The sequence below is a fragment of the [Clostridium] citroniae WAL-17108 genome, assembly GCF_000233455.1.
GTDB lineage: Bacteria > Bacillota > Clostridia > Lachnospirales > Lachnospiraceae > Enterocloster > Enterocloster citroniae.
On the sequence record NZ_JH376425.1, the window covers coordinates 277,323 to 334,993 of the forward strand.

Annotated in this window: 42 protein-coding genes and 1 pseudogene (1 of these 43 only partly in view); 34 read left to right on the forward strand and 9 right to left on the reverse strand. The window is 52.2% G+C overall.

The features are described from left to right. Nucleotides 1-311: pseudogene (locus tag HMPREF9469_RS33860) on the reverse strand (transposase); the annotation flags it as partial. Nucleotides 312-477: 166 nt separating this feature from the next. Between HMPREF9469_RS33860 and HMPREF9469_RS20130 the strand changes: the two are divergent. From HMPREF9469_RS20130 to HMPREF9469_RS20180, 10 genes are all read left to right on the forward strand, one after another. After that, nucleotides 478-1,659: a hypothetical protein gene (locus HMPREF9469_RS20130; protein ID WP_007865957.1), complete on the forward strand. Its 1,182-nt coding sequence runs from the start codon at nt 478-480 to the stop codon at nt 1,657-1,659. Between the two features lie 23 nt (nt 1,660-1,682). Continuing rightward, nucleotides 1,683-7,316, forward strand: coding sequence for an Ig-like domain-containing protein (locus HMPREF9469_RS30765; protein WP_007865960.1), 5,634 nt, complete (start codon nt 1,683-1,685; stop codon nt 7,314-7,316). 267 nt (nt 7,317-7,583) lie between these two features. Continuing rightward, entirely contained in the window at nt 7,584-7,784 is a 201-nt protein-coding gene (locus HMPREF9469_RS20145) for a hypothetical protein (protein WP_007865964.1), read from the forward strand. A gap of 405 nt (nt 7,785-8,189) precedes the next feature. Further along, nucleotides 8,190-9,131 (forward strand): leucine-rich repeat protein, encoded by a 942-nt coding sequence (locus tag HMPREF9469_RS20150; protein ID WP_007865967.1) that lies wholly within the window; start codon nt 8,190-8,192, stop codon nt 9,129-9,131. Between the two features lie 13 nt (nt 9,132-9,144). Continuing rightward, nucleotides 9,145-10,539, forward strand: a complete 1,395-nt coding sequence (locus HMPREF9469_RS20155) for an aminopeptidase (protein WP_007865969.1) — start codon at nt 9,145-9,147, stop codon at nt 10,537-10,539. Nucleotides 10,540-10,713: 174 nt separating this feature from the next. Then, nucleotides 10,714-11,814, forward strand: coding sequence for a trigger factor (gene tig / locus HMPREF9469_RS20160; RefSeq protein ID WP_007865970.1), 1,101 nt, complete (start codon nt 10,714-10,716; stop codon nt 11,812-11,814). Between the two features lie 30 nt (nt 11,815-11,844). Beyond that, nucleotides 11,845-12,429, forward strand: coding sequence for a xanthine phosphoribosyltransferase (locus HMPREF9469_RS20165; protein WP_007865972.1), 585 nt, complete (start codon nt 11,845-11,847; stop codon nt 12,427-12,429). Then, on the forward strand, nt 12,407-13,216 hold the full coding sequence (locus HMPREF9469_RS20170) for an HAD family hydrolase (RefSeq protein ID WP_007865975.1): 810 nt from the start codon (nt 12,407-12,409) through the stop codon (nt 13,214-13,216). Before HMPREF9469_RS20165 ends, HMPREF9469_RS20170 begins: the two co-directional genes overlap by 23 nt. A gap of 14 nt (nt 13,217-13,230) precedes the next feature. Continuing rightward, nucleotides 13,231-14,784 (forward strand): metallophosphoesterase, encoded by a 1,554-nt coding sequence (locus tag HMPREF9469_RS20175; RefSeq protein WP_007865978.1) that lies wholly within the window; start codon nt 13,231-13,233, stop codon nt 14,782-14,784. Between the two features lie 143 nt (nt 14,785-14,927). Continuing rightward, nucleotides 14,928-16,916: a gluzincin family metallopeptidase gene (locus HMPREF9469_RS20180; RefSeq protein WP_007865981.1), complete on the forward strand. Its 1,989-nt coding sequence runs from the start codon at nt 14,928-14,930 to the stop codon at nt 16,914-16,916. Between the two features lie 93 nt (nt 16,917-17,009). Here HMPREF9469_RS20180 and HMPREF9469_RS20185 read toward each other — a convergent pair whose 3' ends face one another. The 3 genes from HMPREF9469_RS20185 to HMPREF9469_RS20195 form a co-directional block, all read right to left on the reverse strand. Then, entirely contained in the window at nt 17,010-18,167 is a 1,158-nt protein-coding gene (locus HMPREF9469_RS20185) for a DUF3810 domain-containing protein (protein ID WP_007865984.1), read from the reverse strand. A gap of 49 nt (nt 18,168-18,216) precedes the next feature. After that, nucleotides 18,217-19,278, reverse strand: a complete 1,062-nt coding sequence (ytvI, locus tag HMPREF9469_RS20190; RefSeq protein ID WP_007865987.1) for a sporulation integral membrane protein YtvI — start codon at nt 19,276-19,278, stop codon at nt 18,217-18,219. A gap of 201 nt (nt 19,279-19,479) precedes the next feature. Further along, a complete protein-coding gene (locus tag HMPREF9469_RS20195) occupies nt 19,480-21,384 on the reverse strand; it encodes a FeoB small GTPase domain-containing protein (protein WP_007865989.1) in 1,905 nt (634 codons plus the stop codon). A gap of 267 nt (nt 21,385-21,651) precedes the next feature. On the opposite strand from HMPREF9469_RS20195, the gene HMPREF9469_RS20200 reads away from it, so the two are divergent. From HMPREF9469_RS20200 to HMPREF9469_RS20225, 6 genes are all read left to right on the forward strand, one after another. Next, nucleotides 21,652-22,047: a DUF6483 family protein gene (locus tag HMPREF9469_RS20200; protein ID WP_007865991.1), complete on the forward strand. Its 396-nt coding sequence runs from the start codon at nt 21,652-21,654 to the stop codon at nt 22,045-22,047. Between the two features lie 13 nt (nt 22,048-22,060). Next, entirely contained in the window at nt 22,061-24,067 is a 2,007-nt protein-coding gene (locus HMPREF9469_RS20205; RefSeq protein ID WP_007865993.1) for a helicase-related protein, read from the forward strand. A gap of 30 nt (nt 24,068-24,097) precedes the next feature. Further along, the gene (uraA, locus tag HMPREF9469_RS20210) at nt 24,098-25,363 is read left to right on the forward strand and encodes a uracil permease (protein ID WP_007865995.1); all 1,266 of its coding nucleotides are present in this window, start codon (nt 24,098-24,100) and stop codon (nt 25,361-25,363) included. A 389-nt stretch (nt 25,364-25,752) separates the two neighbouring features. Beyond that, nucleotides 25,753-27,621, forward strand: a complete 1,869-nt coding sequence (iorA, locus tag HMPREF9469_RS20215) for an indolepyruvate ferredoxin oxidoreductase subunit alpha (RefSeq protein ID WP_007865999.1) — start codon at nt 25,753-25,755, stop codon at nt 27,619-27,621. A 24-nt stretch (nt 27,622-27,645) separates the two neighbouring features. Then, nucleotides 27,646-28,233: an indolepyruvate oxidoreductase subunit beta gene (locus HMPREF9469_RS20220; protein ID WP_007866001.1), complete on the forward strand. Its 588-nt coding sequence runs from the start codon at nt 27,646-27,648 to the stop codon at nt 28,231-28,233. Between the two features lie 94 nt (nt 28,234-28,327). Continuing rightward, complete coding sequence (locus HMPREF9469_RS20225; protein WP_007866003.1) at nt 28,328-29,560, forward strand: phenylacetate--CoA ligase family protein; 1,233 nt, start codon at nt 28,328-28,330, stop codon at nt 29,558-29,560. A gap of 55 nt (nt 29,561-29,615) precedes the next feature. Here the strand turns inward: HMPREF9469_RS20225 and HMPREF9469_RS20230 are convergent, their stop codons facing one another. Beyond that, nucleotides 29,616-29,858, reverse strand: a complete 243-nt coding sequence (locus tag HMPREF9469_RS20230) for a FeoA family protein (protein ID WP_040416901.1) — start codon at nt 29,856-29,858, stop codon at nt 29,616-29,618. Between the two features lie 143 nt (nt 29,859-30,001). On the opposite strand from HMPREF9469_RS20230, the gene HMPREF9469_RS20235 reads away from it, so the two are divergent. Next, nucleotides 30,002-30,319, forward strand: a complete 318-nt coding sequence (locus HMPREF9469_RS20235; protein WP_007866008.1) for a hypothetical protein — start codon at nt 30,002-30,004, stop codon at nt 30,317-30,319. A 172-nt stretch (nt 30,320-30,491) separates the two neighbouring features. On the opposite strand, the gene sfsA is transcribed toward HMPREF9469_RS20235, so the two are convergent. Beyond that, nucleotides 30,492-31,241 (reverse strand): DNA/RNA nuclease SfsA, encoded by a 750-nt coding sequence (gene sfsA / locus HMPREF9469_RS20240; protein ID WP_007866010.1) that lies wholly within the window; start codon nt 31,239-31,241, stop codon nt 30,492-30,494. A gap of 203 nt (nt 31,242-31,444) precedes the next feature. Between sfsA and thrC the strand changes: the two genes are divergently transcribed. The 9 genes from thrC (at nt 31,445) to rho (ending at nt 45,920) form a co-directional block, all read left to right on the forward strand. Then, nucleotides 31,445-32,941 (forward strand): threonine synthase, encoded by a 1,497-nt coding sequence (gene thrC / locus HMPREF9469_RS20245; RefSeq protein WP_007866012.1) that lies wholly within the window; start codon nt 31,445-31,447, stop codon nt 32,939-32,941. Between the two features lie 119 nt (nt 32,942-33,060). After that, nucleotides 33,061-33,924: a class II fructose-1,6-bisphosphate aldolase gene (fba, locus tag HMPREF9469_RS20250; protein ID WP_007866016.1), complete on the forward strand. Its 864-nt coding sequence runs from the start codon at nt 33,061-33,063 to the stop codon at nt 33,922-33,924. Between the two features lie 259 nt (nt 33,925-34,183). Next, on the forward strand, nt 34,184-36,298 hold the full coding sequence (locus tag HMPREF9469_RS20255) for a glutamine synthetase III family protein (RefSeq protein WP_007866023.1): 2,115 nt from the start codon (nt 34,184-34,186) through the stop codon (nt 36,296-36,298). 217 nt (nt 36,299-36,515) lie between these two features. Next, entirely contained in the window at nt 36,516-38,399 is a 1,884-nt protein-coding gene (locus HMPREF9469_RS20260) for a sugar phosphate nucleotidyltransferase (RefSeq protein ID WP_007866025.1), read from the forward strand. Nucleotides 38,400-38,563: 164 nt separating this feature from the next. After that, on the forward strand, nt 38,564-39,637 hold the full coding sequence (locus tag HMPREF9469_RS20265; RefSeq protein WP_007866027.1) for a PspC-like choline-binding domain-containing protein: 1,074 nt from the start codon (nt 38,564-38,566) through the stop codon (nt 39,635-39,637). A gap of 93 nt (nt 39,638-39,730) precedes the next feature. Continuing rightward, entirely contained in the window at nt 39,731-41,569 is a 1,839-nt protein-coding gene (locus tag HMPREF9469_RS20270) for a GH25 family lysozyme (protein WP_007866028.1), read from the forward strand. A gap of 204 nt (nt 41,570-41,773) precedes the next feature. After that, nucleotides 41,774-42,502, forward strand: coding sequence for a polysaccharide deacetylase family protein (locus HMPREF9469_RS20275; RefSeq protein WP_007866029.1), 729 nt, complete (start codon nt 41,774-41,776; stop codon nt 42,500-42,502). 71 nt (nt 42,503-42,573) lie between these two features. Beyond that, nucleotides 42,574-43,890, forward strand: coding sequence for a replication-associated recombination protein A (locus tag HMPREF9469_RS20280; protein WP_040416978.1), 1,317 nt, complete (start codon nt 42,574-42,576; stop codon nt 43,888-43,890). A 257-nt stretch (nt 43,891-44,147) separates the two neighbouring features. Continuing rightward, nucleotides 44,148-45,920, forward strand: coding sequence for a transcription termination factor Rho (rho, locus tag HMPREF9469_RS20285; protein WP_007866034.1), 1,773 nt, complete (start codon nt 44,148-44,150; stop codon nt 45,918-45,920). A gap of 22 nt (nt 45,921-45,942) precedes the next feature. Here the strand turns inward: rho and mscL are convergent, their stop codons facing one another. Continuing rightward, the gene (gene mscL, locus HMPREF9469_RS20290) at nt 45,943-46,398 is read right to left on the reverse strand and encodes a large-conductance mechanosensitive channel protein MscL (protein WP_007866038.1); all 456 of its coding nucleotides are present in this window, start codon (nt 46,396-46,398) and stop codon (nt 45,943-45,945) included. 365 nt (nt 46,399-46,763) lie between these two features. Next, the gene (locus HMPREF9469_RS20295; RefSeq protein WP_007866040.1) at nt 46,764-47,246 is read right to left on the reverse strand and encodes a MarR family winged helix-turn-helix transcriptional regulator; all 483 of its coding nucleotides are present in this window, start codon (nt 47,244-47,246) and stop codon (nt 46,764-46,766) included. A 271-nt stretch (nt 47,247-47,517) separates the two neighbouring features. On the opposite strand from HMPREF9469_RS20295, the gene HMPREF9469_RS20300 reads away from it, so the two are divergent. From HMPREF9469_RS20300 to prfA, 7 genes are all read left to right on the forward strand, one after another. Beyond that, nucleotides 47,518-48,711, forward strand: a complete 1,194-nt coding sequence (locus tag HMPREF9469_RS20300; RefSeq protein WP_007866042.1) for a MalY/PatB family protein — start codon at nt 47,518-47,520, stop codon at nt 48,709-48,711. After that, the gene (locus HMPREF9469_RS20305; protein ID WP_007866044.1) at nt 48,712-50,094 is read left to right on the forward strand and encodes a cation:dicarboxylate symporter family transporter; all 1,383 of its coding nucleotides are present in this window, start codon (nt 48,712-48,714) and stop codon (nt 50,092-50,094) included. Nucleotides 50,095-50,192: 98 nt separating this feature from the next. Further along, nucleotides 50,193-51,890, forward strand: a complete 1,698-nt coding sequence (locus tag HMPREF9469_RS20310) for an FAD-dependent oxidoreductase (protein ID WP_007866046.1) — start codon at nt 50,193-50,195, stop codon at nt 51,888-51,890. Nucleotides 51,891-52,247: 357 nt separating this feature from the next. After that, a complete protein-coding gene (gene rpmE / locus HMPREF9469_RS20315; protein ID WP_007866051.1) occupies nt 52,248-52,454 on the forward strand; it encodes a 50S ribosomal protein L31 in 207 nt (68 codons plus the stop codon). 134 nt (nt 52,455-52,588) lie between these two features. After that, entirely contained in the window at nt 52,589-53,611 is a 1,023-nt protein-coding gene (locus HMPREF9469_RS20320) for a DUF1385 domain-containing protein (RefSeq protein ID WP_007866054.1), read from the forward strand. Beyond that, entirely contained in the window at nt 53,565-54,485 is a 921-nt protein-coding gene (prmC, locus tag HMPREF9469_RS20325) for a peptide chain release factor N(5)-glutamine methyltransferase (protein ID WP_007866056.1), read from the forward strand. The genes HMPREF9469_RS20320 and prmC overlap by 47 nt, the downstream gene beginning before the upstream one ends. Nucleotides 54,486-54,533: 48 nt before the next feature. After that, on the forward strand, nt 54,534-55,607 hold the full coding sequence (gene prfA, locus HMPREF9469_RS20330) for a peptide chain release factor 1 (protein WP_007866058.1): 1,074 nt from the start codon (nt 54,534-54,536) through the stop codon (nt 55,605-55,607). A 139-nt stretch (nt 55,608-55,746) separates the two neighbouring features. On the opposite strand, the gene HMPREF9469_RS20335 is transcribed toward prfA, so the two are convergent. Further along, nucleotides 55,747-56,622 carry a LysR family transcriptional regulator gene (locus HMPREF9469_RS20335; RefSeq protein WP_007866060.1) on the reverse strand — a complete coding sequence of 292 codons (876 nt, stop codon included), beginning with the start codon at nt 56,620-56,622 and terminating at the stop codon, nt 55,747-55,749. Between the two features lie 221 nt (nt 56,623-56,843). Between HMPREF9469_RS20335 and HMPREF9469_RS20340 the strand changes: the two genes are divergently transcribed. Next, nucleotides 56,844-57,671, forward strand: partial view of a cupin domain-containing protein gene (locus HMPREF9469_RS20340; protein ID WP_007866063.1) — the 5' portion only. The gene runs 138 nt beyond the window's last position; only the first 828 of its 966 coding nucleotides appear in the window; its start codon is at nt 56,844-56,846; its stop codon lies beyond the right edge, outside the window.

Here is a 57,671-nt window from a genome sequence, read left to right on the forward strand (position 1 = left end):
TTGGGGGCGATCACAGCGAGGACAGGAGCAGTCATCCGGGAGTGTGGCGAATCGGAGCGGCGGCGTTATGGGGCGGATCATCTTGCCGTAACGTTTTCGTAGTAAGGGATGAGATCCTTGTAAGTCCAGTCTTGCCGGAAGTCAGTGATCAGAGGAAGCTCATCAATTTTGAATTTTTGGTACTTGGGAGAATGAGAATCATCAAAAGCCCACTGTTTGAGAGGGATGTATCTGCAAATAAAGTTGATTAGCCAGCAGTTTTGGCGATAAAGGTATTGAATAATGTTAAGTAAATAAAGTATAATGTCCATGAGCAATGAAATCCTTTCTGGTATTTTGGAATTTTGGTCGAGGACATTATACCAAAAAAAGGGAGGTCATTGCTCTTTTTATTGCAAACTCCCATAAAATCAAGGTTTAAACAATAAAACAGGTAGTGAAACTTGACACTACCAAATTAAGAAAGGTGGAAAAAAGATGAGAAAAAACAAACTTTATCTGGTTCGTTTCCCCGCTATGGTCCGGCGGACGGGAATGAACGTGAGCAATTACAAAACAAATATTTTACTGCTGAACAGTTATTTGGTAGGCATTATGAAGACATCGTTCCCCGTGCTCAACATACTGCCGGAAAACTATGCTGAATATCTGAAGTTTTACGTGGACGCGCAGTTGGAGGCCAAGAAATGGGTCAAGAGCATTTATACCAACCTGATCCTGGTTCCGGGTGTTATCGCCGACCGCACCGGGATTACCCAGAAAACATTAAACGATGCACAGATCTATCTGGAGCGGATTATTTTAAATCCGGACGATGGGTTTGCAGTCATGATGTTCCAGCAGGATTTGAAAGACGCGCAGGCAGTGATTGATAATATGATCGACACGAGCCAATCGCTTTTGAAACAACTGAATGACTACCAGAGCACGAGCCTTGACATAATCCGGTATAACTTGAAGCAACTGACAGAAGCAATGCTGGCGGGGGCGGATGTGGATGAGGGAAAGATAGCGGAACTTATCAGCCGGATCAACGCGCTTGAGCGGGATATTAAATCGCAGACAGCAAGCGTTGTGGGCGGCAGCCTTCTTGTGGTCACGGGGATTGTAATGTGCAGTCTTGCTTTGTTTACCGGATGGGGGACGGTGGCGGGAATCGCGGGAGCCGTTGCCTGCGGAGGCATCGCCGTTGCGGGTGGTTCCATTGTCGGCACATCCTCCCGGAAGATTATAGATGACAAAGAGGAAATAAAAAATTCACAGGCAAAATGCAGCCTGTATGAGCAGGATATAGCCGCCCTCAAAGCAGCAGCCGACACATTTGATAAATTCTGCCTCCAGATGGATGAGATGAAGGGGTACCTTGCAGATATCATCGAAGTCTGGCAGACCGTCCACGATGAATTAGGCGAATTGCACAATGACGTGGAGGAGGCTTCGCAGGAATTCAGCCGGCAGGATTGGGAGCAGGTACGGTTGTCCCTCCAAAGCGCTGCCGAGGTCTGCGGTAGGATTACCGTGTGGATGGGCGATTTAGACATCAGCGATATTCAGGCCACGGATGCTGTCATAGCTCCGGGTATGACAGAGGAAGAAATAAGAACCGCGCTTAAAGCGGGAAAGACCATAAGCTTTGAAGAATATATCCTGGCGGTTTAAGAAGAAAAGAAGGAGGATGTAAGATGAAACGACATTGGAAACGGGCTCTATCCGTATTTCTATCTGTTGCCATGCTGTTCAGCATGACGGGGACGAATACGGCATTAGCGGTTGAGAGAGATACGCCGCCCGGTGCGAACGGGCTGTGCGAACACCATCCGGTGCACACCGATGCGTGCGGCTATGCCGGGGGAACACGGGGGACGCCCTGTGGACATGAGCACTCGGACGAGTGCTGGAAAGAAGTTACGAAATGTGTCCATAAGCATACGGACGACTGTTATGATGAGGAAACTGACCTTGCCAGCGGCAGCAACGCAAAAGAGCCGGTGAACTGCTCCCATATCTGCGATGAGGAAAGCGGCTGCATGACACAGGCGCTGGACTGTTCCCATGAGCACGATGAGGACTGCGGCTACATCGCTGGCAAACCCGGCACACCCTGCGCTTTTGTGTGTGAGGAATGTGACGAAGAGGACCAGGTGAATGGCGGCGGGAGCGGCGGTCTGTCCCGGGGCGACTCCGTTGGTCTGGCCATGCTCAGCGATGGGGGCGTGATTGCGGCGTTTGACGCATTATCGTACAATGTGCTCTATCAGAGCTACAAATCTGGGGATATCGAATCACAAGACGCTCTCACCCTGCCGGGCGTCCTGACCGGCACCGATGAAGACGAAGGCAAGATCACCATCGAGGACGTGACCTGGGAGAGCGACCCGGCCTTTGACCCGGAAGACCCGGGGGAATACACCTTCTCCCCCGTGCTGCCGAAGGGCTACACGGTGGCTGACGGCGTGGAGCTGCCGGAAATCCTGGTGACAATCGAATGGAATAGCGCCGGCAGTGATGCGGGTATCATAGCCGCAATCCAAGCCTACAATCAATCCCATGCAGCAAACGGAGGCACGGGCGAGTTCAGGGTATCCGGCGATATCACAGGCACTGTTACCGGCGCGACTGAAACCTTTGAACTGGAGATCCCCGCCGGCGTCAAGGTGGTATGGCAGGCGAACTTCTCCGGCAATCTCACCGAGGGTCCGATGGTGAGCCTCACCGGCGACGGCGCGTTTGAAGTGAACGACTACTGTATATTCGGCCGCGGCCGCGCGTTTGAAGATGTGATCGAGGTGGGCGGCAACGTCACGTTCATCGGAATAACAGGCGCCGGCGTGGTGGTCGCGTGGGATGCGTCCGCCTCCGGCCCTTATACGGAAGGCAGTACGACAAACCTGATGGCCTGGTCGAACAAAGACAATGCCGTCACCGTTCAGTGGGCCTTAAAGGACGGAGAAAGCGGCATCCGCTACACAAATGCAAATGGCTCCCTCATCGATTTTTTGGCGGTTGAAGGCGTGACGGTGACCGCCGATTCATCGGGCGGCTCCGCCCAGCTGGCGGACACCGGCCTGCTGACCCTCTCGGATACCAACGCGGTGGACGGCTACTACGACAGCGAGGGCTGGAAGTGGGACGGCTCCACCCTGACGCTGAAAAACCCCGGCATACAGGCAGTCAAGGCCGTCAACTTTGCCAATACCATCACCACCGGTGCGAAAGTTGTGCTGGACAGCAACGTGACTCTGGACTCCTCCGAATTCACCGAACAGCCGGCGATTTGGTATCGGGGCGGCAACGGCACGCTGACCATCGACGGGGGCGACTACACCCTGACCGCAAAGAACGGCAGCTCGGCCGCGCTCCGCAGTGATAAGGATCTGGCCATCACCGGCGGAACGGTAAATCAGGAGGGCCATATCCTTGCCAGCAGCGGCAGCCTCACCGTCTCCGGCGATGCCAATGTGACCGGCACTGGTAAGCTGGACGCGACCCGGGAGGTCACCATCAACACCAGCGGCGCGGTGTCGGCCACCGTAACCGCCAGTTCCGCCATCATCGGAAACAGCGTTACCATCAGCAATGGCACAGTGACGGCTACCAGCGGCGGCAGCGGCTCTCCAACCATCAAAGCAACTGGTGCTATTACCATCAGCGGCGGCGCCGTGACCGCCGTCAACACCAGCACCGAACCGGCCATGAACAAGGCCCCCACCCTGGAGGGCGGCATGGCCGTGCTCACCGCCAGCGAGAACAGCAACGGCAGTAACCCCCAGGCATACGACGCCAGCCAGATCAGTACCTACAAATACCTGAAGATCGGCCAAGCGCCGGGCGGCTCCACCCAGTTGGACGCGACCACTGGCCTGCTGATCATCTCGGACACCGATCCGATCAACAGCTACTACGATAGCGAGGGCTGGAAGTGGGACGGCTCCGCCCTGACGCTGAAAGAGCCGGGAAGCGGCCAGCAGGTCAAGGCCGTCAACTTTGCCGATACCATCACCACCGGCGCGAAAGTTGTGCTGGACAACAACGTGACGCTGGATGTCTCCTCTATCAAACGCCAGCCCGCGATTTATTACAAGGGCGAATCCGGCACGTTGGAAATTGACGCCACGGGCCATACGCTGACCGCCAAAGCCAGTGAGGATTACAACAATGGCGATTACGCGATTCAATCCGCGAGTGATCTGTCCGTCACCGGCGGCAAGGTCGATGCCACGGGAATGGGCGGAATCACAGCCGGTCTCTCTAAGGATCTGACCGTCACCGGCGGTAGCGTGACGGTCACCGCCAGCGGCGCCCCTGCCCTTAACAGCAACGCTAACTTGACCGTCTCCGGCGATGCGAGTGTGACCGCCGAATATACAGGCAACAATGCTCTGAGCACAATTTCAGCATTGAACACCATCGTCGATACCACCGGCACGGTGAACTCCACCGGTACGAAAAACGGCTTTGCGTTGGGGGCGAGCGGCAAGGTTTCCCTCCAAAGCGGCAAGGTGACTCTCGTCAATACCGGCACAGGTGACTATGTAACCAAGGGGATGATCACTGCCGCGAGCATGGAGAGCGCCGTCGCCATCGTCACCTTTAATGGCCAGCCCGCCTTCACCGTCAGCGGCGTTTCCCCCAAGAGCGGCCCCACGGCGGGCGGCACGGTGGTGACAGTCACCGGTGCGAACCTCGCCGACGTCACTGGCGTGAAGGTCTGGAACACGCCGGGTACCGATCTTGCGGATAAGACTGCAACCAGCTTCACGTTCAAAACCCCAGCGAACGAGGCCAGTACAAACGCACAATATATTATCGTCACCGATGCAAACGGCTCGGTGCAGCTGACGGGGGCTTTTACCTACTCCGACGCTCCCATCCCCAGCGAAACCATCACCTACCCCGGCGTGGAGCTGTGCAATGTACAAGTAGGCCAAGTAGGCTATTCCAGTTCTGTGGCCCCTACTGAAGGGGCAGACGGCAATACCGTGACGGTGAATAACACCTCCGGCAATACCAATCCCGGCTTCGTATTGGGGGGATATAACAATTCCGGTGCGTCTACCGGGAACACCGTCATGCTGAACAGCGATGCGATGGTGGAGTATGGTGTTTTCGGCGGCATCACAGCCGGTGGAGGCGATGCCACAGGCAATACCGTTATCCTCCATTCCGGCTCAGAAGCCGACAATCTTTACGGCGGCTGGGCAGAAGGCGCGGGCAGCGCCTCGGGCAACACCGTCATTGTACACACAGGCGCTGTGGTGAACAGTAATGTTGGCGGAGGTTTCCTCGGCAGCGGCGATGGCGTCACCGCGGACAACAACACAGTCACCCTCTATTCCGGCGTCGCGGTGGGTAGTGATGTTTATGGCGGCAGCCGGTTTGGGCAACTGGGGATCGGAACCGGCAACAAGCTGGAGCTGATCGGCACCGGGCAGAGTGTTGGCCAGAATCTGAAGGGCTTCCAGACCCTTGACTTTACGCTGCCCGCCGCCACAGCGGCCGGCTCCACCGTTCTCACCGTGGAAGGCACAGCGGACATTGACGGCGTTACCGTAACGCTGGGCTTTGACACTACTCCCTCCCTCAACGTGGGCGATACAATCACACTGATCGACGCCGCCAATGGGGTGATCAACGGAGCACCTGCGAACAGCACGGTCAGCGCATCGGGCTACAGCTTCCGCCTCGAAGTGCATGGCGAACATCTGGTCGCCACAGTGACGGACAACGTGGTCATCTACACCGCCACGCTGAACATCCATATGGACGGTTCTCCAGATGACGGTGACGCTACCCTCTATACGCTCAAGCTCGACGGTGACGAAGCGACAACATATACCATGACAGGGTCGGGCGCGACACGCACGGCCAGCGTACCCAACGGTACCTGGAAGGTGTATGGCGGCAACATTTTCGGAGGAGACGAATACACCGGCGTTACGATTGTCATAAAGGATGGCCCCGCCAGCGCGATGCTGGATTTGTTTTCCTTCACCTACACAGTGACCCCGCAAGGCACGGCGACCGATGGATCAATGCGTATATCCATAAACGGAACCCCATACGAAGAATACCTTAGCATAGCTTGTTTATTGAAAGGCGACGATGTGGTTTTCACCGCCACCGGCTCGGGCGCGGTAAGCTACACCTATACGTGGAGCGGAACCCACAACGGAGTGCCGATAAGCGGCACGGGTAATACCTACAGGATACCGTCCGTACAAGGCGTAGTGAATATCACCTGTACCGTAACGGGAAGCGATGGCGGCGTTCAACCGCAGAGTTATAGCATTAACGTCATAAACGGCACAGCGAATCCGACTTCGGCGGCACAGGGCGAAACCGTGACCATCATGGCAATCGCTGCCCCGGACGGCCAGCGGTTCAGGGAGTGGGACATCGCCCCCGCCGTGACCTTTGCGGACGGCACAAGTAAAACCAGCGCCACCGCCAGGTTCACCATGCCGGATCAGGACGTGACCGCCGAGGCCACCTATGAGAAGATTCCGGAAGGAACAATACCGGTGACGGGCATTGCGCTGAACAGAAGCACATTGTCCCTTTACAGCAATACCACGCCGAACACGGGCACCCTCACAGCCACCGTAACACCGGCTGATGCCACCGACAAAACAGTGACATGGGCCAGCGGCAATCCATCTGTTGCAGCCGTGGATCAGAATGGCAATGTTACGGCAGTGGGCAGCGGCTCGGCGGTGATTACCGTCACCACCACGGACGGCGGCTATACGGCATCCTGCACCGTTACGGTAATGACATACAGCAGCGGCAGCACAGGCGGCGGCTCTTCGGGCGGTTCGTCAGGAAGCACTTCTTCGCAGCCGGCAGGTACAACTGCCCAGGATCCAAAGAAAGGGAAAGTGAATTCCCTGACCGGTATCATCACCGGCAGCGGCTCGGGCTACTCTAACTGGCAGCCAGAGACAGCAGCAGACGGAACCGTCAGATGGAAGCTGCAATATGCGGATGGAACAACTGCGGCCGGAACGATTGTGACCGGAGAAGACGGCAGTACCTATGAGCAGCCCGCCTGGGAGATGGTGAACGGAGCCTGGTATCCCTTTGGGGCAGATGGTTATGTACAAAGCGGAATGATTTATGATCCGGCCCTGGGCGGATATTTCTACATCGATACCAATACCGGTATGAAGACAGGCTGGCAGTTGATTGACGGGAAATGGTATTATTTCAATCCCGTATCGGACGGCAAGCAGGGGATCATGTTTGCAGATGCCTGGATAGACGGCTGGTACGTAGATAAAAACGGGCTTTGGAACGGGGAACAGAAAAAAGAGTGATCAAACACGTTGATAAAATTGCAATATTGGTTTTATTGGTTCTACTTACCTCTTGCGGCAGGCAGTCGGTTATAGATGCCTCATTGCCTGCCGTGGAGTCTCATACCTCGAATCATAACCGCATATTAAATAAGACGATCACCAGCTTTAACTCTGACGATGAAGATGAAATCAGTGAAATTGGCAAGAACGGGAACCCGGGGATTATGAACTGGTGGGGAATTAATATTACGATTTCCATGGTGGAGCAGAGGGAAGATAGCAGGGATGGAGATAGAATTTGTGGCAGCGCATGGGACGCTCTCAGAAACCGGGAACAATCAGTTCAGCCCGGACGCCGGCATAACCCGCGGAATGTTTGTCCCCGCCCTGGGACGGCTGGCGGGCATTATCAACAGCAGGTGGTTTTACCTTGATGCAGCTGGCCTGATGCAGTCCGGCGGTGGGAAGCAGATGGGCGGCAAATAGTATTATTTCTACGCGGACGGCTCAACAGCAGTCAATACACAAATAGACGGCTGCAAGGTAGGAACGGACGGCGCGTAAGAATAACAGATTGACAAGGCGGCGAAGGCGGCAGTTTACCCCACCCGCCGCTTTTTTTTGGAAAATTGGGAACGTACGCGGTGGCTATAAGAGGGTGATATGCAATATGCGCTTTTACTGGACGATAAGGTACAGGCACTGAAAAGCCAACATCTATCTGATAAATCTGTTTGAAACCGACAGGACGGCTCATCTTCTTAACCGGAAAAGCCCGTCAAGAAGCACCGGATGTCCATCCGATGTAAAAATGAGTACAAAAGCGGGCCGGTTTTCCATTTCCATAAAAATTCTCTTGAAAAAATACAGTAAAGTGATTAAACTGTTACCATGAAGTTATTATATGAAGAAACGCTGGACGGAATATCTGTCCAGCGTTGTTATGGTTTGGATGGAATTGTACAGATTCCTGACACGATAGAGGGAAAGCCGGTGACAGGGCTGGCATCCTACCTTTTTTCTGAGACAGTCAGGGGGCGCCAGGTGCCTCCTTCTGTGTATGAGGGCGAGCCGGAAATCTGCGGCAGCCAGGTGAAGGAACTGACGCTGCCCGTGCACGTAAAGAGGATAGGGGCATATGCCTTTTACAACTGTTCCGGCTTAAGAAAGCTTTCCTGCCACAGCACCATAGCGGATTGGGGGGCAGGTGTATTCACAGGATGCAGCGGGATCACAAATCTCAGTATCCAGGTGGCGGAAAACTGCAAATCCTGTCTCAGGGAGATCCTGTCAGAGCTGCGCCAGACACTGGATGTGGATTACAGGGACGGAGCGGGGAATCTGCTCTGCAGGCTGGTGTTTCCTGAATATTTTGAGGAATCCGTGGAAAATACCCCTGCCCGGATCATTATGAGGCAGATGCACGGCTGCGGCCACCTGTACCGGTATTGCTTTGAGGAGACCCGGTTTCAGGTAGGGGAGTATGACAAACTGTTTCCCCATGTGGTGGTCCAGGAACTTCCCGGACTTGTGACGCGCCTGGCCCTGTACCGTCTGTACCGGCCCTGGGGGCTTAAGGAGGAGGCGGCCCGGGGATACCGGGAGTATGTGGCAGCCCATGCAGAGGAAGCAGCGGCCGGTCTCTTTGAACGGGGTGAGCGGGACATCCTGGGATGGCTGGCCCGGGAACCGTACATGAATGAGGCGGCTCTTAGGGCAATGCTAAAAGCAGCGGCCCGCTCCGGCGATGCAGGTGACGCGGCCCTGCTCATGGATGTAAAACACAAAAGATTCGGTCATGTGCCGTCAAAGGCCAGGACGTTTGAATTATAAAAGGAGGAAAAACATGGCTAAAAAAACAAAAGCACAGGAACTTAGGGAAGAACTCACGTGGTCATTTCCACACATTGCAAAGGACGCGCCGGAGCAGGTGGAAAAGGCCTTTGGATATTGCGAGGGTTATAAGGCATTCCTGGACGGGGGTAAAACAGAGCGTGAATGTGTGAAAGCAGGGATCAAAATGCTTAAAAAGGCAGGCTATAAACCTTTTGACAGAAAGGCGTCCTACGAGCCGGGAGATAAGGTGTATTATGTCAATCGGGGCAAGGCGCTGATCGCCACCACCTTTGGCAGGAAGCCTCTTACAGAAGGGGTCAGGATCAACGGGGCCCATATAGATTCCCCGCGCCTGGATCTAAAACCCAATCCCTTGTATGAAAAGGAAGAGATTGCATATTTTAAAACCCACTATTACGGCGGGATCCGCAAATACCAGTGGGGGACCATCCCTCTTGCCATCCACGGCGTTGTGGTAAAGAAGAACGGTGAAACCGTAGAGGTATGTATTGGAGAGAAGGAATCGGATCCCGTGTTCTGTGTCACCGACCTGTTGCCCCACCTTTCCGCAAAGCAGAATGAAAGGCCCTTAAAGGACGGGCTTAAAGGGGAGGAGTTAAACATTGTGGTGGGCTCCCTGCCGTTTCAGGACGAGGAGATCAAGGAGCCATTTAAGCTTCTGGCCCTGTCCCTGCTGAACGAGCGTTACGGCATAACGGAAAAGGACTTTTTCCGGGCCGAACTGGAACTGGTTCCGGCGGTAAAGGCCAGGGATGTGGGACTGGACGCCAGCATGATCGGAGCTTACGGACAGGACGACCGCGTATGCGCATATACTGCACTGACCGCGGAGATCGATGCCAAAAAGCCGGCCCATACCACCATAACCATACTGACAGACAAGGAGGAGACAGGTTCGGACGGCAATACCGGACTGAATTCCGACTATGTGCTTCATTACATAGAGGACCTTGCCGACCAGGCCGGAGTAAAGGTGAGGGATATCCTGCGTAATTCCCTGTGTCTTTCCTCGGATGTAAACGCTGCCTATGATCCCACATTCCCTGATGTTTACGAGAGCCGGAACTCCAGCTATGTGAATAAGGGCTGCGTCCTGACCAAATACACAGGCGCCAGGGGGAAGTCAGGCTCCAATGACGCCAGTGCTGAAGTCATGGCAAAGGTCATATCCATGATGGAGCAGGAAGGGGTGTACTGGCAGGCCGGGGAACTGGGCGCGGTTGATGCGGGAGGAGGCGGGACCATCGCCAAGTTCGTAGCCCATATGAATGTGGATACCGTGGACCTTGGGGTTCCCATTTTGTCCATGCACTCGCCCTTTGAGCTTGCGTCCAAACTGGATGTTTACAACACCTACAAGGCATTCAGGGCATTCTACAAATAACAACCTTAAATTTTCATGAAATTGATGGAAACACTTTTTTTTCCCACACAGGTATGGTATAACTATGTACAGCGCACGCCCGGAAAAGCACATGTTTTTTATGGTATGAATACTGGGAATATAAGGGTTTTCACAAGGATGCGTAAAACGAGTAAAAGAAAAGGGAAATGTAAGATGAAAAAAATAGCATTGATATGTTTATGTACAATGACGGCCTTGTCACTTCTGACAGGCTGTTCTAACAGCACAGGCAGCGGAAATGAAAATCTGGGATCTGTGGAGCTGGGAGAATACAAAGGCGTTAAGGTGAATATGCCTTCTGTGATCGTAACAGACGCGGAGGTGGAATCCAGGATCAATCAGGTTCTGAGCCAGAATCCGTCCGAGGAGGAATTGGACCGCCCGGCCCAGGAAGGCGATGTGGTCAATATCGATTATGTGGGCAAGCAGGATGGCGTGGAATTTGCCGGGGGTACAGATACCGGATATGACCTGACACTTGGTTCCGGAAGATTCATCGAAGGGTTTGAGGATGGATTGATCGGAGCAAAGAAAGGGGATAAGAAGGAGTTGAACCTGACGTTCCCGGAAACTTATTCAGAGGAAACCCTGGCCGGCAAGCCAGTGGTATTTGAGGTCACTGTCAACGCAGTGAAGGAGAAAAAGGACGCTGTGCTGGATGACGCATTTGTACAGAGGGTTTCCGATTACAAGACAGTGGACGAGTATAAGGAGAGCATTAAGGCGGACCTCTTAAAGCAGAAGCAGCAGTCCGCAGACCTTCAGGTTCAGCAGTCCGTGCTGCAGCAGGTAGTGGAGAGTTCCACGTTCAAGCTGAATAAGACTGCCCTGTCCAGGCGCTATAACACAAGGATCAAACAGTACGAAGAACAGGCAAAGATGTATGGAAGCAGCCTGTCCCACATGGCCCAGGCCAATGGTATGGATGTACCAGGACTCCAGGAGGCAATCTATGCTTCTGTGAAGGATGATGTGCGGAACCAGCTGGTCATCAATACGGTTGCTGAGCGCGAGGGCATTGTGCTGGAGGATGCAGACCGCCAGGCATTTGCAGAGAGCAACGGACAGGATGTGGAGGATGCTGTTGCATATTACGGCCAGGAGACCTTTGACGAGATGGCGCTGAATTATAAGGTGATGAAGTTTATGGCTGACAATGCTTCCAACGTGGCTGAAACCACAGAGACGGAGACATCCGCGGCAGAGACAGCAGCCGGGACAACAGCAGCAGAAGAGACTACGGCAGCAAAATAAACGGGAGCGAATTGTGAGGAGGGGACATACATGCAGATTTTAAAGGACAGGATACGAAAGGACGGCAAGATCAAGGCCGGAAACGTACTGAAAGTAGACAGCTTCTTAAACCACCAGATGGACATTAAGCTGTTTGGAGAGATTGGCAGGGAGTTTAAGCGCAGATTTGCCGATGTGCCGGTGACAAAGATTTTGACCATTGAGGCGTCCGGCATCGGCATTGCATGTATTGTGGCCCAGTATTTTGATGTGCCGGTTGTATTTGCCAAGAAGACGCAGACCAAGAACATTGCCGGGGAAGTGTATACCACCAAGGTGGAATCCTTTACCCACGGGCGCGTGTATGATATCATCGTATCCAGGGAATTCCTGGGTCCTGGGGATAAGGTACTGCTGATTGATGATTTCCTGGCCAATGGAAAGGCACTGGAAGGTCTGGCAGCCCTTGTAAGGGATTCGGGCGCGGAGTTGGTAGGAGCCGGCATTGTAATTGAAAAAGGTTTCCAGGTAGGCGGCGATCTGCTGCGTTCCGAGGGGATCAGGCTGGAGTCCCTGGCAATTGTAGAGAGCATGGATGAGGAGACACAGACGATTGTGTTCAGAGATGATGAGTAATAAGACAAAAGCATTATTTTTCGATATTGACGGAACCCTCCTGTCTGAAAAGACAGGGGAGGTGCCGGAAAGTGCAAAACAGGCGGTCAAAGAAGCCAGGTCAAAAGGGCATCTGGTTTTTATCAATACAGGCAGGGTCTACCCCCATACATGGCAGATACGTTCAGAGATCGAGGTTGACGGCTGTCTGTGCGGGTGCGGCACGTATGTCCTTGCAGAGGGAAGGGTGCTTTACTATTACCATATTCCCAGGGAGCGCGGCATCCGCATTAAAAAGGACATTGACGAGTGCGGTCTGGACGGAGCCTTGGAAGGTGTGGACGGCTGTTATTTCCACAGAACCATCTCAAGGATGCCGCGGGTGGAGGAACTAAAAGCAGCACTCAGGGAAGCGGGATGCGCCGGCAGGTATGACTGGGAAGATGACTGCTATGATTTCTCCAAATTTTACCTTGCGTCTGACGGGAACAGCCGGTGTATGGAATTATTTGGACGTCTTAAGGATATAGAGGTCATTGACAGGGGGGATGGATATTATGAGTGTGTCCCCAGAGGCCATTCTAAGGCCACTGCCATGGATCAGGTACTGAAACACTACGGTATTTCCAAGGATGATGCCTATGTGTTTGGGGATAGCAGCAATGATCTGTCCATGTTCCAATACGCAACCAACTGTGTGCTTATGGGACAGCACAGTGAGGTACTGGTCCCCTATGCCACATTCGAGACAAAGGATGTGGAGGAAGATGGTATCGCTTATGCAATGAAAGAGTTAGGCATCATATAGAAAGAGCTGACCGGATGAAGAGAAAGACTTGGATGATAAGCGCCCTGATGTATGCTATGGTATTCATGGCATGCTTCGGGGTTTTGCATTTTATGAAAAAGGTAATGGAACCACCGGGACCTGTACAGGTGGCGGGGACCGAGCCCATAGAGGAGCCTTCAGACAGCCCCCGTGGTACCCGGGAAGATACGGGCGAGCCTGTACCGGCTGCCACGGACTCTGAGGCTGAAAAAGAGGAGACAGTGGAGCGGGAGGGGGGATACACGGGATGGAAGAAGGAGTTCCCTTCTGTTTGGACCCCGCCCCAGGAAACCGAGGTGCCCTACGTTCCGCCGGATGTGATCCTTGCAACGGATCTCCACTATCAGAGTGCCCTGACGGATGACGGAGGGGAGGCGTTCCAGCTTTTTGTGGAGCGCAGTGACGGAAAGGTTATCCGGTATCTGCCCCAGCTTTTGGAGGCATTTCTGGACGAGGTGATAGAAGAAAAGCCTGCCGCGCTGGTGCTCAGCGGTGACATCACCATGAACGGGGAAAAGGTCAACCATCAGGAATTGGCTGATCGGTTAAAGCGGGTACAGGACGCGGGCGTACAGGTGCTGGTGATTCCCGGCAACCATGATATCAATAACGGGAATGCGGCGGTATATTACGGGGCGGAAAAAGCAGCAGCCCCATCCATTGACGGACCTGAGTTTTATGATATTTACCACGAGTACGGCTATGACCAGGCATTAAGCCGTGACAGTGATTCCCTGAGCTATGTCTATGCCCTGGATGAGAGAAACTGGCTGTTGATGCTGGATTCCTGCCAGTATGAGCCGGATAACAAGGTGGAGGGCAGGATCAAGGATACGACCATGGCCTGGATGGATGAGCAGCTTGCCAAAGCCGGTGAGGAAGGAATATTTGTGGTTCCCATTGCCCATCACAATCTTCTGGCCCAGAGCCGGATGTACACAACCCAGTGCGCCATGGATAACAATCAGGATGTGATCCAACTCCTGCAGAAATACAGGCTGCCCTTGTTTTTCAGCGGTCACCTGCATGTACAGCGGGTGCACAAATACAAGGCGGAACCGGGAGTCCCGGAAGCAGCTTACGGCATACAGGAGATCATCACAGACGCGCTGAGTATCCCTCCCTGCCAATATGGGCACATCATATGGGAGGAGGACGGAAGCATATCCTATGAGACCAGGTCTGTGGATGTGTCTGCCTGGGCCAGGAGAACGGGGATTGATAACCCGGATCTTCTGGATTTTGAGGACTGGTCCTTCCGCTACATACAAAAGCTGATCAGCGATCAGATACGGGGAGTGGTAAAGAACCTGGGGAATGATGTGGAGCGCTCCATGGCAGCCACCTATGCAGGCGTGTACATTGACTATTATGCCGGGCGCAAAATTGACGCAAAAGGGATTAAGGGAACCAGAGGATACCGGTGGTGGGAGCGCAATATGCCGGACAGCTACCTTCTCAGGGAATTGAACGCCATGATCGCGGATTCGGACAGGGATAATAATTATTTTCTTCTCCCGGAGGAACAGGGATGGTTTCTGGATTAGGATAAAATATACGGTGAAAATACATGGCAATTCCGCCCCTCCTGAGCCTTGTGGCTGTTTTTGCTGTGTGTTAGAATAAATGTAAGAAATTGTTAGCTAAAGAAGATTTTGAGAGTACACATACACTAAAGGAGGAACCGGCCATGAGAAAGTGTGACTGGAAAAATGTCTTAAAGCGCGGTGCAGCCCTTGCCCTGGCGTTTATGATAGCGGTATCCGTGCCGTCCTACGGTGCGGCAGCCGCACAGGCAGCGGTTCCTTCAGGAGCCGGCCGCCCGGGAATAAAAAAGCAGCTGCCCGATGCAGCGGACTATTCCCAAAGGCCCTATGAGCATTATTCCACCCAGGTCATTGACCAGGCCATGGAGGATTTTGAAAAGGCCTGCCAGACCGAGGGACAGGAGGAGGAAGTGCTCCGCCTGTACGACCTGATCATCAGTGAGTTTGACCGCCTGGCCACCATGACCTATATGGCCCAGATCGAATATGACAAAGACGTGTCCAATGAGGCAGCTGCCCAGGAGCAGGCATATACCACGGATCTGTATGCAGAGCTGGGGGACAAGGCCGCATCCTGTATCAGCAGAGGGCTTGCCACTTCCTATGCCAATGCTCTGGAAGACAGGATCGGCGGGGAATATGTGTCCATGGTGGAGTATTACCAGGAGGACTCACAGGAGAGACAGGAACTGGATAAAAAGGAGCAGGAGCTGCTTCGCCAGTATGACCAGCTGGCGGCGGATGACATAACAGTGGAGTATAATGGACAGCAGTGGAATTACCAGCGCCTGGAGACGGAGGAAGATCTAAGCACCGACACATACCGCGACATACTGAAAGAGCTGAGCCGGGAAAAGAACAGGATCCTGGGAAATAAGTTTATGGAACTGGTTCAGGTCCGCAACCAGATAGCCGGGGTATCAGGATACGACAACTATGCGGAATACGCATACAATGCGGTATATGGGCGTGATTATACCATGGAGGACGCAAAAAAGCTGTGCGGGAATGTGAAGGACACCATTGTTCCGCTCAATGATGATATGTGGTATCTGGAAGTGGATTATGCTTCCTATGACGGCCTGGATGAGCTGGAGAGCAGTTCCGCAGAGGACATGTTTAATGCGGTGGGGCCTGCCTTGGTGAGGACCCAGCCGGAACTGGGGGAAATATTCCAGTATATGCGGGATAACCATCTGTATGATATCCAGGCCGGGGCAGAGGGGGAGGACCGCGCGGACAGCAGTTATACCGTGGCTCTTCCCAGTTATAAAGATGCATTTATCTTTATCAACCGCAGCAATACCTTCAGGGATTACCAGTCCCTGATCCATGAATTCGGCCATTTCAGCAGCTACTATTACAACGCGGGGCCTGAATTATATCAGGGGTTTAACGTGGATGTGTGCGAGATACAGTCCCAGGGGCTGGAACTTCTTGTTACAAGACAGGCGGAGAGCATGCTGGGGGAAGGGGCTGAGGCCTATGTATTCGAGACACTTACGGATATGCTCTATGTAACCATCACAGCCTGCATGTTCCAGGAATTTGAGGAGGCCGTATACAGGAATCCGGATATGACCCTGGAGGAGATGAACCGCAAGTTTAAGGAGATCCAGGATTCCTATGACGGATGGTACTACCGGGTATATGGGGATGAATGCTATGAATGGGTGGACATCCCCCATCTGTTCCACAGCCCCATGTACTATATCGGTTATGGAACCTCGGCCCTTTCCGCTCTTGACCTGTGGGTACTGTCCGGTGATGACTGGGATCTGGCAGTGGACACATACATGGGAATTCTTCATGAAGGTATGGATGCACCCTATAAAGGAACCATCAGCAAGTGGGGAATGAGGGATGTATTCGACCAACCGCAGATGGAAGACCTGGCCCGGGATATCCGAAGCATGCAGGGCCTGGCCGATGGGTCAGAGGTCCAGCCGGGGGAAGAACTGCCCCAGGAAAGCGATGGCTATGATACCAACACCGCCCTCCAGGGACAGCGGATGCTCTCAGCGGTAATGATCCTGCTCCTGGGAGTGGGGGCCGTGATCGTGCTTCAGGTTATGATCCTGTGCGTTGGAGTTGTTGTCTTGTGGGTTTTGGTGAAGGGGAGGAAGGGATAATAAGTGGGCGCCCTTTGTCCGGGCTGAGTATCTAAACAAGACAGAAAGAGGCTGACAGCCAGTTATGGGCGGTCAGCCTTTTCTTTTTGCAAATCATTTTACATCTATCTTTCCCCTATAATACGCCAGCATCAGATCCACCATCCGCCCATAACTCCTGACACCATCCTCCTGGCTGTGTGCTTTCAGGTAGCGGTCATTGAGCTGGGTGGAGGCTTCTGCCACCTTGCCGTCATATTGGTCCCAGAACTGGTTGTTCCATTTCAGATCCTGGGCTGCTTTGGGGGAGAGCATGCCATAGAGTTCATAGTATGCTTCCAGGTCCACCTTTGCCAGGGCATTGCCTGCGTAGACCCAGCCGGTGAGGTAGCCGCTGTAGCGGAAATCCGATGACTGGGAGCCGATGCATGCCAGGTAGCCGATGAAGTTGGCCTCGTCCTCCCGCATAAAGCCTTTTAGGTGGGAGAGCTCATGGCAGATGGTGTGGGGAATATTGTAGTAGGGCATTTCCCTGTTATAGTTCGCCTCAATGGTAAAGGGGGAATAGATGCCGCAGAGCTGCTGGATGGACAGCAGCCTGGGGTTCATCAGGGGCTTGGGGTAGGGGTAGTATCCATCCAGCTGGGCATAGGAAGCTCCTAGGTTGTTCATGGCGGTTACGCCTTCCAGACCCATTTCCCTGAGAGCGGACATTGCCGGCAGAGGGGTATCCTCTGTCTGGCCCGGATACAGGCCGGACAGGAAATCCGTAGAGTGGTCCACTTCCTCCAGGGAACTGTTCACCTGACTGGTCAGGAATAGGCACAGGCTGTAAAGCTCCTCTGTAGAGGACTGTTCCATAACCATACCCGCCTCATAGGAAAATGGGCTCCTGTAATAGTTGATCCCGCAGTTTATTGTAAACAGGAACAGCAGGAGACAGGCATAAAAGAAGACACGGGCCAGTGAGCACAGGGGCCTCTTAAACAGGAGGACAATGCTGATGATGCAGAATACTACGGTAAGGTACAGACCTGCCTCAGAGAGGGAAAATGGAAACAGCCCGCTAAAACGCCCCAGTGTGTTCACCAGCACAGGATAGACTGTGACGGAGTAGTTCTGGGCAAATCCGGGGACCATCCTGGAACACATGGTGAGGATGCCTGAGAGAAGAACCAGAACAAGACCCGCTATAAAAAGGCGGAGCGCAGTCCCGGGGCAATTGGCGGCTAAACCGGAGGATCGTAAGTTGGCTTTTAAGGGAAGCTTCATAGGTATACCTGCCTTTATTTAGTATCACACCCGCTGTTATTTTTAGCGATTACTTTAATATATGGATCACACCGGCCTCGTCAAGTTCCACCAGCACGGTAGCCGCAATGGGGAAAAGGAAAATGCCGGGAAGGCCCAGAAGCTTTCCTCCTGCAAAGATGCACAGCAGGGTAGCGGCCGGGGAAAGCCCCATTTGCAGGCCGATCACCTTGGGCTCCAGCGATTGGCGGATGACAGTGATCAGCAGGTAGAGGCAGAGCAGGCCGAAGCCCAGGCTTTTGGGACCGCTGACCCAGGCTGTCAGGGCCCAGGGAAGTAAAATGGTGCCTGTACCCAATACGGGGAGGATATCCACCAGTGTAATGAGGCAGGCGGTTGTAAATGCCATGGGTACACCCAGTATATAGAATCCTGCATAGAGTTCCGCAAAGGTCAGGGACATTAACAGGGCATAGGCCCTTATAAGGCGGCCTGTAACATTACGGGCGCTGGTCCAGGCTTGAATAAGCATGGTGCGTTTGTCTTTTGGCAGCTGGCGCAGGAGAAAAGAGATGACCTGGCGATAACTGCCGGTGAGGAAAAAAGAGGCGATCACTGTTACAAGGAGATCCACCAGCAGGGTGGGGAATCCCACGATCACAGATGCCCCCCAGCCGATCAGGCTGGAGGAAAGGGCGCCCGCCGCATTTTCCATGGCATGTTCCAGACTGCTTCCAAGGGAGGAGATATGGATGCTGTGTCCGGGAAAGCTGTTTTCCAGAAGGGAAAAGAATCGGGACAGACCCGGCTCCACCACCTCGCTGTAAAAGGCGGGCAGTTTTTTTCCCTGTTCCTGGATCATGGTCACGGCCTGGCTTCCTGCCAGCGCTATGATCCCAAGGATACACCCGTAAAATACCAGCAGAACCACCACAGCTGCCTGTTCCTTTCCTCTCCCCATCCGCGCTTCCAGCAGGGAGACGGCAGGATCCAGCATAGCGGCAATGGCCAGTGCCGCTATGAAAGGCATGAGCATGGGAATCAGCCGTTTAAAAAGTATGTAGCAGAGCACGCCAATGATGGAAAAGTAGACGAAGCTGATAATGAATGTCCTGCGCTTTTGAATGTCCATAAATTAGATTCCTGTTTATTTCATTACCTCTATTATAGGCATTCCGCAAGTCACAGTCAAGGAAGAATCCCCAGAAAATGGGGGACAACCCTTGGTATATTTTTTGCTGGAACAGTGTTGTTTTGCACATGTTCCTCCATATACCATTGGCATCCCCCGGAATATGAAAAATAGGGACCGCCTCCGCTGTAATTACCGGAATCAGAAGCCGGCCAGCAAGCGGGTCAGAAATGAGATCCCCATACACAATGCAATGCCGGGAAGGGTGGAGATACATACGGCTGCCGCTGCCCATTTCCATCCCCTGGCCTCTCTGGCAATGGCTTTGCATGTGGTCAGGCAGGGCCAGTGAAACAGGGCAAATACCAGGGTACACATCGCAGTGGTCCAGGTCCATCCGTTGGATGTGAGCAGCTGGTGCAGAGGGAGCCCGCTGGTCATGGACACCAGGCTGTCCCCTTGCATGTATATCATGATCAGAAGGGGCAGGACCAGCTCGCTGGCAGGAAAACCCAGGATAAATGCGGCAAGGATGATGCCGTCCATTCCCAGAAGCCGGGCGGCAGGGTCCAGAACGCCGGTAAAAAAGGAGAGAAGACTGGGCCCGTTTACCCCCTGGGATGCAAAGGCCAGCGCAAACCCGTCAGACCCTGTGTAGATCACATTGGCCAGGAACCAGATAAGGATTCCGGCAGGAACAGAAGCCTTGACGGCGCGGGCCACCATGACCAGGGTCCTGTTCAGCAGGGAGCGCAGAGCGGAGGCCGTGATCCTCGGCTTCCTGTACGGCGGCATTTCCAGGACAAAAGCAGAGGGAAGTCCCTTTAATGCGGTACGGGATAAAAGCCAGGAAATTCCCAGGGCCATGTAGACTGCGGACAGCAGCAGGATGGCAAAAAACAGGGCGCAGGCCAGGGAGCCGGCCACAGAGTCAACCGGGGCTGAAGCAAAAAACAGGGGGATCAGGGCAATAAAAATGGGAAGCCGGCCGCAGCAGGGAACCATGGAACTGGTCAGCACGGCTGCCATGCGCTCCCTGGGAGAGCGGATCGCCCTGCAGCAGGCCACGCCCGCGGCGTTGCATCCCAGTCCCAGAGCCATGGAAAGGCAGTGTCCTCCGCAGGAACTGCATTTTTCCAATACAGGATCCATGACGCAGGCTGCCCTGGGCAGGAAGCCCAGGTCCTCCAGCAGGGTAAAGCAAAAGAAGAAGACGGTAAGCGGGGGAAACATCACGGCCACGGCCCAGGACATGGCCCTGAATCCCCCGTGGATCAGGCTTCCCGTGACCCATGGAGCTGTTCCCAGATAAGTCATGATCATGTCCAGGCGGTTTTCCAGCCGTGCCAGCGCATCCCACAGGATCCGCGATGGAAGGCCGGAGGCAGCCATGGTCAGCCTGAGCACCGCGGCCAGGGCCAGCAGCAGTATGACTTTTCCCAGAACCGGGCTGGTGAGCAGATGATCCGCTATGACCCTGCGTGCTCCGGAAGCAGCGGATATGACGGTAATACATTCGCGGGTCAGATTTTTAGGGGAAAAGTCCAGACAGTCATAGGAAAACATCTGACTGTTGGACGGCTTTGCCGCATAGTGGATGGCTGTCTTTATATCATCCAGGTGCCTTTGTTTTCTGGCGCAGCAGGGAATGACGGGGATTTGAAGCACATCCTCCAGAAGGTTAAAGTCAATGAGGATTCCCTGACGCAGGGCTTCATCACAAAAATTCACACACAGTACAATGGGGGTGTTGGTTTCTTCCTGAGCCGCCCGCTTCACAACCTGCTTGAGAAGATGGAGGCCCATCTCCAGCCGGGTGGCGTCAGCCACCACAGCGATCACATCAGGCCGTACCGGAAACAGGGGAACAGGGGTCTGTTTCCGGTACGGCGCAGGGAAGGCCTCCCTGGGAAGGGAATAGATGCCTGGAAGGTCCATGAGCAGGTAGGTGGTATCACAGTACCGGTAGGTTCCCCGGCCGGGTGTACCGTCATCCCCCCACCAGCCGCCGGTATAGCGGCATTTACCTGTAAGACCGTTAAATATCGTGCTTTTTCCCGCTTTGGGACTGCCTGTAAGAGCAATGACACTGCATCCATTTTCCATTGAATCACTCCATATATATAAAATCCGCCACAGAGGGCGGAGCAGTTCTTATAATTACATATGCCGCAGAAATACCTCTGTGCAAGGCCCGATACCGGGTTGCGCAAATAACCGTGAAAACTCCCCCGGTCCGGGGGCATTCATATCACATATGACAGGATGAATCCACTGCTTGACGGCAGAATCGATATCAACTATACTTATACGCAGTACTGGAGCGAGTTTGAACATCACTCTAATTCAAAAACAATCAGGAGATGAACGGTTATGGGATATCAGGACGATTATGTTATGAGAACGATCAGTGATCTGGTAAGGGCCATTGCAAGGCTGGTGCTGGGCAAGAACGATATTGATTATGAACTGCCGGAGGACGAGGAAAAGTATACCCCTCTGGACAGGACATACCGTCAGTTAAAGGATCTGGCGGATGCGGGTGACATTAACGAGGCTGAGAATTTTCTTTCCGACCAGCTGGACCCTCCGGACCTGGATTGTCTGGAGATGGCCCTTACTTTTTATATGTATCTGAACCAGTTTAATGATGACATCCTTTACCAGGCCAACTATTCCAGGGAAGAGATTGTGGATGGCATTAACAGCGTATGCGCGGAGTACGGTATTTCCGGCTTTGAGCATTTCGTAGATACGACCATGGTTTAGAAAGAGAGTGTTCATGGAGATAAAGAAGGAGTGCGCCCAGTTTCTGGGGGAGTACTATAAGGAACTGTTTTTTGGAAATGTGAACAAGCGCTACCGGGCCATGACCGGGGCGGAATTAAAGAAGCGCCTGCGCCGCCTGACAGAGGAGAACTTAAAGCCCGTTGAAAAGGCCAATGAGCTCAGTGATATCCATGCCATGCTGTCCAAAGTCTGTGCCTGTCTCATGCGCAAGGAGGGGAACCTGCCTCCGGGACCGGCGGTGGAGGAATGGGAAAAGAACTGCGCCTCCATGGGGGAGTTCTGCGAGGCGCTGGCAAGAAAGGATCTGGAATATCTGTCCGGCCTGTCACTGGAGGAACTGGAGCATGTGCTGAAGATGCAGGGCATCCGCCGCTATCTTCTGACCAATTCACTGGAACGGGCCTATCAGCTGTTCTATATACCCAAAACCATAAAAAAGGGAATACGGGAATCCGTGAACCAGAAGCCGGAGGAGGAATACCCCGGAGCCAGGGAGATGAAGCGAAGGTTTATCCTCCATGTGGGGCCTACCAACAGCGGTAAGACCCACGATGCCCTGGAGCGCCTGAAGGAGTGCGGCCATGGAGCGTATTTCGGTCCCTTAAGGCTTCTGGCTCTGGAGGTTTACGACAAGCTGAACGCAGAAGGACTGCCCTGTTCCATGATAACAGGGGAGGAGACCCTGGAGGTGCCCGGTTCGATCTGCCAGTCCTGTACCGTGGAAATGCTCAATGACCATGAATATTTTGACATTGTGGTGGTGGACGAGTGCCAGATGATCGCAGATCCATATAGGGGACATAACTGGACCAGGGCCGTGCTGGGACTTCGGGCTGATGAGATACATCTGTGCATGGCGCCGGAGGCGGAGGATATTGTGGTCCAGATGATCAAGCGGTGCGGTGATCAGTACCGGGTGGTGCGCCATAAGAGGAATACAAGGCTGACCATGGAGTCCAAACCATATAATCTGAAGAGGGACCTGAAAAAAGGAGATGCATTGATCGTATTTTCCAAGAAATCAGTGCTGGCCCTGGCAGCCCATCTGGAAAACGAAGGGATCCACTGCAGCGTTATATACGGAAGCCTTCCTCCTGCCACCAGAAGGGAACAGGTCCGCCGTTTCCTTGCAAAAGAGACAGAGGTTGTGGTCAGCACGGATGCCATTGGAATGGGGCTCAACCTTCCCATCCGCAGGATCGTGTTTGTGGAAACCAGGAAATTCGATGGCGTGAACAAGCGCACCCTGACTCCGGAGGAGATCAAGCAGATCGCGGGCAGGGCGGGCAGGTTCGGCCTGTATGATGAGGGATTTGTCTCGGCCATTGATGAGCCGGAGGTGATCCGGGACGGACTGTCCCGGCTGCCTATTCCCATTATGAAAGCGTATGTGGGATTCCCGGAACAGCTTTTAAACCTGCCTGCTGAGATTGATACCCTGGTAAAGATCTGGGCATCCATGGACACCCCATCTATCTATGAGAAGATGGAGGTGGATGAGCTGCTGGCATTGTATATGACGTTTGAACATGTGCACCAGAATGATATAGAGGATTTCACCAGACAGGAGATCTATAAACTGATCACCTGTTCCATTGATATAGATAATAAGATGGTCATGGATCTTTGGAAGGATTACTGCAGGGATTACAGGGAAATGGAAGAACTGGAATTCCCTTACAGTCCCGGGGATGACCTGTATGACCTGGAGAGCTATTATAAGATGCTGGATCTGTATTTCCAGTTTTCCAGAAAAGCGGGACTGCCTGTGCAGACCGAGAATCTGGCCGAGGAGCGGCGCCGGACAGAAGAAGAGATCAGCCGTATCCTGAAAACAGAATGTGCCAGCTATTCCCGCAAGTGTTCTGCCTGCGGAAAAGAGCTGTCATGGGATTACCCCTTCTCCGTATGTGAGAGATGTTTTGAGAGGGGTAAGATAAACCGCGCCCACAACCGCGGGGGGCGCCGGCACTCGCCGGGCACAGTGGGGCGTGTATGATAAAAGTGAGAGAGGCAAAGGAGGAAGAAAATGGAAAGTAAACGTATCATTCAGGTGGAGGACAAGGTGCCCATTAAACTGCTGGTCCCTCTGAGCATTCAGCACATGTTTGCCATGTTCGGAGCGTCCATCCTGGTGCCGTTCCTGTTTGGCATCAGCCCGGCAGTGGTGCTGTTTATGAACGGCATGGGAACTCTGCTGTTTATCTTTGTGACAAAGGGAAAGGCGCCTGCATATCTGGGATCCAGTTTTGCATTCCTGGCACCTGCGGGTGTGGTTATCAGCAGCTTCGGGGAGTCAGGATATGCTTATGCCCTGGGCGGTTTCGTGGTAGTGGGGTTTTGCGGATGTATCCTTGCGTTTATAGTGTATAAGTTCGGCACGGAGTGGATCGATGTAGTTCTGCCCCCGGCTGCCATGGGACCGGTTGTGGCCCTGATCGGACTTGAACTTTCCGGCAATGCGGCCCAGAATGCAGGCCTTTTGGACGAAGTCATGGATCCTAAAAAGATCATTGTGTTTATGATCACTTTGGGCACCGCGGTATTTGGTTCCATTTTGTTTAGGAAATTCTTTTCCGTTATTCCTATCCTGATCGCGGTCATAGCAGGGTATGTGGCGGCATTTGCATGCGGACTTCTGGATTTTACGGCGGTGGCAGCAGCTCCTGTATTTGCCCTTCCTAATTTTTCCAGACCCAAATTCAACCTGGATGCCATTATGACCATCCTTCCGGTGCTTTTGGTCATTACCTCAGAACACATTGGCCATCAGGTGGTGACCAGCAAGATCGTGGGCCGTGACCTGTTAAAGGATCCCGGGCTTCACCGTTCCCTGTTCGGAGACAACTTCTCCACCATGATCTCAGGCCTCATCGGTTCCGTTCCCACCACCACTTACGGTGAGAACATCGGTGTTATGGCCATTACCAGGGTATACAGCGTGCGCGTGATCGCCGGCGCGGCAGTGCTCTCCATTGTATGCTCCTTTATAGGAAAACTGTCCACCCTGATCAGTACCATTCCGGGACCTGTGATCGGAGGCATTTCCTTCCTTCTGTACGGTATGATCGGTACCTCGGGCCTGCGGATCCTGGTGGATTCCAGGGTGGATTACGGCAACTCCAGGAACCTGGCCCTGACCTCGGTCATCTTTGTCACCGGCCTTTCAGGAATTGCTGTAAAGATCGGCAATATCCAGCTCACCGGCATGGTACTGGCCTGTGTGGTGGGGATGATCTTAAGCCTGGTATTCTACCTTCTGGATTATTTCCACCTGACCAATGACCAGGAATGAAAAGTCATTGACATTTAGGGGAATTTCTGCAATAATAACTGATAAAGTAGAGTTTTAAACCGATGAAGCGGAGATCAAACCGTAAAGGGCATTCACAGAGAGCAGGGGATGGTGGGATCCCTGTAATAGGCCGGACGGCAAATGGACCGCTGAGGGAAAGGTGAAAGTCAGACCAGGAGCAGCCCCTGCGGCTGTCATGAACTGGGATCTGTATCAGTATCCGGACCGCAGGCCTGCGTTAAAGGCAGAATATGTGTTGGCATATTTGTTGAAGCGGTAAACAGATAAGGTGGTATTGCAGGTATTGTATATTCAGACCTGTCCTTTCTTGAAGGGCAGGTCTTTTTGTACATAAATATATCATCTGACCATACGGAAGGAGAGAGGTAATGTCCAAATCATTTTTAATGGGAAATGAAGCAATCGGCCTGGGAGCCATCAGAGCCGGCGTGCGGGTGGTTTCCGGATATCCCGGGACACCGTCCACAGAGGTCCTTGAGACAGTGGCAAAGCATAACCCGGGCGATATTTATGTGGAGTGGTCTGTAAATGAAAAAGCGGGAATGGAGGTGGCTGCCGCGGCTGCCTATACAGGGGCCAGAACCATGGTGACCATGAAGCAGGTAGGGTTAAACGTGGCCTCAGACCCCCTTATGAGTCTGGCCTATGTGGGAGTAAAGGGAGGCATGGTGGTGATGGTGGCGGATGATCCAGGTCCCATTTCCTCCCAGACAGAGCAGGATACACGCTGCTTCGGCCAGTTTTCCAAACTTCCGGTCTTTGATCCCAGTTCCCCGGAGGAGGCGTATGAGATGATCGGGGATGCCTTTGAGTATTCGGAAAAATACCACACGCCCGTGCTGTTCCGCCCCACCACAAGGATCTGCCATGGCTGTGCCAGTGTGGAGTTAAAAGAACGTGTCTGTCTTCCGGAACCCGAGGGTTTTGTGAAAGATTCCAATAAATGGGTGATCTTTCCACGCCTGTCCAACGCCAACCACAGGATGATAGAGGAGCGCAATCCTGTGATCGGCGAGGATTTCAGCTCTTATCGGTTCAATCTGCTGCACAGGGAGAATGAGGAATCGGGAAAGGGGATTATCACCCACGGCATCAACTATGAGTCTGTGATGGAAGCCCTGAACGGCTATCAGGGGGTCCGTGTCCTCAAGATCTCCACCCCCAACCCCATGCCGGAGAAGCTGATGCTGGAGTTTATGGACGGCCTTAAGGAGGTCATGGCAGTGGAGGAACTGGATCCTGTGCTGGAGCAGGAACTTCTGCTTCTGTGCGGAAAGCACCATCTGGATGTGAATGTCAGGGGGAAGCTGACAAGGGATGTCCAAAGCGCGGGTGAGAACAGTGTGGAATCTGTTAGAAATGTGCTGGAGGCATATTTGGGCCGTCCTTACATAGAATACCTGGAAAAAATCGGGGCGGCCCATCCGGTTTCCCCGCTCCCGGTTCCGCCTCTCCCCATCCGTCCTCCCGTGTTGTGTGCCGGATGTCCTCACAGGGCTTCCTTTTATGCAGTGAAGCGGGCCATGGAAAAGCTGAACCGGAATCTGGCTCAGGGCCAAAAGCCGGTGGAGGGGATCTACTGCGGCGATATCGGCTGCTATACCCTGGGGAATGCGAAGCCCTTGGATATGGTGGATACCTGTCTCTGTATGGGGGCTGGCATAACCATGGCCCAGGGTATGCAGAGAGTGGAGCCTGACAAGCGGTATTTTTCCTTTGTGGGAGATTCCACCTTTTTTGCCTCCGGCCTTACAGGCATTGTCAATGCGGTGTACAATGAAGCAAACCTGACCCTGTGCATTCTGGACAATTCCACCACGGCCATGACCGGGCACCAGCCCCATCCGGGCACCGGGCATACCATGATGGGACAGGTGGTGGATAAGATCGATATAACAAAGGTGCTGGAAGGCATCGGTGTCAGGAACATTGTGACAGTGGATGCACTGGATCTGGACCAGTGTGTGGACGCCGTACTGGAGATTTCAGCTAAAAAGGGAGTGGGTGCCGTGATATTTAAGGCGCCCTGCATTGCCGTTGTAAAAACCTCCAAAAAGTGCAGGATCGTGGAGGATAAGTGTGTGAACTGCCGGACCTGTATCAATGAGATCGGCTGCCCGGCCCTGGTCCTGGACGGGGATATGGTGAGGATCGATGCCGGACTCTGCAATGGATGCGGACTCTGCGGCCAGATCTGTACAGTGGAAGCCATAGAGCCTGTAGATGAAGGCTGCTAAGTGCTCATAACTAGGAGGATGGATATGACAAAGAATGTATTGTTATGCGGAGTGGGCGGTCAGGGAACAGTCCTTGCATCCCGCCTGATAGCCCTGGCAGCCATGGAAAAGGGAATGGAAGCCAGAGGCGCGGAGACCATTGGAATGGCTCAGAGAGGCGGAAGCGTGGTAAGCCATGTGCGCATTGGGGGAGAGATCTATTCACCCATGATTCCCCACAAAGGGGCGGATGTCATGATCGGATTTGAGCCTGCGGAGGCAGTACGCTGCCTTCCCTATCTGAAAAAGGGCGGATGCGTAGTGGTATCACCCGTTCCTATCCGGCCGGTGACCGCGTCCCTGACAGGAGGCGCCTACACAGGTGAGGAGATGATGGAATATCTGAAACAGACAGTGGATCATCTGGTAGTGGTGGATGGAACCTCCATCTGCAGCCGGTGCGGCTCAACCAAGGTTTTAAATGTGGCCCTTCTGGGCGCTGCCATTGCCAGCGGCCTTATAGGCATTTCCCTGGAAGAGATGGAGCAGGCCATCTTAAAGCGGGTGCCTGAGAAATTCAGAGACATGAACGTGACGGCATTAAAAATGGGCGCTGCCTCAGAGCATGTTTAGACTGTGTCTGAAAACAGCTTTCTGACACCCGGCGGGGTGGGCTGACCATTCCCGCCGGGCACACCCCAGCATATAACAGATGGAGGAAAAATCAATGAAGATGAAAGAATCACAGTTCCTTCTTATCAAGGAACAGCTTAAGAAACTGACCAGCAAAGAATGCTTTTACAAACAGAAACTGGAAGGCATCAATGTGGACCAGATCCAGTCGCAGGAGGATTTTGAGAAACTTCCGTTTACATGGAAGGGAGATCTGAGGGAAGCCTATCCTCTTGGGCTTATGGCTGCTCCTGAGGAAGAGATCGTGCGGATCCATTCCTCTTCAGGCACCACCGGAACACCGGTCATCATTCCCTATACCCAGCGGGATGTGGATGACTGGGCCCGGATGTTTGCCCGCTGTTACGAGATGGCGGGGATCACCAACATGGACAGGATCCAGATCACGCCGGGATATGGACTGTGGACTGCCGGAATCGGGTTCCAGCTGGGAGCCGAGCGCCTGGGAGCAATGACCGTGCCCATGGGACCGGGAAACACGGACAAACAGCTGCGCATGATGATGGATATGAAATCCACGGTCCTGTGCGCAACCTCATCTTACGCCCTGCTTCTTGCCGAGGAGATCGCCAAGAGAGGAATCGGGGAGAGGATCTGCCTGAAAAAGGGTGTGATCGGTTCCGAGCGCTGGGGCGAGAAAATGAGAAAAAGGATCGCCTCCGAGCTGGGAGTGGATCTCTACGATATCTACGGCCTGACCGAGGTCTATGGGCCTGGTATTGCCATCAACTGTCAGAAGCAGGGGGCCATGCATTATTGGGATGACTTTATATACATTGAAATTGTGGACCCCAAAACAGGCGAAGTCCTTCCTGACGGAGAGGTGGGAGAGATCGTGATCACCACCCTGAAAAAAGAGGGAGCGCCCCTGATCCGCTACCGCACCCATGACCTTTCCAGGATCGTGCCGGGAGATTGCCCCTGCGGTTCGCCGTATCCCAGGATCGATACCCTGATCGGACGCACGGATGATATGGTCAAGGTAAAGGGTGTGAACATTTTCCCCAGCCAGATCGAGGAACTGCTCAGCTCCATTGGCGGGGCATCCAGCGAGTACCAGGTCATGGTGGACCATCTCCTGGGCAAGGATGTGCTGACCCTGTTTGTGGAGACCAATCCCTCCATTAACCGGTATGCCCTTGAGATTGAGATACAGAACCAGTTTAAGAACAGGATCGGTCTGACACCGGTGGTAAAGCTGGTGGAACTGGGTGAACTTCCCAGAAGCGAGAAAAAATCCACCAGGGTGTTTGACAACAGGTATTAAAAGATCACATAAGAGCAGCCATCAGCCAGAGGAAGTGCCGGCAGGGCGGGACCGTCTATGAGGAAGGTTCCAGGGCCCGGACCAGCACTTCCTTTGCGTTTTCAGTGCGCAGAGCGATGAGGGTGCCGCGGATCAGATAGGCATTCATGGAATCCCTGCGGTTGCCCAGGATGCAGGTGACACGTTCCTTAAATGTAAAGCCAAGGGCGTCTAACTGTGAGGACATAAAGGAATCGCTGATGATCCAGACCACTTCGGCGGTATCTCCTGGATTTAATTCATTTAACGGATAGACCATAAATTTCACCGTTTCAGGTTCGTTATTATATTATATGCAGAGCGCTTATCCCGGGGGATGAAACGGGGGAGGGGGACGTGAGGAACACATTTGGTACAGGCCCATATAATAGAGTACAACCAAAATGAAAGGAGATATATAATATGAGTTGTAATAGTTGTGGTGGATACAGTGAGAACTTTGAGGAAGCTGTTTTCAGTGAAAATGAAAGATTTGCCAACAATGGCATCAATTACAGCAACAGCGGCTGCAATGCTGCGTCAGCATCAAACAGAGGGGGCAATAACTCCAGGCGCGGCTGCGACCTGTACTGGCAGGGATTTATGGCTGGTTTTTATTCCAACAACGGCTGCAATCAGTCGGCTGTGACCAGGACAGCCGCCCAGGCAGCTGAGCGCACAGCCGCTGCCGCCAGCAGATGTTCCTGCTGCTGCCAGTGCAATAATTGGAATTGCCGGTAATTCTGTCATAATCCTGTCTGTGTAAATAATTCTGATCCTTGGGGCTTTGGATATACCAGGGCTCTGGGGATAGGGGGATCTTAGACATGACAGAACCTTGGAGGTACTGGAATCTCAGACATGACAGAATTTTGGGGATACGGGGGCTTCGGAATGACCGGAGCCCCTCCTTTCAGTCCAAAAACACAGGAACCGGCTGATCCACGGCCATGGTGTCAGGCGTTATGATACAGTCATAGGCCAGCACATGGACCCCGCCGGAGGACGCCTCCCTCAGGGCTTCTCCAAAGGCGGGATGGGTTATATTGTTGGGCTTGAACCCTTTGATCCCCTTCATCTGGATCACAAAGAATACATAGGCGTCATACCCCTCCCTCACGGCCTGGGCAAGTCCGTGGAGATGTTTGATGCCCCGCAGTGTGGGGGCGTCAGGGAACATGGCCATACCATGGTCTTCCAGGGTCACTCCTTTTACCTCCATAAAGGCGGGAACCTGGCTTTTTCCGTCCATATGATCCAGGGTAAATGCCAGGTCAAAGCGGGAATCCCCGTGGGTCACCTCCCTGCGTATATTGTCAGGTGTCCGGACAGTATCACCCGGGTTCGCGCCCGGCTCGGGGAATGCCCGGCCCTTCATGGCTTCCAGCCATTCCCAGGCCGCCCTGTTGGGAGCCTGGGAGTCCATGTTGATCAGCACATTCCCTTTATATACCCCGATCAGGTCATACTCTGTTTTGCGCCCTGTAACACCTGCTTCCGGGTGATACTCCAGGATGACCGTAACGCCGGGAATCAGAAGCTCCCTGCACCGCCCGGTATTTTTAACATGGCATATAACCGTCCGGCCGTTTACATCCACATGTGCGATAAAACGGTTGGGGCGGCTTAGAAAGGTTCCGGTTACTGTATGTTTATAAGTCATTGATCGTTCCTCCTGCTGTAAAACATGACCAGTATAGCAGATTATTTTGCCACGGTAAAGCGCTGCCCATGATTTCAGTTGCGCCCAACCAGGAAATGTGTTAATATTTCAATAACGTAAGCCAGGATTCCCCTGCCTCCACAGGCAGAGCGCGGATCCAAACAATAAATCTGAACATAAATGTAAAAAGTGAGGACAAGAGTATGGGATTAACCTATCAGAGTACAAGGGGCGGTGAGACGGGCGTGTCAGCATCCATGGCCATTCTGCAGGGCCTGGCAAAGGACGGCGGCCTGTTCATGCCCACTGAGATACCAAAGCTGGATGTTCCAATGGAACGCCTTTCAGCCATGACCTACCAGGAAACCGCCTATGAGGTCATGAAGCTGTTCCTTACGGATTATACCCAGGAGGAATTAAAAAGCTGTATTGCCAGGGCGTATGACAGCAAGTTTGACACAGAGGAGATCGCCCCCCTGGCAAAGGCCGAGGGAGCATATTTCCTGGAACTGTACCATGGGTGCACCATTGCTTTTAAGGACATGGCTCTTTCCATTCTGCCCCATCTCATGACAACAGCGGCAAAGAAGAACCAGGTGGATAAGGAGATCGTGATCCTGACAGCCACCTCCGGCGATACGGGAAAGGCCGCCATGGCAGGGTTTGCGGATGTTCCTGGAACGCGTATCATTGTATTTTATCCCAAGGACGGGGTCAGCAAGGTGCAGGAACTCCAGATGCGTACCCAGAAGGGTGAGAATACAAGTGTTGTGGCAATCCATGGAAACTTTGACGATGCCCAGACCGGCGTTAAGAAGCTGTTTGGGGATAAGGAGCTTGAGGCGCAGCTGGCCGCAAAGGGATTTCAGTTCTCCTCAGCCAACTCCATCAATATCGGCAGGCTGGTTCCCCAGATCGTCTATTATGTATATGCATATGCCAAACTGCTGGCCAATGAGGAGATCAAGCAGGGCGAGGAGATCAATGTAGTGGTCCCCACAGGCAATTTCGGCAATATCCTGGCCGCCTATTTCGCTAAGCGCATGGGTCTTCCCATCAAGAACCTGATCTGCGCGTCCAATGACAATAAAGTGCTGTATGACTTCTTTACCACAGGAACCTATGACAGGAAGAGGGAGTTCATTCTCACCAATTCACCTTCCATGGATATCCTTATATCCAGCAATCTGGAGCGCCTTATCTATCTGAGCACCGGCTGTGACGGGGCTGCCAATGAGGCCCTTATGCAGGAGCTTTCTGCAAAGGGAAGCTACACCGTGACCCGGGATATGCGTGAGTTCATGTCTGATTTTAAGGGCGGTTACGCAACACAGGAGGAGAATGCGGCCGCCATCAAAAAGATGTTTGACCGCACAGGATACCTGATCGATACCCATACGGGCGTTGCCGCAGCTGTGTACGGCCAGTACAGGGCGGAGAGCGGTGACCATACAAAGACAGTGATCGCTTCCACGGCCAGCCCATATAAATTCTCCAACAGCGTGATGGAAGCCATTGCCGGACCTGACAGCGTGAGAGGCAGGGATGAGTTTGAGGTGGTGGATGCCCTCAGCAGCCTGTCCAAAGTCGCAGTTCCAAAGGCGGTGGAGGAGATCCGCAATGCTCCCATCCGCCACAATACAGAGTGTGATGTGGATAAAATGAAAGCAACGGTAAAAGATATACTTGAGTGTGTTTGACCATTCATTCACGCCGTATGCATGACCTGTAGTCAAAAACCTCTTCCTTTTTGTTCGCAACTGCGATATAATAAGCAAGATGGTTAATAAAATAACAAAGTTTATAAGGAGGGTATCATATGTTAGTTTCAGCAAAAGAGATGCTTGACAAGGCTAGGGAAGGCAAGTACGCAGTTGGACAGTTTAACATCAATAACCTTGAATGGACCAAGTCAGTGCTTCTGACAGCAGAAGAGCTGAAGTCCCCTGTGATCCTGGGAGTATCCGAGGGCGCAGGAAAGTATATGACAGGATTTAAGACAGTGGCAGCCATGGTTGAGGCCATGATGGAAGAACTGAACATCACGGTCCCTGTAGCGCTGCATTTGGATCACGGCTCATATGAGGGCTGCTATAAATGTATTAAAGCAGGATTCTCATCCATTATGTTTGACGGTTCCCATTATCCAATCGAGGAGAACATCGAGAAGACAAAGGAACTGGTAAAGATCGCCCATGCAATGGGTCTGTCCCTGGAGGCAGAGGTTGGCTCCATCGGCGGTGAGGAAGACGGCGTTGTAGGTCTGGGCGAGTGCGCGGATCCCAATGAGTGCAAAGCCATTGCTGACCTGGGAATCGACTTTTTAGCGGCAGGTATCGGCAACATCCATGGAAAATATCCTGCCAACTGGCCTGGACTGCGCTTCGATGTTCTGGAGAGCGTTAAGGAAAAGGTTGGGGATATGCCTCTGGTGCTCCACGGCGGAACAGGCATTCCTGAGGACATGATCAAGAAGGCCATCAGCCTTGGGGTAGCTAAGATCAATGTTAACACAGAGTGCCAGCTGACCTTTGCGGCAGCAACCAGGGAATACATTGAAGCAGGCAAGGATCAGCAGGGTAAAGGCTTTGACCCAAGAAAGCTTCTGGCTCCCGGCGCAGATGCCATCAAGGCAACTGTGAAAGAGAAGATGGAATTATTCGGTTCCGTGGGCAAGGCTTAATGGCACGGATCACGCCAGATATTAAGACAGCTTAATAAAGCTTATTAGAATAAAAAACATGATTTCCGAAAAAATCACTTGCAATTTTAAGTGAAATGGTTTATTTTAATAAAGAACAAAGGTGTTCTCTCTCAAAGGGGGAACACCTTTTTGTTATATATCCGCTAAAGCCTAATAGAATTACGTGATAAGGGTATATGACAATATCTGGATGATGGAAATGGATGAGGAAGATTAAAAAGAGAGGATGGATGAATCTATGAGCGAAGTATTGAATGTATCTGAGATGTTTGGTAAGAACGTATTCAATGATGCGGTGATGAAGGACCGTCTGCCCAAGAACGTGTACAAAAAACTGAAGAAGACCATCGAAGACGGCGCAGAGCTGGATCCCAGCATAGCTGACGTGGTGGCACACGCCATGAAGGATTGGGCGATTGAGAGGGGGGCAACCCATTACACCCATTGGTTCCAGCCTCTCACCGGCGTGACGGCTGAGAAGCATGATTCCTTTATCTCCGCCCCAAATGACGGAAAGGTGATCATGGAGTTCTCCGGCAAGGAGCTGATCAAGGGCGAGCCGGATGCTTCCTCCTTCCCCTCCGGCGGTCTGAGGGCTACCTTTGAGGCCAGAGGATATACGGTGTGGGACTGTAGCTCACCTGCATTCTTAAGGGAGGATGCCATTGGCGTGACCCTCTGTATCCCCACCTCCTTCTGTTCCTACAAGGGTGAATCCCTGGATAAAAAGACCCCGCTGCTGCGTTCCATGCAGGCAGTGAATGAACAGGCACTGAGGATCCTCAGGCTGTTTGGCAATACAACTGCAAAGAGGGTTGCGCCCTCCGTGGGAGCCGAGCAGGAATACTTCCTGGTTGACCGTGAAAAGTACTTACAGCGCAAGGATCTGATCTACACAGGACGCACCCTGTTCGGGGCAATGCCTCCCAAGGGACAGGAACTGGAGGATCATTACTTTGGGGCCATCCGGGAGAGGATCGGTTCCTATATGAACGATGTGAATAAAGAGCTGTGGAAGCTGGGGGTTCCTGCCAAGACACAGCACAATGAGGTGGCTCCGGCGCAGCATGAGCTGGCCCCCATATACGAGGGAGTGAACCAGGCGGTGGATCACAACCAGATCGTGATGGAAACACTGAAAAAGGTTGCAGGGCGCCATGGTATGGCATGCCTTCTCCACGAGAAGCCGTTTGCGGGCGTGAACGGTTCCGGCAAGCACAATAACTGGTCCCTCACCGCGGATGACGGCACCAACCTTTTAAATCCCGGGGATACGCCCCATGAGAATATCCAGTTTCTGCTGGTTCTGGCCTGCATCATCAAGGCTGTGGATGTCCATGCAGACCTTTTGAGGGAATCGGCAGCTGATGTGGGAAATGACCACAGGCTGGGAGCCAACGAGGCGCCGCCTGCCATTATCTCCATTTTCCTGGGAGAACAGCTGGAGGATGTGATCGATCAGCTGTGCAGCACAGGAGAGGCCACCCATTCCAAGAAGGGCGGCACCCTGAAGACAGGCGTTGATATCCTTCCCGACCTTGATAAGGATGCAACGGACAGGAACAGGACCTCACCTTTTGCATTTACAGGCAATAAGTTTGAGTTCCGTATGGTGGGCTCCTCGGATTCCATTGCTTCCCCCAATGCAGTGCTGAATACCATTGTGGCCGAGGCATTTAAGGAAGCGGCTGATAAGCTGGAAAAGGCCGGTGACTTTGACATGGCCGTACATGATTTGATCAAGGAAACACTGTCCGCTCACAGAAGGATCATTTTTAATGGGAATGGCTATGCTGATGAGTGGGTCGTGGAGGCGGAACAGAGAGGGCTTCCCAACATCCGGTCCATGGTTGATGCCATCCCCGCCCTGACTACGGATAAGGCGGTAAAGCTGTTTGAGGAGTTCTGCGTATTCACAAGGGCGGAGCTGGAATCCAGGGCTGAGGTTGAATATGAGAATTATTCCAAGGCCATTAATATTGAAGCAAGAACCATGTATGATATGGCCAGTAAGTCCATCATACCGGCTGTGATCAAGTATACCACCGGTCTGGCAGCATCTATCACAGCTGTTAAGAGCGCCTGCCCGGATGCGGATGTCAGCACGCAGACAGAGCTTTTGTTAGAGACATCAGACCTTTTAAGCGAGACCAAGACTGCCCTTTCCAGACTGGCAGAGATGACGGAAAAAGCAGCCGCAGCGGAAGGGGGCAAGACGCAGGCCCTTGTCTATCATCAGGATGTGGTTCCGGCCATGGCGGCCTTGAGGGCGCCTGTGGATCAGCTGGAGATGATCGTGGATAAAGAGCTGTGGCCCATGCCAAGCTACGGCGATCTGATTTTTGAAGTATAGTTATATTAAAAAAGTACAGATCGTAAGATCACAGCGTGCTGCAGGATGGCCGGAATCCGGTTTTCCTGCAGCATTTTTGTGCGTATATTTTCAAAAAGCAATTTTCAAACACACTCTAATCCGTCTTGCATTTTCCCAAGTATATGGTATAATGTTCATATATTTTTTAATAATTAATATTTTGAACATAAATAGAGCGGAAGCGAGGAATCAGAATATGGACAGACATGGACTTGTGTGCAGGGCGGTGCTGGAACAGCCGGATATTACACAGAGGGAACTGGCGGCAAAGCTGAATGTATCCCTGGGAACAGCAAACGGGCTTGTAAAGGAGTGCATGGGCAGGGGATATATTGCTGAGAGGACAGAGGGAGAGGACGGCTTTAGGTACGGCTCCAAGTGGGAGCTTAAGGAGGAGGGAAGACGCCTTCTGGAGCAATATAAGGTGGACGGCGCGCTGATCATAGCAGCAGGTTTTGGTTCCCGGTTCGTGCCGCTTACATTTGAGACGCCGAAAGGGCTTCTGGAAGTGTTTGGGGAACGCATGATCGAGCGGCAGATCCGCCAGCTTCATGAGGTTGGTATCAGAGACATTACCATTGCAGTGGGATATCTGAAGGAAAAGTTTGAATATCTCATTGACAAATATGACGTGGAGCTTTTGTACAATCCGGAATATTCCGGCAAGAACACCCTTGCCACTATTTACCGGGCCAGAAGGGTGCTGAAGGGGCGCAACATGTACGTGCTCTCATCTGATAACTGGATGAGGGAGAACATGTACCACGCCTACGAATGCGGCGCATGGTACAGTGCGGCGTTCCAAAAAGGGGAGACCAAGGAGTGGTGCCTTTCATTTAATAAAAAGGGAAGGATCACGGATGTAAAGGTAGGGGGACGGGACCAGTGGGTGATGTACGGGCCCACGTATTTTTCCAGGGAGTTTACAAGCCGGTTCATGCCGGTGCTGGAAGCCTATTATAAAACACCTGGAACGGAACAGTTTTACTGGGAGCAGGTCTATGTGGATATGCTCACCGGGGAGGCCAAAAGACGCCTGGAGCAGGAGGATCAGGAGATCCTGAAACAGGCGGTCAGGGAATCCGCCCTGCCGGCCGGCCATTGGAATGAGATAGAAATGGATGCGAACCGGCAGCCGGAGGACCAGGTCTATGAGTTTGAAAACCTGGAAGAGCTGAGGCTCTTTGATCCCAGGTATCAGAATCATTCCGACAATGCGGCCATGAAGCTGGTGGCAGAGGTATTTCAGGTGCCTGAGTCCCAGATCAGGGATATACGCTGCCTGAAATCGGGAATGACCAACAAATCCTTCCTGTTTAAAGTGGGAGAACGCCACTGTATCTGCCGGATACCGGGACCGGGCACGGAGCTTCTCATTAACAGAAGGCAGGAAAAACAGGTCTATGACGCGGTGGCGCCTCTGGGAGTTACGGAACATGTGATCTACATGAACGAGCGCACAGGATATAAGATCGCGGAGTACTATGAGGGGGCAAGAAATGCAGCGGCGGACAGCTGGTCCGATATGGAGCAGTGCATGGGAATTGTGCGGTGTCTCCACCAGTCCGGTATTGAGGTGGGACATGAATTTGATATCCGGGAGCGGATCGACTTTTACGAAAAGCTGTGCCGCAGCCACGGTGCGATCCTGTTTGAGGACTACGAGGAAGTGCGGGGCTGGATGGACTGGATCATGGACAGCCTGGAGGCCATGAAACGCACAAAATGCCTGTGCCACATTGACGCAAATGTGGATAACTTCCTGTTTTTAAAGGATGGCAGTGTAAAACTTCTGGATTGGGAGTACGCGGGCATGTGTGATCCCATTATGGATATTTCCATGAGCGCTATTTATTCCTATTATAATGGAGAGGACATGGAGCATCTGCTCAGGCTGTACCTTCAGAGGGAACCTGAACCTGAGGAGTTGTTTGCCGTTTACGGGTATGCTGCACTGGGAGGTTTTTTGTGGAGTCTGTGGGCTGTTTATAAGAGTGCGCTGGGAGATGAATTTGGCGAGTACACCATCATCATGTACCGGTACGCTAAAAAATATTATAGGAAATTACGGAAATTGTAATAAAAATGTTACCATTTGAATATGGGATTGTGCTATAATCGAAGAGATGTAAGAAGCTGGGGAATTCTGTGCCCCGGTTTGATATAAGAGTACCCTCGGAAACTCCCTTGTACCCGTCTTTGGGGCTGAGTTCCTGAGGACGCTCATAACGAGGAGGATGACACATGGGACGGAAAAGGTACTGGGCAGCTATCACCGCGGCCGGTATGATTGGGGCCATGGCATTGGGAAACGCATTCACAAGTTATGCGGCAGACGGCTGGACAAAGTCGAATGATCATTGGACCTATATATACAATGGCCAGGTACATACGGGGTGGCTCCAGACCAGTGAAGGATGGTACTATATGGACCTTTCCACTGGTCAGATGACAACGGGATTCAAGCAGATTGACGGCAAATGGTATTTCTTTAAGCCAAGCGGTCTTATGGCAACAGGATGGGTCAACCCTGAGGACGGCAAGTGGTATTACATGCTCGATGATGGGACCATGGTGACAGGATGGCTGAAGATTGGCGATGACTATTATTTCATGCGCGGCAACGGTACCATGGGTACGGGATGGCGCGAGATGGACGGCGCATGGTATTTCTTCCAGAGCAATGGAAAGTGCGTTGTGAATTCCTGGGCCCAGATCAAGGACAACTGGTACCTGTTCGGGACAGACGGCAAGATGATGACCGGATGGGCTAAGGTGGACAAGGATTATTTTTACCTGAACACAGACGGACGGATGCTGATCGGCTGGCTCAGCGACAGTGACGGCAACAAGTACTACATGGACATGTCAAACGGAAAGATGTCCACGGGCTGGAAGCAGATCGACAGCTCCTGGTACTATTTTAACAGCAACGGGCATATGATGACCGGCTGGATCCAGCTGGACGGAAAGTATTACTATCTGAACCCTGCCAATGAAGGGAAGATGATTGCAGGAACATCAGCAACCATCAACGGAACCCAGTATAACTTTGACTCAAGCGGTGTGTGCCAGAACGCAGGCGGTGTATCCGCCCAGACTCCTGGTACGGTTGACAACAGCAACAACAGCAATTCCGGCGTAAACGGCGGTCCGGGGGCGTCCAATAACTCCTCAGGCATCAGCAACAATGGACCTGGAGGCACCTCTTCAGGAAGCAGCGGTCCAACCAGCGGCAACAGCAGTAACACCAGCAACAGCCCTTCCGGCAGTTCTTCCAATAGCTTGGAGGCGGGACGGACAGACGGACCAGGCTGACGGACCATTCTGACAGGGAAACAGATCATAATATAGGGGGATGTCACAGCGGACGGCTGCACATCCCCTTTGATTTTGCATAAGGAGAACAGTATGAAAAATAAGCTGCACATGATAAAGCGCTGCCAGGCACTTGCAATGGCCGGGCTCATAGGGGCAGGCGCACTGCTGCCCTCAGGAACCGCATTGGCGATCGGACCCGGGGAGACATCCCCAACCGTAGTTTCATCCCCAGGACCGGGAGGGCCCGGGCAGGCAGCATCCGGAAGTACCACCAGCACCACCGGCAGCACCAATACCCAGTCCTCCTCCAGCACCAACCCCAATGCCTGGAAGAAGGTAAACGGAACCTATCAGATGCCGGACGGATCAGCGATCAACAATGTGCTGTTTAGGGGGATTGATGTTTCCAGATGGCAGGGAGATATTAACTGGAGCCAGGTGGCTGCGGATGACGTGTCATTCGTCATGCTGGGAACCAGGTCAAAGGGGGCAGTGGACCCGTATTTTCACAGGAATATCCAGCAGGCCAGCGCTGCCGGAGTGAAGGTGGGGGTATACATATACTCCCTTGCCACCACGCCTGAGATGGCGGTGGATGAGGCCAATTTTGTGCTGGACCTGATCCACGATTATCCGGTTTCCTATCCGGTGGCCTTTGACATGGAGGATTCAACCCAGGGCGCCCTTTCCAAGGATGAACTGGCGGCCATTGCCAATGCCTTCTGTTCCCGGATCTCCCAGGCAGGATACTATCCCGTCATCTATGCCAATGACAACTGGCTGGCCAACAAGCTGGACATGAGCAAGATGGATTATCCTGTATGGGTGGCCCGTTATTCCGCAAAACCGGCCTACCAGAATCCGGTGATGTGGCAGGCGACCAGCACGGGAGCGGTAAACGGCATCAGCGGGAATGTGGATATTGATTTCCAGTTTAAGGACTTTACCTCTGTGATCCCTGCCAATACGTGGAGGACGATCCAGGGAAATACCTACTATTACCAGAACTATGTGAAGCAGAAAAATGCATGGATCGATGACGGTACGGGCTGGTTCTACATGAACGGCGATGGGCTGGCATCCAAGGGCTGGCTCACACTTTCAGGGACAAGCTATTATCTGGACGACAGTACGGGCCGGATGATCACCGGCTGGAAGTCGGATAATGGAAAGTGGTACTATTTTGGCAGTTCAGGTTCCCTTTCCAAGGGCTGGATCAATGACGGCGGCCGGTGGTACTACTCAGACAACCAGGGCGTGATGCAGACCGGGTGGCTGGATGACAACGGCAGGAGGTATTTCCTGGAGAGTTCAGGCGCCATGGCCACGGGATGGACCAACCAGAACGGTAAATGGTACTATCTGGACAGTTCAGGTTCCCTTTCCAAGGGCTGGATCAGTGACGGCGGGACGTGGTATTACTCAGACAGCCAGGGTGTGATGCAGACCGGGTGGCTGGAGGAAGGCGGCAGTCAGTATTATCTGAAGGGTTCAGGCGCCATGGCCACAGGATGGCGTGAGATGGACGGGGCCTGGTATTACTTTGAGGGTTCAGGCCGCATGGCAAAAGGCATGATCGATGTGGGCGGGCTCCACTATTATATGGATCCCTCCACAGGCAGGATGGCGGCAAATACCGTGGTCGATATCAATGGAACCAATTATCAGGCAGACGGCAGCGGTGTTCTCAGCCAGGTCCAGGAAACATCAGGATCACAGGATGGCGGCGAGGTCCAGTCAGGAAGCACGCCGGGCAGCAGCCAGGGCCAGCCGGGAAGCACGCCGGATAGTGTACAAACCGGGAGTACGCCGGGCGGCAGCCAGACAGGAAGCACCCCGGGCAACAGTCAGGGACCGGGAAATTCCCAAAACAGCGGTTCTTCAGGCGGCCCAGGTGTGGTGATCACACCAGTGGCACCAGGCCAGTAGACCGCGGCCGGCAAATCAAGTCAGGAAACATCATACTGGAGTACGCTATACCAGATAGAAAACAGGGACGGGGTTTTGCCTTGCCTACATGTTCAGCGCCGGGATTACATACCCGGCGCTGATTTTTCATTATGGATGCATTTTCATATCCGGTCATATCATATATTGGATAGATAGAGGGTATCAGATGAAAGAAGGCATAGTGTGAAACTTGGAAATAAAATAAAGCTTTTGGCTGTAATCTGCATGGTGGACCTGTTCCTTCTGGGCGGGTTGTTCCGTGTTGTCTCAGACCCGCAGCCTGCCCACGTATCAACTGACGATGGAACCTGGGTGCAGGAGGGTGGGGACACATTGGACCGGGCCAAGGGGCTGGAGGGAAAGTGCATCGCCCTGACATTTGACGATGGACCCCACAAAGACTGCACGCCCCAGCTGCTGGATGGCCTGAAGAAACGCGGGGTACGGGCCACCTTTTTCCTCATGGGGCAGAACATAGAGGGAAATGAGGACCTGGTAAAGCGTATGAAGGAGGAGGGGCACCTGGTGGGTAACCACAGTTACAGCCACGTACAGCTTACCAAGGCCGGGTCGGCTGCAGTGTGCCAGGCAGTGGACAGGACCAGCAGGATGATAGAGGATATTACGGGGGAGCGGCCCCAGTATATGCGTCCTCCCTTTGGGGACTGGAATGAGGAACTGGAGTGCGAGGTGGGAATGACCACGGTGCTGTGGTCGGTGGATTCCCTGGATTGGAAGCTGAGGAACAAGAATAAGATCGTGAAGCGGGTCTTGAAAGATGTAGAGGATGGGGATATTATATTAATGCATGATATTTTCCCCACCTCAGTGGATGCGGCGCTGGAACTTGTTGACACACTTACCAAGCGGGGATATACTTTTGTTACGGTTGATGAACTGCTGATCGACTAGCACTGTACTGTGCAGACTCAGGTGCGGTGGGATAAGCGGATGCGGAAAAACACAGCAGAAGGGGCAGAATGATGGATCTATTTGATTATATGAGAGAAAACAGCATGGAAAAGGAGTCGCCTTTGGCGTCCAGACTGCGGCCGAGGACACTGGATGAGGTGGTGGGGCAGCAGCATATTGTGGGCAGGGATAAGCTGCTTTACCGGGCCATTCAGGCGGATAAACTGGGGTCGGTCATATTCTACGGACCTCCGGGAACCGGAAAGACGACCCTGGCCAAGGTGATCGCCAATACCACCAGTGCGGATTTTAAACAGATCAACGCCACGGTGGCAGGTAAAAAGGATATGGAGGAAGTGGTGAAGGAAGCCAAGGACAGTATGGGCATGTACGGCAGGAAGACCATATTGTTTGTGGATGAGATCCACCGCTTTAATAAAGGGCAGCAGGATTACCTCCTTCCTTTTGTGGAGGACGGGACCCTGATCCTGATTGGGGCAACCACGGAGAATCCGTATTTTGAGGTAAACGGTGCTCTCATATCCCGTTCCAGGATATTTGAGTTAAAGCCCCTGGAAAAGGACGATATCAAGGAACTGATCCACAGGGCTGTATATGACAGGGACAGGGGCATGGGCTCCTATGACGCCGTGATCGATGAGGATGCAGCGGATTTTCTGGCAGACACGGCCAATGGAGATGCCAGGGCAGCCTTGAACGCAGTGGAACTGGGAGTCCTGACCACCGGAAGGGGAGAGGACCAAAAGATACATATTGACCTGGCTGTTGCACAGGAGTGTATCCAGAAGCGGGTGGTCCGCTATGACAAGAATGGGGACAACCATTATGATACGATTTCCGCGTTTATCAAAAGCATGCGGGGCTCGGATCCGGATGCGGCGGTATATTACCTTGCCCGTATGCTGTATGCGGGGGAGGACATCAAGTTTATTGCAAGGCGTATTATGATATGCGCCTCGGAGGATGTGGGCAATGCGGATCCCCAGGCATTGGTGGTGGCGGTCAATGCGGCCATGGCAGTGGAGCGCATCGGCATGCCGGAGGCTCAGATCGTCCTGTCCCAGGCAGTGACCTATGTGGCTTCGGCTCCCAAGAGCAATGCTGCCTGCAATGCTGTATTTAAGGCCATGGAAGTTGTAAAGAGCCAGAGGACCATGCCGGTTCCCGTCCATTTACAGGACAAGCATTATAAGGGGGCGGAAAAGCTGGGCCATGGGGCAGGATACAAGTATGCACATGATTATCCCAAGCACTACGTGAAACAGCAGTACCTGCCCGATGGGCTGGAGGGGGAAGTGTTTTATGAGCCTTCCGACAATGGATATGAGAAGCAGATCGGACAGCATATGAAGTGGCTGAAAGAGTAGTTATGGAAATTTTTACTTTACATTCTTGTAGTTTCGTGTATATAATAGGGCTATACATAGATTAGCTGACAGTTTTCTCATGCTGTCAGCAGTCTGTTAGTCCCGAGCAATTCCCAAATCTGGAATAAACCCCGAATTTGAATGAACAGAAGATTATAGTTCTTGAGCATTTTTCAGATATGCTCTTGAATGTTAGGCATAAACCATCGGTCTGTTTTGGCGGATGATATGATTAATTTTGAATAAGGAGAGATACTATGCGGGAAAAACTACAGACCCTTCCTCTTGCAGAATTAAAAGAACTGGCAAGGAGCAGGGGAATCAAAGGCATCAGCAGCCTTCGCAAGGCGGAGATCATCGAACTGCTCTGTGCAGAGGCTGATAAAAACCCGGAGATCAAGCCGGCGGAGATGAAGAAAAAGGAAAGACGCCAGCCGCCGGCACAGGAGAGCGCATTGACAAGAAGCGCAGAACCCCAGAGCAGGCAGGAGAACGGTCCGTCCAGAAGCGCAGAACCCCAGAGCAGGCAGGAGAGCAGACAGGATAATACATCTTCCAGGAACACGGAATTTCAGGACAGGCAGGAAAACAGGGCTCAGGAATCCCAGGAGACCAGAAATCAGGAGTCCAGAAACCAGGAGTCCAGAAATCAGGATTCCAAAAATCAGGAGAACAGAAACCAGGAGTCCAGAAGCCAGGATCCCAGACGCAATATGAACCGGTCTTATGAAAATAACAAATACTCTTCCTCCAAACCCCAGATGTCCAGACAGCATACGGGCGGCGGACAGAACCAGGGGTCATACCAGCAGAACTCCGAAAGCGGGGAGCGGTCCTTCAGGCAGGATAACAGGACGGATGCGGCAGGCATGTCCAATCAGGACATGGCGGAACTGGACAGCGGGATCGAGGCCAACGGAATTCTGGAAGTCATGCCGGATGGATTTGGGTTTATACGCTGTGAGAATTTTCTTCCAGGTGAGAACGATGTGTACGTGGCACCGTCACAGATCCGCCGTTTTAACCTGAAAACAGGCGATATCATTGCAGGCAACAGGAGAGTGAAATCTGCAACAGAAAAATTTGCAGCCCTTCTTTATATCAAGACAGTGAACGGCTATCCTCTCAGCGCCACTGAGACCAGGCCTAATTTTGAAGACCTGACCCCTATTTTCCCCAACAAGCGTCTGCACATGGAGATGCCTGGAATCAAGACATCCGTGGCCATGAGGGTGGTGGATCTGCTTTCACCCATCGGTAAGGGACAGCGAGGCATGATCGTATCCCCGCCCAAGGCAGGTAAGACCACGCTTTTAAAGCAGGTGGCAAAGGCGATTACCACCAATCACCCGGACATGCATCTGATGATCCTGCTCATCGATGAGCGCCCTGAGGAAGTGACGGATATCAGGGAAGCGATCGTTGGGCCCAATGTGGAGGTGATCTACTCCACCTTTGATGAACTTCCGGACCGCCACAAAAGGGTGTCCGAGATGGTAATAGAGAGAGCTAAAAGGCTGGTGGAGCATGGACGTGACGTGATCATTCTTTTGGACAGCATAACCCGTCTTGCCAGGGCATACAACCTGACCGTTGCGCCCAGTGGACGTACGCTTTCCGGCGGTCTGGACCCGGCGGCCCTTCACATGCCGAAACGATTCTTCGGCGCTGCCCGCAACATGCGCGAGGGAGGAAGCCTGACCGTGCTGGCAACCGCGCTGGTGGACACGGGAAGCCGTATGGATGATGTTGTGTATGAGGAATTTAAGGGAACCGGCAACATGGAGCTGGTTCTGGACAGGAAGCTGTCCGAGAAGCGTATTTTCCCCGCCATTGATATCCTTAAGTCAGGCACAAGAAGGGATGACCTTCTGCTGTCCAGGGAGGAAGCCGAGGCAGTGGATATTATTCACAAAGCCACGAACTCCCTGAAGCCTGAGGATGCGGTGGAAAAGGTACTGGATCTGTTCGCAAGAACCAGGAACAACAGGGAGTTTGTGGAAAACGCAAAGAGAATCAGATTTTATTAATGGGGAACATAGGTCGGTTCGGTCACAGGGACACGTTCCTTTCCTTTAACAGGTCGCGGATCTCAGCCAGAAGCTCTTCCTGGGTGGGACCGGCCGGTGCAGGGGCCTCCTCCTTTTTCTCCTCCTCGTGGTGGAAGCGGGAGCTGACCACGGCCACGGCCTTGATCATAAAGAACATACATGCTCCGATAATGATAAAATCAAGTATATTCTGGAGGAAGCTGCCGTACAGTATGGCGGCTTCTTCTTTTACTTTTTCACCGTTTTCCCATACCGCGGGATTGATTACATATTTAAGCGTGTTAAAGCTTGCCCCGCCGGTCAGGGCTCCCAGCACAGGCATCAGTATATCGTTCACAAGGGATGTGACGATCTTGCTGAAAGCACCGCCGATGATAACGCCCACTGCCATATCAATGATATTGCCCTTCAGGATAAATGCTTTAAATTCCTTCATTACATTGTTTAAGTTACTCATTTGTGACCCTCCTGTCTTATGTAGTGTACTCTCGGAATCTCTTGGTACTCAGATTGGCGAAAAGTCAGCCAAAAGATGGATGCCGGGGAGACTCCGGGAGTACAATGTAATAGATACAGTATACACCATTTTGTGACCGGTTCACAGTGGTTTTTTCGGGCAGGATAAGGATATGGATTGTACTTTATCAGGTACAATCAAGAATCCGGGAAGAAATACCTGGATGCCGGGGCTGACTATGTGATCAGGGACATCCGGGAACTTCTCCCGATCCTTGATCCTTCCCTGCAATGAATTTGAATCTGCCTTATCCTGTGGATGGGGTTGTCTGATATGCTTATAATGATATGTTTATGATGATATACTTATGATTCCAGATCAGATTTCAGAAGTTCATTATATGTTTCAATAATCCGGTAAAAGGCATCCAGATCCGCCTCTCCGCACTGTTCGATCAGGTATGAGGTAGTCTGTGTGATGTCGGCAACGTCATAAGCTTTGTGGACAGAGGAGAGCCTCTGTCCTTTTTCTGTTACATACAGGCATACTGACTTTTCGTTATTTTCCTTGTAGCGCTTCTCCACATATCCGGAGTCCACCAGTTTTTTGATGACCTGGGAAATGGCGCTTTTGCTTTTGTGCCAGATCTTTGCCAGTTCAGTGGCCGTAATGCCCGGAGAATCTTCAATATATGTAAGGGTATGGATCTCCAGCATACTGAAGTTTTCGTTCTCATAAGTGTGATGGGCGTAGATGTAATTATGGTATAAGATGACGAATTCATATAATTTATCCGCCTTGGCGTTCAGCTTTTGATAGGCGCTGTTTATATCTGAAAGATGGCTCATATTAGTACTCCTATTCCGAAATATGTTTAAAAATGATCTTTATATGTAATAGTATCATAGATGGAAAATGGCTTCAATCATTTATTTCCAGCAAAATATGGAAATATTGTTAAGTAAATAAACTATAAAAATTTATTTTCAACATTTTTGTGTGCAAAATGCCCGATTTATAAAAAATGTATTAAAATTTTATTGACAATATGCACTAAGTATTTTATAATATAGTTCAGTTGGTTAACAATATTTCTTAAGAGAAAGGACGGTATATGTAATGGATATTGAGAAGTTCTGCAGGGAAAATTGTGTGGAGAGGCGAGGAACAGGTACGCTGAAGTGGGACTCCCTCCAGGAGATCTTTGGAGATGCCGAACTGCTCCCGCTCTGGGTGGCGGATATGGAGATCCAGTCACCGGCAGCAGTGAGGGAAGCACTGGTAAAGCGTGTGGAGCACGGCGTGTTTGGCTATGGAAGAGTGGAGGATTCATATTTTGACGCTTTCTTTGCATGGCAGAAGAAGCACCACAATGTAGAGTATGTCAGGGAGAATGTAAGATTTGCCACCGGAGTGGTAGGCTCGCTGTATGCGGCTGTAAGGGCATATACCAAGGAGGAGGCCTCCGTTATCATCTGCCCTCCGGTATACTATCCATTTTACGATGCCATACTGAATACAGGAAGAAAGCTGGTAACCTGTGAACTTGATAACAACAACGGTTACTACACACTGGACTTTGAAAAGTTTGAGAAAGAAATCACTGATAATAAGGTAGAGATGTTTATCCTGTGCTCCCCTCACAATCCTGTGAGCCGGGTATGGTCTGAAGAGGAGCTGGACACCATGTTTGACATCTGCCGCAGACATGGAGTGCTGGTGGTTTCTGATGAGATCCATCAGGATTTTACTTACGAGGGAAAGAAGTTCGTATCCTCCGCCCTGGTTGGGGACGGCAAGTACAAGGATATCCTGATCACCCTCAATGCCGGATCCAAGACATTTAACCTGGCCGGTCTGATCCATTCCCATGTGATCATTTTCGACAAGCAGCTGATGGAGACCTATGATGCTTATATTAAGGGGATCGGCTCTGCGGAAGTCAACCTGATGGGAATTGTGGGCGTGGAGGCCGCTTTCCGTGGCGGAGAAGAATGGCTGGATCATGTAAAGGCATTGATCATGCACAATTATAATTATATGAAGCAGGAGTTTGCAAGGGAGCTTCCCAAGATTGTGGTTACGCCTCTTGAGGGAACATACCTGTCCTGGATCGACCTTCGAGGTTATCTCACAGGTGAGGAGACAGCGGACTTTATCCAGACCAAGTGCCGTCTTGCCTGTGATGTGGGAGAGTGGTTCAGCCTTATGGCGCAAGGGTTTATCCGTATTAACCTGGCTACAGATAAGAAGAATATCGTTACTGCTGTTGAGAGCATTATTAAAAACATCAAGGAAAAGGTGGGGGAATAAATGGCTGTTTATATCAGTATAATCTGTTTTTTAATCTATCTGGGCGTTCTGTTTGTATTGCAGAAAAAAGGCAAATCCTTTAATGTACGTGTAGTGGCCGGTCTGTTCGGCGGTATTATATTTGGTGCGATTTTAAAGACAGTGGCGGATGACGCAGCGGTTTCAGAGAGTCTGCGGTGGATCAGCCTGGTGGGCACCGCATACACCAAGCTTTTAAAGATGATGGTAATCCCGCTGATCTTTGTATCCATTGTGTGTGCTATCATCAACCAGAAGTCAGGCAAGAACCTTGGAAAGATCACGGCCCTTGTACTGGCGATCCTCCTGTCCACAGCCGCGGTTGCAGCAGTGGTAGGCGGCGTTACGGCAACTGCATTTGGCGTCAGCGCAGAGGGACTGGAGATCGGCGAGGCCGAGAGCAAAAAGACATCCCAGCTGGAAGAGAAGGCTCAGGAGGGTATTTCCTTTGAGGATACCATCATTGATATCATTCCTTCCAACCCAATCTATGCCCTGACCGGACAGGGAAATAACGCCACTCTTTCCGTAGTGCTTTTTGCGGCATTCCTTGGAATCGGAGTGATCGGGGTGCGGACCTATGCACCGGAACAGGCGGAGTTTTTCGGGAAGATAATGAACTCGCTAAATACTTTGGTGGTGGAAGTGGTCATGATGATTATTATGCTGACGCCGTTCGGCATTTTCTCATTGATGACCAAGACCATTGCCGGAAGCGATTATACAAGTATCCTGCGACTTGTAACCTTTGTTCTCGCATCCTACACAGCCATATTTGTCATGTTCATCATCCATGGACTGATACTGGCCGCAGTGGGAGTAAGCCCCCTTATCTACTTTAAGAAGGCTATGACAACCCTGATATTTGCATTTACTTCCCGTACCAGTGCAGGAACCCTGCCGCTGACCATCAGGACCCTGACAGATGAGATGGGCGTGGACAACGGAGTTTCCAACCTGGCAGGTTCACTCAGTACTTCCATTGGACAGAACGGGTGCGCGGCTATTTATCCGGCTATGCTGGTGGTCATGGTGGCTCCCGCTGTGGGACAGCCTATTACTCCATCCTTCTTTATACTTATGGTGATCATCATCACCTTTGCGTCCATCGGTATTGCCGGCGTGGGCGGAGGCGCTACCTTTGCGGGTATCACCGTATTATCCGCACTGGGACTTCCTGTGGGTATTGCCGGTCTTCTGGTGGGAATTGAGCCTGTTATCGATATGGCCAGAACAGCATTGAATGTAAGCGATGGCATGGTGACCGGTCTGGTGGCCGCCAAGCTGACTAAGAATATTGATATGAACGTATATAATGACAAATCCGTGAACCTGGAAAAGAAATCCGCCTCAAGCGGGGATTAATGGCAGGGACGGATAACAGAGATCATGAACAGAGATCATGTTCAGGGATCATGAACAGACATAAATGACAGAGGATCATCTGGAAAGGAAGTGTGAACATGGGTAAACGAGTGCTCATAGTTGGAGGGGTTGCAGGCGGGGCGTCCGCGGCGGCCAGAATCAGGCGCCTGGATGCGGATGCGTCCATAACCATATTTGAACGGGGGGAGCATGTATCCTTTTCCAACTGCTCACTTCCCTACTATTTAAGCAGGACAGTGGCGGATAAGGACTACCTGGTGCTGATGACGCCGGAGGGATTTAAGTCCTCCTATGATATTGAGGTGCGTGTGAACAGCGAGGTGTGCATGATCGACCGTACCCTCAGAAAAATACGCGTCAAAGACAGCGTATCAGGCCGGGAATACGAGGAGGCATATGATGAACTGGTGCTTTCGCCCGGATCCTACCCGATCCGTCCGGGGTCCATTGAGGGAGTATTTCTCCCTCATGTGTTCACAGTGCGCAATGTGAATGACATTGCTAAACTGGATCAGTATGTTGCCAGGGAAGAGGTCCGCAGCGTGGTTGTAATCGGCGGCGGTTTTATCGGCCTGGAGGTGGCGGAAAACCTGAAATCAGCGGGAAAGCAGGTGGCAGTTGCAGAGGCTGCCGTCCAGATCATGGCTCCCTTTGACTATGATATGAGCCAGATCCTGCAAAAGGAGCTTTACGACAAAGGGGTGGAACTGGCAGTGGGGGATGGTGTCAAGGCCATCACCCAGGACAAGGTGATCTTAAACTCAGGAAGGGAGCTGCCCTGCGAAGCGGTGGTGCTTTCCATCGGCGTGCTGCCGGAGACAGAACTGGCAAAGCAGGCAGGCCTTAAGATCGGTGAAACCGGCGGGATCATGGTAACGCCGGATTACCGCACCAGTGATCCCCATATCTATGCGGTGGGGGATGCCATTGAGGTTTTCCAGAAGCTGACCCATAAGCCGGTGAAGCTTCCCCTGGCAGGTCCCGCCCTGCGCCAGGCAAGGGCTGCGGCGGATGCCATGTACGGTATAACTAGCAGGAACAAGGGAGTGATCGGCTCCTGCGCCGTTAGGCTGTTTGAGCTGAATGCAGCGGCTACTGGCCTGAATGAACGGACGGCCAAGGCAAATAACATCCCATGTGACTCGGTGTACACCATGTCCATGGATAAGGTGGGACTCATGCCCGGCAGCGCGCCTATGCATTTTAAACTGGTTTTTGAGGTGCCCACAGGAAGGATCCTGGGCGCCCAGGCAATCGGTAAGGGCAATGTGGATAAGCGGATCGATGTGATCGCCGCATTGATCTCCATGGATGGGACACTGGAGGATTTAAAGGATCTGGAACTGTGCTATTCCCCTGTGTTCGGTACGGCCAGGGATGTGGTGAATCTGGCTGCCCTTGTGGGTCTCAATGTGCTCCACGGAGTATTTAAGCAGGTTCATGTAAGTGAAGTGAGGGAACTGGTGGAAAGCCAAGCCTGCATCATTGATGTGAGGGGCAGGGACGAGTTTGAGATGGGACATCTGGTAGGTGCGGTGAACATCCCATTGGGTGAACTGAGGCAGCGGCTGCCTGAGATACCCCATGACAGGCCGGTGTACCTGCACTGCAGAACCAGCCAGAGAAGCTACAACGCCATCATGGCATTAAAGGGCCGGGGGTATGATAATATCATCAACATTTCCGGTTCCTTCCTGGGAATCAGCTGCTATGAATATTTTACAGATGTGACCACTGGGCGGGAGAAGATACTCACAGAGTATAATTTCATGTAAACGCCAAGGGGAATGGGTGTTAAGCTGCAGATTAGAAACTGTGGCTTAGCACCTTTTTATGACTTTGGCAAAAGCATGCAAAGTTAAAAAGATAAAAGATAAAATTTTGGCCAAGCTTTCATAAAATATCTTGCATTCATATTTTTTTTATGCTATACTGTTTAAGCTGTCTGGATTGACGGCAGTTTTAGCATCCGCGTGAGTCAGAACCTTACGGTGAGGGTGCGTTAAACTTGAACAGTGCTGATATCTGTGCGTTCTGGTGACGGCATGAGCCGGCTGCCTGTAATGTACAGAGGCAGATTGGCATACAGGCCGCGGTCGGAAACCGCAACTAATATCAGAGAGGTGAATATCATGAGAGAAGGAATCCATCCAAATTATTACCAGGCAACAGTTGTCTGCAACTGTGGTAATGAGTTCGTAACAGGTTCAACAAAGAAGGACATCCACGTTGAGGTTTGTTCCAAGTGCCATTCATTCTACACCGGTCAGCAGAAGGCTGCTCAGGCTCGTGGACGTATTGACAAGTTCAATCGTAAGTATGGCATGAATGCTAACTAATAGGCAAGAAAAGATGAGGGTTGGGCTTGGCATCAGGCTCAGCCCTTTCTGGTATTACGCCCTGCGGATTTAAGGCGCTTGGCCGATTGATATCTGCGCGGCGTAGTATGGATCTCACAGAAAGGTAAGAAAGGATGAAATATTCGGGAATTGGCGGTCAGGCCGTAATTGAAGGCATCATGATGCAGAACGGCAATGATTACGCCATTGCAGTCCGCAAGCCGGACGGGGATATTGAGGTGAAAAAGGATACCTACGTAAGCATTACCAAGAAGCACAAGTTTCTTGGACTTCCGTTTATCAGGGGTATTTTCAGTTTTATAGATTCCATGGTTGTGGGAATGCGTGCCCTGACCTGGTCCTGCAGCTTTTTTGAGGATGATGAGGAGGCGGAGCCGGGACGGTTTGAGGCATGGCTGGATAAGGTGTTTGGGGAGAAGCTGGAGAGCATACTCATGAGTGTGGTGATGGTATTTTCCTTTGTCATGGCCATCGGCATATTCATGGTGCTTCCCCTGTTCATTGCGCGGATCTGCAAAAGCTTTATTGCCTCGGAGACCGTGATGGCCATACTGGAGGGCGTGATCAGGATCCTTATCTTTATCCTGTATATCAAGCTGGTGTCCAGGATGGAGGATATAAAGAGGACGTTCATGTACCACGGCTCGGAGCACAAGTGTATCAACTGTATAGAACACGGGCTGGAACTGACCGTGGATAATGTAAGGGCCAGCTCCAAGGAGCATAAGCGCTGCGGCACCAGCTTTATCATGATCGTTATGATCATCAGTATCCTGTTCTTTATGGTGATCCGCGTGGACACCATCTGGCTCAGGATCGTCAGCCGTATTGTTCTGATCCCGGTCATTGCAGGTGTATCCTATGAGTTCCTGCGCTTTGCGGGAAGGCATGATTCCAAGCTGGTGAATGTTTTAAGCCGTCCCGGTATGTGGATGCAGGGGCTGACCACCACGGAGCCTGACGACACAATGATAGAAGTTGCCATTGCCGCGGTTGAAACCGTGTTTGACTGGAGACAATATCTGGATGAGACATTTCCGGGCTGGAGAGAGAACAGCAGCAGGGAAGACTGCAAAGGAGCGGCAGGACATGACCATACAGCAGTTGCTATGGCAGGGTGCGCAGATACTGAATAAGGCAGGAGTGCCGGATGAGGCACTGGATGCCAGATATCTTTTGATGGAGGCGTTTCACTTAAATCTGGCGTCCCTGCTGGCAGTAAAGAACAGGGAACTTCCAGAGGATGAGGAAACCCTGGAAATGCGCAGAACATATGAGGAGTTGATCCGCAGGCGGGCCGGCCGGATCCCGCTGCAGCACCTTACCGGTGTCCAGGAGTTTATGGGGTTTGAGTTCCTTGTGAACGGGCATGTGCTGATCCCGCGCCAGGACACGGAGACTCTGGTGGAACTGGTGCTGGGGGACAGGCGCGGTAAGGACGGGGCCTGGGGCAGAGATAACGCTTACAACAAAAAGACAGACCTTAACAGGGATACCGCGCTTTTGGACGTGTGTACGGGGTCGGGGTGCATTGCCATCAGCCTGGCTCTCATGGGCGGCTATGGGAGGGTTACGGCCCTGGATGTATCTGAGGAGGCCCTGGCCGTGGCCGGGCGGAACGCGGACCGTCTGCTGGAACCATATAAAGGGGAGTTCAGGCTTGTTCACAGCAACATGTTTGAGGGCCTGGGATCAGAAGACAGATATGATATCATTGTCTCTAATCCTCCCTATATACCCAGCTTGGTGATCGAGGAGCTGGAGCCTGAGGTAAGGGACCACGAGCCCAGGATGGCACTGGACGGGACAGAGGACGGACTGAAGTTTTACCGGATCCTGGCCGCGGAATGTAAGGACCATCTGAATCCGGGAGGCAGTGTGTACATGGAGATCGGATATGACCAGGGGCAGGCGGTAAAAGAACTGTTTACCGACCATGGATACGGACAGGTGGAAGTGAGAAAAGATATGGCCGGGCTGGACCGTGTGGTGCGGGCGGACTGGGAATAAGAATGGTACGTAACAGGTAAAGTGATTGGATAGAGGCAGGAGAAAACTATGTTTGATAAGTTAGATGATATGTTGATTCACTATGAGGAACTGATGCTGATGCTGGGTGACCCGGCCGTGACCCAGGATACCAAGCGGTTCACCAGGCTGATGAAGGAGCAGGCTGATCTGGCCCCTATTGTGGATGCCTACAAACAATACAAGCAGGCAAAGCAGGATGTGGAGGACAGCCTTGCTCTTTTGGAGGAAGAAAGCGATGATGAGATGCGCGAGATGGCCAAGGAGGAATTGTCCGATGCCAAGAAGCGCATTGAGGACCTGGAGCATGAACTTAAGATCCTGCTGCTTCCAAAGGACCCTAATGATGATAAGAACATCATCCTGGAGATCCGCGCAGGGGCAGGCGGGGACGAAGCAGCACTGTTTGCGTCCGAGCTTTACCGCATGTATTCAGGGTATGCGGACAGCCAGAGATGGAAGGTGGAGATCGTCAGCCTGAATGAGAACGGGATCGGCGGTTTTAAGGAAGTGGTGGCCATGGTGACGGGAAAGGGCGCATATTCCAAGCTTAAGTATGAGTCCGGCGTACACCGTGTGCAGCGTGTGCCGGAGACTGAGTCCGGCGGCAGAATACACACCTCCACTGCAACGGTTGCCGTCATGCCTGAGGCGGAGGATGTGGATGTACAGATTGACATGAACGATATCCGTATCGATGTAATGAGGGCATCGGGCAATGGAGGACAGTGTGTAAATACCACGGACTCCGCGGTCCGTCTGACCCATATGCCCTCCGGCATTGTGATCTACAGCCAGACTGAAAAATCGCAGCTTCAGAACAAGGAAAAGGCCTTCCGCCTGCTCCGTTCCAAGCTGTATGACATTGAACTGGAGAAACGCCAGAGTTCAGAGGCGGAGGAGCGGCGCAGCCAGATCGGAACCGGCGACCGGTCCGAGAAGATACGTACCTATAACTTCCCGCAGGGCCGTGTCACGGACCATAGGATCAAGCTGACCTTGTATAAGATCGATTCCATTATGAACGGGGATATACAGGAGCTCCTGGATAACCTGATCGCGGCCGACCAGGCGGCGAAGCTGGCAAAGATGAACGAAAATTAGGAAGATACCATGAGCAGTTGTATCATCTGCAAATACAGATGCTGAGAGAAGAAAATAAAGTGCCCGAGATTGGTTTTAACAGCTGATATCGGGCACTTTTTATCCTTTCTGTCAATTGAGTCTTCCATATTTTCAGGGTTCAGCTGACCGGCTCCGCCTTAAAATACTCCATGCAGAAATCTTTAAACAGACGTCCGGCATTGGACATGCGCCGTTTGGTGTCATAAGAAAGGCTGATGGTACGTTCCAGCACCGGGTGGATAAGAGGAATGCACACAATATCGCGGGGGAGCACGGATCCCAGGGTGATCTCAGGAATGATGGAGATGCCTACCCCGTGCCGCATCAGGGCCTCATAGGTGGTGCCGTTGTCACATTCCGCAATGATATTGGGCCGGAATCCGGCTTTTAGGCAATAGAATTCCAGATCCTCCTTTCGGTTGGATGCCACAAAGGGATAGGAAGCAGCTTCCTTGAGATGGATGGAGGTCCGGGAGGCCAGGGGATGGTCTTTGTGGACGGCCAGCACAAAGCGCTCGGTCAGTATGGGGATGACGCAGTTGCCCGCCAGGGGAGTGTAGCTGTCATTGGCGGTAAAGCAAAAGTCGCAGTCATACATAAACAGGTGCTCGGCGCGGATATAGTTGCTCAGCTGCAGCTTGATATAGGGATAGCGCTGGTGAAAGGCAATATAAAACTCAGGCATATAGGAAGAGGCTGCCAGCACCAGGAGCTTGATATTGCCAAAGGGTTCGTTGGACAGCTCGCCCACCTCAGACACCGTGTCGTCAATGAGATTGATGCCCTGGTCGATTTTTTGGTAAAAGATCTCTCCTGCGCGGTTCAGGAAAATGGAGCGGTTACGCCGGTCAAACAAGGGGGTGCCCAGTTCCTTTTCCAGGGCAATGATCGTTTTGCTCAGGGCCGGCTGGGAGATCATCAGTTCGGCAGCCGCCTTTGTCATATTCTGATGTTTTGCCACCACACAGAAGTAGCGGAGCTGCAGCAGTTCCATAGTAATTCCTCCTTGTTTGAAGATCTATAACCTATAAGATATGGAAAACATAAATAAACATATATTAGACAGAATTATAAAAATAGTATATACTATTTTTCATAAAATGAAAAGTGGATTCCCGGAAGAGTTGCATTGAGGCAAGGCAGCCTTCCTTTTTTTGAATCCCGGAATTTTAGCTGTTTAAAGTGATAAAATAAGTGAGTGGAGGAGGAGAAAACATGAGTGTGGAGAATTTGCGGAGCGTAATGCACATTGATCCCCTGAAGGATGTGCTGTATTCCATACCGGACAGCGACAATCACGGGGACCTGCTGATTCGTCCCCAGGGTGGGAGAATGGTGAATGAGCTGGGAGATACGGTCTACATCAAGGATGCATTTGTTCCCTATCACGACCACGAGAAGGGCTATGAGACCTTTCTGATCGATGGGGGGTCTGCCGAGGTCTGTATCAACAAGAAGAAATGTATTATTGAGCGGGGTGACATCGTACATATCCGTCCTTATGTAAACCACGGATACCGCTACCTGGAGGAAAATACCATCTGGAGGGAGATGTTCCAGGACATGGACATGTATAACTGTGTGGAGGACAAACATGTGATCCGTACCTACAGCCCGCAGTACTGGGAGGATGAGGAATTCAAAGCCAGGAGATACACCCTGTTAGGAACCCTGTACAGGGAGGATCCTGTTCCGGAGCCGGCCGGCAAATATGACATTCCTGCCGTACGTCCAAGGGGATGGGCCATTGCGGGGTTCGACATGGAGGGGATCCGGCTGAACCTGAAGGTGGGACGCTGGGAGACGGACGGAGTAAAGGAAATCTGGGAACTCCTTCCCCAAAAGGGGCTTCAGATTGAGTGGAATTATCCATATGCGGGAAATGATGTGTATCTGGTTATGGAAGGTTCTGTCCACGTTCAGGCTGACGGCCATGATTTTGTGGCCAAAAAACGGGATGTTATCAATATCCCGCCTTACTACAAGCACACCCTCACCGTGCTGGAGGAGGGGACGCAGATTTATGCCTACAATGTACAGTCC

What these genes read in the sequence shown, in the direction of transcription:
- HMPREF9469_RS20180 (WP_007865981.1), top strand. Translation starts at nt 14,928, where the DNA reads ATGAGAAAGTGTGACTGGAAAAATGTCTTAAAGCGCGGTGCAGCCCTT.
- HMPREF9469_RS20200 (WP_007865991.1), top strand. Translation starts at nt 21,652, where the DNA reads ATGGGATATCAGGACGATTATGTTATGAGAACGATCAGTGATCTGGTA.
- fba (WP_007866016.1), top strand. Translation starts at nt 33,061, where the DNA reads ATGTTAGTTTCAGCAAAAGAGATGCTTGACAAGGCTAGGGAAGGCAAG.
- HMPREF9469_RS20150 (WP_007865967.1), top strand. Translation starts at nt 8,190, where the DNA reads ATGAAGTTATTATATGAAGAAACGCTGGACGGAATATCTGTCCAGCGT.
- rho (WP_007866034.1), top strand. Translation starts at nt 44,148, where the DNA reads ATGCGGGAAAAACTACAGACCCTTCCTCTTGCAGAATTAAAAGAACTG.
- mscL (WP_007866038.1), bottom strand. Translation starts at nt 46,398, where the DNA reads ATGAGTAACTTAAACAATGTAATGAAGGAATTTAAAGCATTTATCCTG.
- HMPREF9469_RS20195 (WP_007865989.1), bottom strand. Translation starts at nt 21,384, where the DNA reads ATGGAAAATGGATGCAGTGTCATTGCTCTTACAGGCAGTCCCAAAGCG.
- HMPREF9469_RS20155 (WP_007865969.1), top strand. Translation starts at nt 9,145, where the DNA reads ATGGCTAAAAAAACAAAAGCACAGGAACTTAGGGAAGAACTCACGTGG.
- iorA (WP_007865999.1), top strand. Translation starts at nt 25,753, where the DNA reads ATGTCCAAATCATTTTTAATGGGAAATGAAGCAATCGGCCTGGGAGCC.
- HMPREF9469_RS20260 (WP_007866025.1), top strand. Translation starts at nt 36,516, where the DNA reads ATGGACAGACATGGACTTGTGTGCAGGGCGGTGCTGGAACAGCCGGAT.
- prmC (WP_007866056.1), top strand. Translation starts at nt 53,565, where the DNA reads ATGACCATACAGCAGTTGCTATGGCAGGGTGCGCAGATACTGAATAAG.
- HMPREF9469_RS20295 (WP_007866040.1), bottom strand. Translation starts at nt 47,246, where the DNA reads ATGAGCCATCTTTCAGATATAAACAGCGCCTATCAAAAGCTGAACGCC.
- HMPREF9469_RS20130 (WP_007865957.1), top strand. Translation starts at nt 478, where the DNA reads ATGAGAAAAAACAAACTTTATCTGGTTCGTTTCCCCGCTATGGTCCGG.
- HMPREF9469_RS20310 (WP_007866046.1), top strand. Translation starts at nt 50,193, where the DNA reads ATGGGTAAACGAGTGCTCATAGTTGGAGGGGTTGCAGGCGGGGCGTCC.
- HMPREF9469_RS20265 (WP_007866027.1), top strand. Translation starts at nt 38,564, where the DNA reads ATGGGACGGAAAAGGTACTGGGCAGCTATCACCGCGGCCGGTATGATT.
- HMPREF9469_RS20335 (WP_007866060.1), bottom strand. Translation starts at nt 56,622, where the DNA reads ATGGAACTGCTGCAGCTCCGCTACTTCTGTGTGGTGGCAAAACATCAG.
- HMPREF9469_RS20175 (WP_007865978.1), top strand. Translation starts at nt 13,231, where the DNA reads ATGAAGAGAAAGACTTGGATGATAAGCGCCCTGATGTATGCTATGGTA.
- HMPREF9469_RS20185 (WP_007865984.1), bottom strand. Translation starts at nt 18,167, where the DNA reads ATGAAGCTTCCCTTAAAAGCCAACTTACGATCCTCCGGTTTAGCCGCC.
- uraA (WP_007865995.1), top strand. Translation starts at nt 24,098, where the DNA reads ATGGAAAGTAAACGTATCATTCAGGTGGAGGACAAGGTGCCCATTAAA.
- HMPREF9469_RS20270 (WP_007866028.1), top strand. Translation starts at nt 39,731, where the DNA reads ATGAAAAATAAGCTGCACATGATAAAGCGCTGCCAGGCACTTGCAATG.
- tig (WP_007865970.1), top strand. Translation starts at nt 10,714, where the DNA reads ATGAAAAAAATAGCATTGATATGTTTATGTACAATGACGGCCTTGTCA.
- ytvI (WP_007865987.1), bottom strand. Translation starts at nt 19,278, where the DNA reads ATGGACATTCAAAAGCGCAGGACATTCATTATCAGCTTCGTCTACTTT.
- HMPREF9469_RS20165 (WP_007865972.1), top strand. Translation starts at nt 11,845, where the DNA reads ATGCAGATTTTAAAGGACAGGATACGAAAGGACGGCAAGATCAAGGCC.
- HMPREF9469_RS20205 (WP_007865993.1), top strand. Translation starts at nt 22,061, where the DNA reads ATGGAGATAAAGAAGGAGTGCGCCCAGTTTCTGGGGGAGTACTATAAG.
- HMPREF9469_RS20220 (WP_007866001.1), top strand. Translation starts at nt 27,646, where the DNA reads ATGACAAAGAATGTATTGTTATGCGGAGTGGGCGGTCAGGGAACAGTC.
- HMPREF9469_RS20145 (WP_007865964.1), top strand. Translation starts at nt 7,584, where the DNA reads ATGGAGATAGAATTTGTGGCAGCGCATGGGACGCTCTCAGAAACCGGG.
- prfA (WP_007866058.1), top strand. Translation starts at nt 54,534, where the DNA reads ATGTTTGATAAGTTAGATGATATGTTGATTCACTATGAGGAACTGATG.
- HMPREF9469_RS20235 (WP_007866008.1), top strand. Translation starts at nt 30,002, where the DNA reads ATGAGTTGTAATAGTTGTGGTGGATACAGTGAGAACTTTGAGGAAGCT.
- HMPREF9469_RS20320 (WP_007866054.1), top strand. Translation starts at nt 52,589, where the DNA reads ATGAAATATTCGGGAATTGGCGGTCAGGCCGTAATTGAAGGCATCATG.
- sfsA (WP_007866010.1), bottom strand. Translation starts at nt 31,241, where the DNA reads ATGACTTATAAACATACAGTAACCGGAACCTTTCTAAGCCGCCCCAAC.
- HMPREF9469_RS20280 (WP_040416978.1), top strand. Translation starts at nt 42,574, where the DNA reads ATGGATCTATTTGATTATATGAGAGAAAACAGCATGGAAAAGGAGTCG.
- HMPREF9469_RS20225 (WP_007866003.1), top strand. Translation starts at nt 28,328, where the DNA reads ATGAAGATGAAAGAATCACAGTTCCTTCTTATCAAGGAACAGCTTAAG.
- HMPREF9469_RS30765 (WP_007865960.1), top strand. Translation starts at nt 1,683, where the DNA reads ATGAAACGACATTGGAAACGGGCTCTATCCGTATTTCTATCTGTTGCC.
- HMPREF9469_RS20305 (WP_007866044.1), top strand. Translation starts at nt 48,712, where the DNA reads ATGGCTGTTTATATCAGTATAATCTGTTTTTTAATCTATCTGGGCGTT.
- HMPREF9469_RS20230 (WP_040416901.1), bottom strand. Translation starts at nt 29,858, where the DNA reads ATGGTCTATCCGTTAAATGAATTAAATCCAGGAGATACCGCCGAAGTG.
- HMPREF9469_RS20255 (WP_007866023.1), top strand. Translation starts at nt 34,184, where the DNA reads ATGAGCGAAGTATTGAATGTATCTGAGATGTTTGGTAAGAACGTATTC.
- HMPREF9469_RS20300 (WP_007866042.1), top strand. Translation starts at nt 47,518, where the DNA reads ATGGATATTGAGAAGTTCTGCAGGGAAAATTGTGTGGAGAGGCGAGGA.
- thrC (WP_007866012.1), top strand. Translation starts at nt 31,445, where the DNA reads ATGGGATTAACCTATCAGAGTACAAGGGGCGGTGAGACGGGCGTGTCA.
- rpmE (WP_007866051.1), top strand. Translation starts at nt 52,248, where the DNA reads ATGAGAGAAGGAATCCATCCAAATTATTACCAGGCAACAGTTGTCTGC.